General features: G+C 60.7%; 51 protein-coding genes and 5 pseudogenes. 29 read left to right on the top strand and 27 right to left on the bottom strand.

The window, feature by feature from the left end:
* Positions 1-752 precede the first annotated feature (752 nt).
* From AC0L23_RS32110 to AC0L23_RS32100, 3 genes are all read left to right on the top strand, one after another.
* Positions 753-989: a PilZ domain-containing protein gene (locus AC0L23_RS32110; RefSeq protein ID WP_473357900.1), complete on the top strand. Its 237-nt coding sequence runs from the start codon at positions 753-755 to the stop codon at positions 987-989.
* Between the two features lie 186 nt (positions 990-1,175).
* Complete coding sequence (locus AC0L23_RS32105) at positions 1,176-1,418, top strand: hypothetical protein (RefSeq protein WP_473357899.1); 243 nt, start codon at positions 1,176-1,178, stop codon at positions 1,416-1,418.
* 172 nt (positions 1,419-1,590) lie between these two features.
* Positions 1,591-1,947 (top strand): hypothetical protein, encoded by a 357-nt coding sequence (locus AC0L23_RS32100; protein ID WP_473357898.1) that lies wholly within the window; start codon positions 1,591-1,593, stop codon positions 1,945-1,947.
* Positions 1,948-2,789: 842 nt separating this feature from the next.
* On the opposite strand, the gene AC0L23_RS32095 is transcribed toward AC0L23_RS32100, so the two are convergent.
* Both AC0L23_RS32095 and AC0L23_RS32090 read right to left on the bottom strand, forming a co-directional pair.
* On the bottom strand, positions 2,790-3,011 hold the full coding sequence (locus AC0L23_RS32095; protein ID WP_473357897.1) for a hypothetical protein: 222 nt from the start codon (positions 3,009-3,011) through the stop codon (positions 2,790-2,792).
* Between the two features lie 2 nt (positions 3,012-3,013).
* A complete protein-coding gene (locus AC0L23_RS32090) occupies positions 3,014-3,235 on the bottom strand; it encodes a hypothetical protein (protein ID WP_473357896.1) in 222 nt (73 codons plus the stop codon).
* 2,231 nt (positions 3,236-5,466) lie between these two features.
* Between AC0L23_RS32090 and AC0L23_RS32085 the strand changes: the two genes are divergently transcribed.
* Both AC0L23_RS32085 and AC0L23_RS32080 read left to right on the top strand, forming a co-directional pair.
* Positions 5,467-5,859: a response regulator gene (locus AC0L23_RS32085; RefSeq protein WP_473357895.1), complete on the top strand. Its 393-nt coding sequence runs from the start codon at positions 5,467-5,469 to the stop codon at positions 5,857-5,859.
* 9 nt (positions 5,860-5,868) lie between these two features.
* Positions 5,869-6,216: a response regulator gene (locus AC0L23_RS32080; RefSeq protein ID WP_473357894.1), complete on the top strand. Its 348-nt coding sequence runs from the start codon at positions 5,869-5,871 to the stop codon at positions 6,214-6,216.
* Here the strand turns inward: AC0L23_RS32080 and AC0L23_RS32075 are convergent.
* From AC0L23_RS32075 to AC0L23_RS32055, 5 genes and pseudogenes are all read right to left on the bottom strand, one after another.
* A pseudogene (locus tag AC0L23_RS32075) lies at positions 6,216-6,437 on the bottom strand (LysR family transcriptional regulator); the annotation flags it as partial. The gene AC0L23_RS32080 and the pseudogene AC0L23_RS32075 overlap by 1 nt on opposite strands.
* A gap of 8 nt (positions 6,438-6,445) precedes the next feature.
* Positions 6,446-6,600, bottom strand: a pseudogene (locus AC0L23_RS32070) (hydroxyacid dehydrogenase); the annotation flags it as partial.
* Positions 6,601-6,673: 73 nt separating this feature from the next.
* Complete coding sequence (locus AC0L23_RS32065; RefSeq protein ID WP_473357893.1) at positions 6,674-7,372, bottom strand: glutathione binding-like protein; 699 nt, start codon at positions 7,370-7,372, stop codon at positions 6,674-6,676.
* 332 nt (positions 7,373-7,704) lie between these two features.
* Positions 7,705-8,115 (bottom strand): annotated as a pseudogene (locus AC0L23_RS32060) (hypothetical protein); the annotation flags it as partial.
* 64 nt (positions 8,116-8,179) lie between these two features.
* Positions 8,180-8,587, bottom strand: a pseudogene (locus AC0L23_RS32055) (nitrilase-related carbon-nitrogen hydrolase); the annotation flags it as partial.
* Positions 8,588-9,003: 416 nt separating this feature from the next.
* Between AC0L23_RS32055 and AC0L23_RS32050 the strand changes: the two are divergent.
* Both AC0L23_RS32050 and AC0L23_RS32045 read left to right on the top strand, forming a co-directional pair.
* Positions 9,004-10,407, top strand: a complete 1,404-nt coding sequence (locus tag AC0L23_RS32050) for an aldehyde dehydrogenase family protein (RefSeq protein WP_473357892.1) — start codon at positions 9,004-9,006, stop codon at positions 10,405-10,407.
* 209 nt (positions 10,408-10,616) lie between these two features.
* Positions 10,617-11,351 carry an NAD-dependent epimerase/dehydratase family protein gene (locus tag AC0L23_RS32045; RefSeq protein WP_473357891.1) on the top strand — a complete coding sequence of 245 codons (735 nt, stop codon included), beginning with the start codon at positions 10,617-10,619 and terminating at the stop codon, positions 11,349-11,351.
* Positions 11,352-11,827: 476 nt separating this feature from the next.
* Here the strand turns inward: AC0L23_RS32045 and AC0L23_RS32040 are convergent.
* The 9 genes and pseudogenes from AC0L23_RS32040 to AC0L23_RS32000 all read right to left on the bottom strand — a co-directional run bounded on the left by AC0L23_RS32040 (position 11,828) and on the right by AC0L23_RS32000 (position 21,306).
* Positions 11,828-13,227, bottom strand: a pseudogene (locus tag AC0L23_RS32040) (IS1182 family transposase).
* Between the two features lie 442 nt (positions 13,228-13,669).
* Entirely contained in the window at positions 13,670-13,852 is a 183-nt protein-coding gene (tnpB, locus tag AC0L23_RS32035; protein ID WP_473357890.1) for an IS66 family insertion sequence element accessory protein TnpB, read from the bottom strand.
* A 289-nt stretch (positions 13,853-14,141) separates the two neighbouring features.
* Positions 14,142-15,179 (bottom strand): tagatose 1,6-diphosphate aldolase, encoded by a 1,038-nt coding sequence (locus AC0L23_RS32030; protein ID WP_473357889.1) that lies wholly within the window; start codon positions 15,177-15,179, stop codon positions 14,142-14,144.
* The gene (locus AC0L23_RS32025; RefSeq protein WP_473357888.1) at positions 15,176-16,135 is read right to left on the bottom strand and encodes a sugar kinase; all 960 of its coding nucleotides are present in this window, start codon (positions 16,133-16,135) and stop codon (positions 15,176-15,178) included. Before AC0L23_RS32025 ends, AC0L23_RS32030 begins: the two co-directional genes overlap by 4 nt.
* Complete coding sequence (locus AC0L23_RS32020) at positions 16,132-17,205, bottom strand: ABC transporter ATP-binding protein (protein WP_473357887.1); 1,074 nt, start codon at positions 17,203-17,205, stop codon at positions 16,132-16,134. Before AC0L23_RS32020 ends, AC0L23_RS32025 begins: the two co-directional genes overlap by 4 nt.
* Positions 17,206-17,211: 6 nt before the next feature.
* Complete coding sequence (locus AC0L23_RS32015; protein ID WP_473357886.1) at positions 17,212-18,216, bottom strand: zinc-dependent alcohol dehydrogenase family protein; 1,005 nt, start codon at positions 18,214-18,216, stop codon at positions 17,212-17,214.
* A gap of 7 nt (positions 18,217-18,223) precedes the next feature.
* The gene (locus tag AC0L23_RS32010; protein WP_473357885.1) at positions 18,224-19,051 is read right to left on the bottom strand and encodes a carbohydrate ABC transporter permease; all 828 of its coding nucleotides are present in this window, start codon (positions 19,049-19,051) and stop codon (positions 18,224-18,226) included.
* A gap of 4 nt (positions 19,052-19,055) precedes the next feature.
* Positions 19,056-19,943 carry a carbohydrate ABC transporter permease gene (locus tag AC0L23_RS32005; protein ID WP_473357884.1) on the bottom strand — a complete coding sequence of 296 codons (888 nt, stop codon included), beginning with the start codon at positions 19,941-19,943 and terminating at the stop codon, positions 19,056-19,058.
* 61 nt (positions 19,944-20,004) lie between these two features.
* On the bottom strand, positions 20,005-21,306 hold the full coding sequence (locus AC0L23_RS32000; RefSeq protein WP_473357883.1) for an ABC transporter substrate-binding protein: 1,302 nt from the start codon (positions 21,304-21,306) through the stop codon (positions 20,005-20,007).
* A gap of 192 nt (positions 21,307-21,498) precedes the next feature.
* On the opposite strand from AC0L23_RS32000, the gene AC0L23_RS31995 reads away from it, so the two are divergent.
* The 10 genes from AC0L23_RS31995 to AC0L23_RS31950 all read left to right on the top strand — a co-directional run bounded on the left by AC0L23_RS31995 (position 21,499) and on the right by AC0L23_RS31950 (position 32,946).
* The gene (locus AC0L23_RS31995) at positions 21,499-22,539 is read left to right on the top strand and encodes a LacI family DNA-binding transcriptional regulator (RefSeq protein WP_473357882.1); all 1,041 of its coding nucleotides are present in this window, start codon (positions 21,499-21,501) and stop codon (positions 22,537-22,539) included.
* Positions 22,540-22,549: 10 nt separating this feature from the next.
* Complete coding sequence (locus AC0L23_RS31990; protein ID WP_027519174.1) at positions 22,550-23,284, top strand: SDR family NAD(P)-dependent oxidoreductase; 735 nt, start codon at positions 22,550-22,552, stop codon at positions 23,282-23,284.
* 220 nt (positions 23,285-23,504) lie between these two features.
* Positions 23,505-24,899 (top strand): ABC transporter substrate-binding protein, encoded by a 1,395-nt coding sequence (locus tag AC0L23_RS31985; protein WP_473357881.1) that lies wholly within the window; start codon positions 23,505-23,507, stop codon positions 24,897-24,899.
* Positions 24,900-24,902: 3 nt separating this feature from the next.
* The gene (locus AC0L23_RS31980) at positions 24,903-25,838 is read left to right on the top strand and encodes a carbohydrate ABC transporter permease (RefSeq protein WP_473357880.1); all 936 of its coding nucleotides are present in this window, start codon (positions 24,903-24,905) and stop codon (positions 25,836-25,838) included.
* Positions 25,835-26,674 (top strand): carbohydrate ABC transporter permease, encoded by an 840-nt coding sequence (locus tag AC0L23_RS31975; protein WP_473357879.1) that lies wholly within the window; start codon positions 25,835-25,837, stop codon positions 26,672-26,674. The genes AC0L23_RS31980 and AC0L23_RS31975 overlap by 4 nt, the downstream gene beginning before the upstream one ends.
* Positions 26,671-27,723, top strand: coding sequence for an ABC transporter ATP-binding protein (locus tag AC0L23_RS31970; protein WP_473357878.1), 1,053 nt, complete (start codon positions 26,671-26,673; stop codon positions 27,721-27,723). The genes AC0L23_RS31975 and AC0L23_RS31970 overlap by 4 nt, the downstream gene beginning before the upstream one ends.
* 4 nt (positions 27,724-27,727) lie before the next feature.
* Entirely contained in the window at positions 27,728-28,498 is a 771-nt protein-coding gene (locus AC0L23_RS31965) for a GntR family transcriptional regulator (protein ID WP_354208840.1), read from the top strand.
* Positions 28,499-28,531: 33 nt separating this feature from the next.
* Positions 28,532-30,175 carry an arylsulfatase gene (locus AC0L23_RS31960; protein WP_473357877.1) on the top strand — a complete coding sequence of 548 codons (1,644 nt, stop codon included), beginning with the start codon at positions 28,532-28,534 and terminating at the stop codon, positions 30,173-30,175.
* A 3-nt stretch (positions 30,176-30,178) separates the two neighbouring features.
* Entirely contained in the window at positions 30,179-31,153 is a 975-nt protein-coding gene (locus tag AC0L23_RS31955; protein WP_473357876.1) for a formylglycine-generating enzyme family protein, read from the top strand.
* Positions 31,154-31,155: 2 nt separating this feature from the next.
* Positions 31,156-32,946, top strand: a complete 1,791-nt coding sequence (locus tag AC0L23_RS31950; protein WP_473357875.1) for a chloride channel protein — start codon at positions 31,156-31,158, stop codon at positions 32,944-32,946.
* A 67-nt stretch (positions 32,947-33,013) separates the two neighbouring features.
* Here the strand turns inward: AC0L23_RS31950 and AC0L23_RS31945 are convergent, their stop codons facing one another.
* The 3 genes from AC0L23_RS31945 to AC0L23_RS31935 are packed head-to-tail and all read right to left on the bottom strand — an operon-like array spanning position 33,014 to position 36,487.
* Positions 33,014-33,736 (bottom strand): GntR family transcriptional regulator, encoded by a 723-nt coding sequence (locus AC0L23_RS31945; RefSeq protein WP_275168273.1) that lies wholly within the window; start codon positions 33,734-33,736, stop codon positions 33,014-33,016.
* Between the two features lie 28 nt (positions 33,737-33,764).
* Positions 33,765-35,360: a GMC family oxidoreductase gene (locus tag AC0L23_RS31940; protein ID WP_473357874.1), complete on the bottom strand. Its 1,596-nt coding sequence runs from the start codon at positions 35,358-35,360 to the stop codon at positions 33,765-33,767.
* A complete protein-coding gene (locus tag AC0L23_RS31935; RefSeq protein WP_473357873.1) occupies positions 35,360-36,487 on the bottom strand; it encodes a mandelate racemase/muconate lactonizing enzyme family protein in 1,128 nt (375 codons plus the stop codon). The genes AC0L23_RS31940 and AC0L23_RS31935 overlap by 1 nt, the downstream gene beginning before the upstream one ends.
* A 105-nt stretch (positions 36,488-36,592) precedes the next feature.
* Between AC0L23_RS31935 and AC0L23_RS31930 the strand changes: the two genes are divergently transcribed.
* The 4 genes from AC0L23_RS31930 (at position 36,593) to AC0L23_RS31915 (ending at position 39,790) form a co-directional block, all read left to right on the top strand.
* The gene (locus AC0L23_RS31930; RefSeq protein ID WP_473357872.1) at positions 36,593-37,363 is read left to right on the top strand and encodes an ABC transporter permease; all 771 of its coding nucleotides are present in this window, start codon (positions 36,593-36,595) and stop codon (positions 37,361-37,363) included.
* Positions 37,360-38,169: an ABC transporter ATP-binding protein gene (locus tag AC0L23_RS31925; protein WP_473357871.1), complete on the top strand. Its 810-nt coding sequence runs from the start codon at positions 37,360-37,362 to the stop codon at positions 38,167-38,169. Before AC0L23_RS31930 ends, AC0L23_RS31925 begins: the two co-directional genes overlap by 4 nt.
* A 20-nt stretch (positions 38,170-38,189) precedes the next feature.
* Positions 38,190-39,185 (top strand): ABC transporter substrate-binding protein, encoded by a 996-nt coding sequence (locus AC0L23_RS31920; protein WP_473357870.1) that lies wholly within the window; start codon positions 38,190-38,192, stop codon positions 39,183-39,185.
* Between the two features lie 272 nt (positions 39,186-39,457).
* Positions 39,458-39,790, top strand: a complete 333-nt coding sequence (locus AC0L23_RS31915; protein WP_007604755.1) for a hypothetical protein — start codon at positions 39,458-39,460, stop codon at positions 39,788-39,790.
* Here the strand turns inward: AC0L23_RS31915 and AC0L23_RS31910 are convergent, their stop codons facing one another.
* The 3 genes from AC0L23_RS31910 to AC0L23_RS31900 form a co-directional block, all read right to left on the bottom strand.
* Positions 39,791-40,015, bottom strand: a complete 225-nt coding sequence (locus tag AC0L23_RS31910; protein WP_473357869.1) for a hypothetical protein — start codon at positions 40,013-40,015, stop codon at positions 39,791-39,793.
* Positions 40,016-40,059: 44 nt separating this feature from the next.
* Positions 40,060-40,272 carry a hypothetical protein gene (locus tag AC0L23_RS31905; protein ID WP_129276097.1) on the bottom strand — a complete coding sequence of 71 codons (213 nt, stop codon included), beginning with the start codon at positions 40,270-40,272 and terminating at the stop codon, positions 40,060-40,062.
* Between the two features lie 387 nt (positions 40,273-40,659).
* A complete protein-coding gene (locus AC0L23_RS31900; protein WP_473357868.1) occupies positions 40,660-41,058 on the bottom strand; it encodes a hypothetical protein in 399 nt (132 codons plus the stop codon).
* A 398-nt stretch (positions 41,059-41,456) separates the two neighbouring features.
* On the opposite strand from AC0L23_RS31900, the gene AC0L23_RS31895 reads away from it, so the two are divergent.
* Positions 41,457-41,864, top strand: coding sequence for a hypothetical protein (locus tag AC0L23_RS31895; protein WP_473357867.1), 408 nt, complete (start codon positions 41,457-41,459; stop codon positions 41,862-41,864).
* Positions 41,848-42,126, top strand: a complete 279-nt coding sequence (locus AC0L23_RS31890; RefSeq protein WP_473357866.1) for a DUF7662 domain-containing protein — start codon at positions 41,848-41,850, stop codon at positions 42,124-42,126. The genes AC0L23_RS31895 and AC0L23_RS31890 overlap by 17 nt, the downstream gene beginning before the upstream one ends.
* Before the next feature lie 549 nt (positions 42,127-42,675).
* Here AC0L23_RS31890 and AC0L23_RS31885 read toward each other — a convergent pair.
* The 3 genes from AC0L23_RS31885 to AC0L23_RS31875 all read right to left on the bottom strand — a co-directional run bounded on the left by AC0L23_RS31885 (position 42,676) and on the right by AC0L23_RS31875 (position 44,282).
* Positions 42,676-43,179, bottom strand: coding sequence for a hypothetical protein (locus AC0L23_RS31885; RefSeq protein ID WP_473357865.1), 504 nt, complete (start codon positions 43,177-43,179; stop codon positions 42,676-42,678).
* A 108-nt stretch (positions 43,180-43,287) separates the two neighbouring features.
* The gene (locus tag AC0L23_RS31880) at positions 43,288-43,515 is read right to left on the bottom strand and encodes a hypothetical protein (protein WP_473357864.1); all 228 of its coding nucleotides are present in this window, start codon (positions 43,513-43,515) and stop codon (positions 43,288-43,290) included.
* Positions 43,516-43,769: 254 nt separating this feature from the next.
* Positions 43,770-44,282, bottom strand: a complete 513-nt coding sequence (locus tag AC0L23_RS31875) for a hypothetical protein (RefSeq protein WP_473357863.1) — start codon at positions 44,280-44,282, stop codon at positions 43,770-43,772.
* Between the two features lie 423 nt (positions 44,283-44,705).
* On the opposite strand from AC0L23_RS31875, the gene AC0L23_RS31870 reads away from it, so the two are divergent.
* The 6 genes from AC0L23_RS31870 to AC0L23_RS31845 all read left to right on the top strand — a co-directional run bounded on the left by AC0L23_RS31870 (position 44,706) and on the right by AC0L23_RS31845 (position 52,939).
* A complete protein-coding gene (locus AC0L23_RS31870; RefSeq protein WP_219685551.1) occupies positions 44,706-44,927 on the top strand; it encodes a hypothetical protein in 222 nt (73 codons plus the stop codon).
* Positions 44,928-44,980: 53 nt separating this feature from the next.
* Positions 44,981-45,361 carry a hypothetical protein gene (locus tag AC0L23_RS31865; protein WP_473357862.1) on the top strand — a complete coding sequence of 127 codons (381 nt, stop codon included), beginning with the start codon at positions 44,981-44,983 and terminating at the stop codon, positions 45,359-45,361.
* Between the two features lie 220 nt (positions 45,362-45,581).
* Positions 45,582-48,944: an ATP-binding protein gene (locus AC0L23_RS31860; protein ID WP_473357861.1), complete on the top strand. Its 3,363-nt coding sequence runs from the start codon at positions 45,582-45,584 to the stop codon at positions 48,942-48,944.
* Between the two features lie 389 nt (positions 48,945-49,333).
* Positions 49,334-50,701, top strand: coding sequence for a tetratricopeptide repeat protein (locus AC0L23_RS31855; protein ID WP_473357860.1), 1,368 nt, complete (start codon positions 49,334-49,336; stop codon positions 50,699-50,701).
* A gap of 318 nt (positions 50,702-51,019) precedes the next feature.
* Positions 51,020-51,535, top strand: a complete 516-nt coding sequence (locus AC0L23_RS31850) for a hypothetical protein (RefSeq protein WP_473357859.1) — start codon at positions 51,020-51,022, stop codon at positions 51,533-51,535.
* Positions 51,536-51,958: 423 nt separating this feature from the next.
* Complete coding sequence (locus AC0L23_RS31845; protein ID WP_473357858.1) at positions 51,959-52,939, top strand: ABC transporter substrate-binding protein; 981 nt, start codon at positions 51,959-51,961, stop codon at positions 52,937-52,939.
* A gap of 481 nt (positions 52,940-53,420) precedes the next feature.
* Here AC0L23_RS31845 and AC0L23_RS31840 read toward each other — a convergent pair whose 3' ends face one another.
* Together AC0L23_RS31840 and AC0L23_RS31835 are read right to left on the bottom strand one after the other, a co-directional pair.
* Entirely contained in the window at positions 53,421-53,552 is a 132-nt protein-coding gene (locus AC0L23_RS31840; protein WP_473357085.1) for a hypothetical protein, read from the bottom strand.
* Between the two features lie 342 nt (positions 53,553-53,894).
* On the bottom strand, positions 53,895-54,257 hold the full coding sequence (locus AC0L23_RS31835) for a PRC-barrel domain-containing protein (RefSeq protein WP_473357901.1): 363 nt from the start codon (positions 54,255-54,257) through the stop codon (positions 53,895-53,897).
* Positions 54,258-54,484 lie beyond the last annotated feature (227 nt).

Below are 54,484 nucleotides of genomic sequence, written 5' to 3'. Positions count from 1 at the left end.
TGTCGCGTTAGCGTACGGTGCTCATAGGCGCTGTGACCGCCCTCGTTCTTCACCATGTCTTCGCGGGCTATAGGTAGTTCCCCAGTGAGCGGACAACCTCAGACAGGCGGGCTCAAACGGACCAAGGCTGGAAGTGCAATGTGGTAAGCGGCACCGGGCCGCCTCTCGCGCGTTCACCTATCTGGGGACCGTTCACTGTGCATTCATGGTCTGCGAGATTTCATTGATCCAGATCAAGTATTACGAACGCGCCTGGCATCTACCGCCTAAAAGGGCAGGATGCGAGTTGACCTGGTCTGCGAGGCCATCGAGACGGCCAAGGAGAAGGCCAAGCAGTTGGTCAGCGGCCGGGATGTGGAGCTATGGGACGGGGACCGGAAGGTAGCAACTTTCGGTCCCGAAGCCTGAGCCCGGCGCTCAGCGGGCGCCTCAGGTGCCGCCTATCGCCGGAATGAATGCTCGATCTGCCCGAGCATAGCCAAGGCCGCGTCCGTATAGCGCCCGTAAGACAGCTGCTGGTCTGCGAGACTAGCCGCCGCCAGTACAAGAGCAGCTATGGTCACGCCCTTGATCATCGGAAGAACGGTAGCCTTGCCGAGTAAAAGAGTCGCTAAATGGTAGCGCAGGCTCAACTCACTTTGCCCGACCAGCCTAGGTAAACGATTTCTGTATTTGGAGCCCCCAAATAGTGCCGCGACTTTCCGCGACAGCTTTATCGATCTGTAAGAAAAGCTGGCTTAACACCCGTCCCCATGGAAAAGCGAACCGCTCGCCGTCGACGTGTATTCAAGTCTGCACTCATCGAGTTTCCCGGAGGCGCCTTCAGTTGCGTCGTCCGAAACTTCTCCGATCTGGGCGCCAATCTTGACGTGCCCAGCGCATCTGGCATTCCGCACGAGTTCACACTGGTCATTCCGAGCGCGCACTCCCAGCTTTCCTGTCGAGCGGTGTGGCGGTCGGAAGGACGCATCGGAGTTGCGTTTTGCTGATCATCGCCCTGGTGCTGGCACTTGGCCCGCGCGGGCTAGAAGGCACGCTCAGGGACGCCCGTGATCCCGGCTTCGCGGTGCCTAGAGATCGTCGTGCCGGCCGGAACCGCAGATGTCGCGGGCCGGTTGACTTATCGCAATCGCTAAATCAGGGTCCTGCTCGCCGGCACGGGGCGGGGCTAAGTAATGACCGACCAGAAGAACTACAATGAGCGCTATTTCCTGCGTTTGCTCCAACATGGCCCGTTTGAGCGGCGACCGCGTGGAGGCTGGCGCTTCGGCGTCAAGGTAATCAGCGACGGCGTCGTTGAGCGGCTCCTCGCCGGTGGCCACACCGAGATTGCCGGCTCGCAATTGAGGCTGAAGCCGCTGGCAAGCCTTAGCTCTAACCCGCCGAGCGGATCGAGCCGAGCGACCACCTCGCCGTGATACTGCTGGCGGACTACCTGACGCGCGAGCGTGACGCGGCCACGCACGAATCGACTGGGTGATCCGCATTCTTGATGACGACCACCGGAACTTTGGCGAGAATGGGAACACTATTGGGAGCCGCAAGGTTCTTCTTCCTCTTAGCGGCTAATGGAACGAGGAGCTTTCTTCCATGGCTACCCAGATCGTGGACCACACAGGCGACAGCAGACATTACTTTGAACAAACTGATCCGAAGGGCCTCGCCGAGGCTGAACATGCCAACAACTATTTCGAAGTCACCGGTTCTCACACCGGCAGGCGATATCGAGTTCAATATGGTACCCTGAGCAATGTTGTAGAGCTCGACGCATCCGGGCAGCCCGCGATCGGCTGGTGTTTCGTTCCTGATCGCGCTCTGGCGGCTGGGGATGTGATGCTCGCTCAGAAGATCGCGCTCGAAACCGACGAAGCCGCAGTGCTCGCGCTTGCCCACCGGTTTTCTCCGAGACTGCCATCTCCGCCCCGAGTAGTGCGGCGTGCTTACTAGGCCGACATGGGCGGGGCCGCCGACCGAGAGGACGGCGACCCCTCGCCGCGAAGGCGCCAATACGCGAAACGAGGACGAGTTCGCGACTGCATCCAGCATCTGCGCTGGGCCGGATCGGCGCAAGAACGTCCGTGCGTTAGTGTTACTTGAGCCGCGGCTTCGTGGATCGGCCTCGTGAGACGATTTCGTCAACAGTTCGCAGCATTCGAGCGAATTCAGACTGAAGATGTCGAGCGTGCGCCGCATCTTTTGGCTCTGAGAGAAAAGCAATCTTCACGAGGAAGCGGTTCAATCGCGATGTGACGAGAAGATTGTCAGAGTGTTGCGAGCGCAAGTTCGTGATCTGGCGTCGTGTCTCAACCAGATCGAACGGGTCACCGTCGGGCTTATTTACCAAATGAAGCTCGTAGCTTTGCGGCGGGGAAACAAGGCCGCCGCGCCGAATATCTTGGCGCGACGACCTCGCCATGGTGAACCCGGATGGGTGCAATGTCCGGTGCAGAGACGCTAACGCTCAGCAGCTCCGGTGCATCGAAACCGCGGGTTAAGCTTGATGTCGCTGCGAGGAGTTAAATCTGGAACAAGCGGCGGCAGCATGCGCGTCCAGTTCGGCGCCCTTGTCCGGAGACGTCACGGCGACGCGGTCAAGGTCCGGGCCTAGCGCTTTGGCGCGGGTTGCGTCGCGGGCGACGGACGCAATGGAACGTCCAGCCTTGGCGGCTGTGTGTGCCGTGAACCGCTCCGGCTTCAAGTTCTCAACTTTAGAACTTGATCCGCGCCGTGCGCCGCCGTGCTTTGTCTCGGGATGCACAGCTTCATAACTTTCCGCTTCGCCCGTTGCCCTACTGTTCAGGATTTCCTATGTCAAACGCGCCGAGAAGATATTCGTCACCAACTGACTGCTCATCCGCCGTTTTCGTGACCAAGGTAAACGCCGCGTCCGGATAACGTGCCCACACATCGAGGTCGTCAGACGTGACGGTGAGATATCCGAAAAAGCACTTATATCGACCCGGCGCCGTCACCCGTCCGATTTTGTCCCAGTTGATTTTGTTAACGCGCATCGCTAGGCCCACTCGTTCTCAGGCACCGAACCGGGCGGAGGTTTAAGTTCTCCGAGACCGGCTTCGATCACAGCCAGCTCGTCCTGGATTACCCTGACCGCGTTTTCGGGGTTGATGCCTGATGCAGCCTGCAATTCAGCCAGCACCTTGCGCCGATGCGCTAGCAACTCCGTCAGCGCGCGACGGTCCCGCACCTTGACGTAGCTAGCGACGATCAATTCCATAGCCTGTGACACGTTCGTCGTTTCCCACCGGTTTGCGCCTATCGGGGGCGGCTAAGTTCTGTCAGGCCGGCTTCGGTCAAACGATATTCGAGACCTTTGCAGGTTGAGCGTCGCTCCATCCATCCGTTTCGTAGAAGGGCGAGCTTTGTTCCGGGGTGATCGGTAAGCTTCGAAGACGACACCCAATCGCGGTCACGAAGAGCATCGAGCATTTGCCGGTGATGCTGATTGAAGAACGGCCTCCGCCTTTCGTGGTGACCGACGTCTTGACCTATCGTTTCATGCGGGCGTTTGGCTTCCATGGCCGTTTGTTGCCATTGCATCATTTACGATCAGTTACTGATCGGAACGACGGCAATCTTTTCTAAATGGTTCATGGATATTGTTCTGCGGCATGGATCACGAGGGCGCATCTGATTGGTTCGTTCCGGCTCTCAGGCGAAGCTACGCTCGTCTGGCAGCGTGGATGACGCGCGGTAATCGCGTGCCAGAGACCAGCCGCTTGCCGGCGCCGCCGCGCTCGGAGCAGCCAACTCGGTTTCCCGACCCACCGCGGCTCCCGGCGCCGCCGCGCACTTAGGCGTTGGGGGCGTCGCGCATGACGAACAATCGCGCATCGAGGCGACCATGGTTGCCCGACGAAGAGGCGGAATTGCTCTCGCACCTTGGCGCAGGTGCCACAGCTGAGGAGGTCGGCGGACGCCTAGGTCGCACCCGGCAAGCGGTTTACGCTCGCTTGCAGCGCTTTCAGAAGCAGCGGGGGCGAGCGAGTAGGAGAGTGGGAAATTCTTCGCTCAGTTACTAGACTGATCGCGCGGCGGCGATGGAGTTCGACCGCTCCATCCTTGGGCTTGCCGGTTCCACGTAGGGCCGCTCGTTGAGCAGTTTCGTTCGGCGTAGTGCGGCATTGCGCTTCGAGACCTGAAGAGCCATTGCCGCTCCCAAATGTGAACAATGGCCGGCGGGCATCACTGCCGCCGCCATCGCTCGCGCTACCGTGGCTGGGGGGCTAATCGGCAGCGCTGACTGCAAGGCTGCCGAACGAGGATTAAGAACCCGCTAACCAATTCAGGCAGGCTCTGGACCATTCAACGGCGAGAAATCGGCGAACTGCGCAGCTATCGCCCGCGCCGCCTCCGGCTAGGCCGCCAGACGCGTGGTGGAGGGCGGCCGAGAATACGAAGGGAAAAGGTCATCCTCGATCAAGACCGTGCCTTCACAAGTTAGACTTGAGCACTTCCAGTGCAGGCGGCTTCCGTGCGGTCCCGTGGACGAGATCATGGCGACCATTGCTTCGTCGCACTGGAGCTTCGCTTGCCGATGGGAGCCGGCGCGGCGCCGACGTGCGGCCGGATTTCGACCCGCCTACCGTCAACTATGGCGGTCTCAATCGGATGATGTTGGATGAGTTGGTTGGATGGGGTGGACACGTTTCTCGGACCTGCGCACGGTAGGCCTTGTCGAAATAGTCCAAGGCGAGGATATGCATGGCTCTCGCTTTTTTAAAGTCGGGTTCTGACAATGCCATCCGGGACGCAATTTCGGCTTGCTTCAAATAGTACTCAGAGCTCGCCACGATGATTCCCCCCAACAACGCCCCCTAACGTCCCAAATTGCAAGTTGTTCCCGCGATAAATTTCCGCGGTGCGGGCTTACCCATCCGCGAGCAGTGTTAGGGAGTCGTCGGCGCACAGTATGGAAGTAGGCCGAAAGCAATTAAGACTTCGCGGCGATGCTCCGCTTCGGGTGCGGTCTTTGCTGTTTTTTCCCAAACTCGGTTACGAGCCCTTAGTCGATTTCATATTAGGAACGACGAAACGATCTGAGTACCGGCAATGACAAAAGAAACGGAACAGGAGGGGCGACGCGTCACCTTCGAGCATGCGCTCCCCGCGCATATGATGGCGATCGACGGCACTGGCGACGCTCATGCACCATCAAGGATGTGTCAGAAACCAGCGCGAGACTTGCAGTTGAAACGTCAATCGAAGGGTTGACTCTGACAGAGTTCTTCTTGCTGCTTTCCTGCACGGGCCTTGCCTATCGTCGTTGTCAGCTCGACCGGGTCAACGGCGAGGAGATTTCGGTAAGCTTCCTGCGGCAGAGAGCAAAGGGGAATAAGATACGGGCGCGATCGACCGCAGCCACGTAAATTTTGGTTCCCGGCGGGAACTTTTTCCTTCTGTCTACTTTGTTACGTCCGGGCAGAGCGAGGATGGAAGGGGGAGTTCGTGGAATTACCGACTGTACTTGTCGTCGAGGACGATGAAGCAGTTCAAGGTGTGGTCTCGGACGTGTTGAACGAGGGCGGCTTCGAGCCGGCTACTGCGCGAACGGGTGAGGAAGCGGTTACTCTGCTGAAGGGGCGTCAGACCAACTACAGCGCGCTCGTCACAGACATCAATTTACTGGGTCGAGTTAGCGGCTGGGACGTCGCGCGTGCGGCTCGTCAAGTCGATCCGAACTTCCCTGTGGTCTACATGACCGGCGCCGCTGCTGACGAGTGGGCCATCCTGGGCGTGCCGAACAGCCTCCTTCTTCGGAAGCCCTTCGCGCCCGCGCAGATAGTGACAGCGGTCTCTCAGCTTCTGAATGTCGGCTCCCAATCGGCTTCCGGCAACTGAGAGCCCACCGTGGACCGCCCAGCATCGATACTCCTGGTCGAAGATGAAGCATTAATTCGGATGATGTTTGTCGAAATGATCGAGGAGCTTGGACACAGAGTTGTCGCCGAAGCCGGACATCTGGATCAGGCCCGGTCGCTCGCCGAAACTGAGCAATACGATCTTGCCATTCTCGACATCAATTTGCAGGGCTCAAATGTTAGGCCAGTAGCGGAGGCAATCACGGCCCGCGGACGACCGTTCTTTTTTCTGAGCGGCTATGGCTCCGGTGGGGTGCCGGAGCAATTCAAGGGCAGGCCCGTGTTGCATCGCCGTGCGGCAAGGCCTGCGCTCCCTGAGGTCCGAGTTGCCGGCTAACGGCGCACGAAATCGCCGAGCAACGGCACAATGCAAAGACGTCCGTGGGACACCGCAGCGCTGACCCGAACCCGGCCGCGCGGCGAACCTTGGTCGGAGATCGCCTGCTCGGCTTCGTCGAGATCGGCGAGAATGCGGCGGGCCGCGCTGAGATGGGCGCGGCCTTCCGCGGTCAGCGTCAGCGCCCGCGTCGTCCGCAACAACAAGCGCGCGCCGAGCCGCCCTGATGTCCAATGATCCTTCTGGCACCGATGAAGATACTTGCGCAGGTCGTAACCGGTGTTGTCCTTTCAACTTCGACAGACCATTCAGAATTCGGCTTCGGCCATCGGCGAGCACCACTTCAAGGCCCAGCGCCATCTCGCGCACGATGGCGTAAGCCAGCACGCCTGCAGCACAAACTCGGCTCCACGAGATGACCTGACGGGGCGCCGGCGGGCGCGTTTGCGCGCGACGCTCAGCCTTTCGCCGCCACCTGGCCGAACAGAACCTTCTTCGATTCCTCGTTGACCGTCGGCGCGTTTGTCGGATTTACCTGTCTGATGACCTCGTAAGCTCGCAACGTGGCGGGCCTCTCCTCTATCGAAGAGAACCAGCGTTTCAGATGTGGAAAGTCTTCGAGCTTCTGCCCTTGCCGCTCGTGAGGAACGATCCAGGGGTAGCAAGCGATATCGGCGATGGAATATTCGCCGGCGATGAATTCCCGATCTGACAACTGCTTGTTCAGGACACCGTAGAGACGATTCGTTTCATTGACATAGCGATCGATGGCGTACGGAATCCTTTCGGGAGCGTAGCCCGAGAAATGGTGGTTTTGGCCGGCCATCGGTCCAAGCCCGCCCATCTGCCACATCAACCACTGCAACACGGCATAGCGCTTCCGGGTTTCGAGGGGCAGCAGTTTTCCCGATTTTTCGGCCAGATAGTTCAAGATGGCCCCGGATTCAAAGATTGAGATGGGCTTTCCACCGCCCATCGGGTCGCGATCGACGATCGCTGGAATTCTGTTGTTTGGCGAAATGGCCACAAAGTCCGGCTTCAGCTGCTCGCCTTTGGAGATATTGATCGGACGTACGTCGTAAGGCAGTCCGGTCTCCTCCAAGCACATCGTAATCTTGTGCCCGTTGGGAGTCGTCCAATAGTAGAGATCGATCATAGGTTGCTATCTCCTTGTAGCTTGTAGCGATAACTCGCCATTTGCAGCCATGTGCTTCATGGCTCAACGCATCCTTATCGAAGAGCGCGGCCTACCTCGTCCGCCAACAGCGATAGCGTCAGCCCGTGATAATCGGAGCCGCCAACAGAACAAATCGCAGTCATAAGGGGCCAAGAGACCAGCCATGACTGAAACTAGTGGGCCAGAAACGTTCCACCAGAATCAGAACTGGCGACGGCGGCGGTTATTGCGGTCGTGGCGCCGGATTGAATAGCGGCATACACGAAATGGCCATATCGCTTTGGCAGCTTGGGCACCTCCGTTCCTTCGCCTCAGGCCGCAGCGACCTTTGCCTTGCGATTGGCCACCAATCGTCGATCGACCAGAGCTACGATGTCGTCAAGGGCTGGATGCGTCATTCCCTTCTGCCTGGCTGCAAGTTGGACGAGCTTGTCTGCACGCTCAATATTGATAGCGCCGTTGTTGAGCGCTCGGGCGGCCGACGCAGGCCGCGAGAGACTTGCAGCTGCCGCGGCGTATTTATTGAATGGTACTAACTGCTCGTGAGATGCGCCAAGCTCGATGCACACATCGACAACGAAATCGTAGATCGACCGCGATGCGGACAGGTCGCGATGCACGGCCTGCTGGGCGTTCTGCATTCCGTCTTCCGTGATGCAACGTTAGTTGCCGGCCATCAACATGGCCCACTTGGCCAGCGGGACGAAGATTGAATCGTGAAAGCTGCCCCACGCGCCCCACCGCGCTGTCGACGGCCCTGAGTCCCGAACCGTCGCCCTGGCCCCAGATCATACGTTCGTGATGGGTCGGCGATATCTTGCGACGACGCTGGATAAGGGTGCCATCCGCATCGAAGAGCAGCTGAGTGTTGTAGAGTGTTCCACCATCGCGTTCGTTGATGCCGATGGACACCACGATATTGGCTTGCCGGCAAGCCTCGCCGATCGCTGCCGTCGTCGGTGACGGCACCGTCACAGACTGCTCGAACAGCATGAGATTCTGACCGATCGCTTCAAATGGACGCTGTACGAACGAAAAATAGGGATAATAGGGCAGAATGGTTTCAGGAAAGGTCGCGAACTGCACGCCCTCTCGACCGAGCTCGACGATCTTCTGGACAATCTTCTCCGTCGTGCCTTCACGACTGTAGAGAACCGGGCTGATTTGCACGGTTGCTGCTTTGATGATGGTCATGGCTGTATCCTCTAAGTGACCGACGTTTATGTGTAGCTAGGAGGACCCGCCGCCTGGCTCAATTGCACCATGGTGTCGTCGGCCATTCTGCGCGGGCACCTCGCGCGTGAGCGCCGGCGCAACGAGGCGGCGGCGTGCGCCACTGAAGAGGGCCCAGTGAAACCAAGAAAGCGCCAACAGTCGCGATGACTCGATCCCAAGGTGTCGGCGACACCTTGGTCTGATTGAGGCGGAGCATGTGTGCGATCAATTGTGGGCTCATGAGTTGTGGCCGCTCGATAAGCACCTCGCGGGATCGGACCGACTAACGCGTCGTCCGCATGGTCGCGCGAAGGTGCGATGCGATGAAGCGCGCAATTCTCCACATACCGCGGTTCAGACCGCGGTCGATCTTGCGATTGGACCGGGAGAGAACGATGAATGAATTCAAACTGCTGATCGACGGCAAGTTAGTGGCTGGTGCAGCAACGCTCGACGTCATCAACCCAGCGAACGAGGAACTGCTTGCGGTTACTCCACGGGCTGATATCGCACAACTCGAAGAAGCGATGGCTGCTGCGAAAGCGGCGTTCCCCGCATGGTCAGCCAAGCCGGTTCGAGAGCGCGGCGCTCTTCTTGGGAGAGTGGCCGACGCGCTCGAAGCGCGAAAAGACGAGTTCGCACGATTGCTGACACTGGAGCAGGGCAAGCCACTGTCCGAAGCGGTATGGGAGATCACTTTCTCCACAGACATCATCCGTTATCACGCGGAGCTCGATCTGCCGTATGAAGTGTTGAAGGACAATGCGACACAGAAGATCGTGCGTCAGCGCATGCCGCTGGGCGTGGTCGCCGCGATTGTGCCATGGAACTTCCCGGTTGTTCTGCTGGTCCTCAAACTCGCGCCGGCGTTGCTCGCCGGCAACACGGTGGTCGCGAAGCCGGCTCCGACCACGCCTCTCACGACGCTTCTGTTCGGTGAAATCTGTGAGCAAGTTCTGCCGGCGGGTACCCTCAACATCATCGTGGATAACAATGATCTAGGTGGGACGTTATCAAGTCATCCTGATGTGGCGAAAGTTGCCTTCACTGGCTCGACCACGACCGGTAAGAAGGTGATGAGCGGCGCAACAAGCACTCTGAAGCGGTTGACCCTGGAGCTGGGTGGCAACGACGCCGCGATCGTGCTTGATGACGTCGACCCGGTCGAAGTAGCGCCCAAATTGTTTGTCGCGGCAATGATGAACGCCGGGCAGCTCTGCCTCGGAGCCAAGCGCATCTACGTCCATGATTCACAGTATGAGCGGATCTGCGAGGAACTCGGTTGCCTCGCACGCGAATTGGTGGTCGATGACGGATTGAAGCAGGGGACGCAGATGGGCCCGCTGCAGAACAGGGCGCAGTTTGAGAAAGTGAAGGGCTTCCTCGAAGACGCCAAACGGAACGGCAAGATCGTTGCGGGCGGCGAAGTACTCGGACGCAAGGGCTATTTCATTCAACCGACCATCGTCCGGGACATCGCCGACGATGCGCGACTGGTCACTGAAGAGCAGTTCGGCCCGGTCGTCCCGGTGCTGCGCTACTCTGAAGTTGATGACGCGATCGCTCGAGCCAACAACTCAGAGTATGGGCTCGCCGGAACGGTTTGGGGCAAGGATCTCGATCGGGCGTTCTACGTCGCAGCTAAAATCGAAACCGGGACTGTCTGGATCAACAAGTTTCTCGACGTGTCGCCCGATATTCCCTTTGGTGGCGCCAAGCAATCAGGCGTCGGCGAAGAATTGGGACGAGAAGGCCTCGAGGCGTACACTCAAGCCAAGATCATCAATATGGCGAAGTAGCGCTCGGGCATCCGCCTGACATGCGAAGAGTTGTGCGCGTCTCAAATGAGGAATGTCCGGCATCGCGGGAACGCCTGTTCTGACCGATGGCGGAAATTCACGCCGGATCATAGGAATGGAGCGATTGCGTTCTCATCGCCGGATGCATCGGAAAGAAAGCGCACAGCGGGGTAGTCGCTGTTAAGGCGCATTCTGGTTCAGGAGTAAGAATGATGGGTTATAGGATATTCCTCGCGGGTGCGTCAGGGGCCATCGGTAGGCGCCTGACGCCGCTCCTGCGCAGCGCGGGTCACTACGTTTGCGGTAGCACCAGGTCAGAAGCGAATGTCAACACACTGCGGTCGCTCGGGGCGGAACCGATCGTGGTCGACGTCTTCGACGCATCAGCTCTATCACGCGTCGTTGCATCGGCACGCCCGGATGTCGTGATCCATCAGCTCACCGACCTCCCGAAGGACCTCAATCCACGTGAGATGGGAGCAGCGATCGTTCGTACCGCCCGTATCCGTAGTGAAGGTACGCGCAATCTCGTCAGGGCGGCAATCGCGGTGGGCGCCCGCCGGATGGTGGCACAAAGCATCGCGTGGGCCTACGCGCCTGGGCTCCAGCCGCACGCGGAGACGGACGCGCTCGATGCTGGGGCCGAGGGAGAGAGCGGTATCAACCTGCAAGGGGTGATTGCCCTGGAGGATCTCATTTTGAAATCGCCGCCGCTCGAGGGCGTCGTCCTTCGCTATGGCCAGCTTTATGGTCCCGGAACCGCTTCGGACCGACCGTCGAATTCTGCGCCGGTTCATGTGGATGCGGCGGCCTATGCCGCCCTGCTCGCCATCGACCGCGGTGACTCCGGCATCTATAACATTGCGCAATCCAACAAATACGCGGCAACCGAAAAGGCACGCCTGCAGCTGGGTTGGACTCCTGATTTTCGTCTTCCGGCTTGACGATTTCGAGCGCGGTTCAGCTTACCAATCGGTGTTGTTTAAGTGCTCTGCCGCTTTCCAGCGTATCACTTAAGGCATTGGTCCCTAGCCGACCTCACCAGTTTGGTCACTACTGTTGCAAAAGTCGAAAGTTGCAGGGTTCAAGATTTTTCGCGAAAATACTGAGCAGCGAGCGATCGCTGATTCGTACGGCTTCAATCGCGTTACCGAAGTCGCCTACGAATTTTGCGCGAGGCCGCGAGGTCCCTCGCATCTTGTAGGCACGCCCACGGCCCGCAGAATTTTGGTCATCGGCGAAAATCGAGTTTTGCAACACAATCGACCCTTAACTGACTTCGGCCGAGTGCGGAGCGAGGTCTGCTTTCACAGAGATTGTGTTGCAAAACTCGTTTCTGACTTGGGGGCGAGCTTGGGCTTGGAGTTTCGGCGGTTTTTTTTGGTGCGGGTGTCGGCGGTTTCCGTTTTGCTGGTGGATTTCAGCACGCGACTGCCAGTTGTGGCGGGGGACGGCAGATTAGCTTGGCCAGCCGCCTCAGGTTCTGCGCGGTGGCTGTGAGCAGCACTTCGTCCCTGACGCCATTCAGGCCCCGCAGCCGAAGCCGGTCGAGCCTGAGAATGCGTTTCATATGAGCAAACCGCATCTCGACCTTTTTGCGCTCGCGGTGCGATTGCTCGAAGGCTTCCGTATTGACCAGCGCACGGACATGATCGCGCACATCTTCGTTGACGTCACGGGTAATTTTGCGCACGACCGCCGTCGTGCATTTGGGCTTCAAGGCGCAGCCAGAGCAATCGCTCTTGCTGGCCCCGTAGTAAACGATGTGACCTTGATCGATATTGCCGGTGCTGGTCAGTTCCGCGCCACCCGGGCAAACATAGACATTGCGCTTTTTGTCGAAGACGAAGTCCGCTCGGCTAAAGGTGCCATCGGGGCGTGCCGACTTGTCCCACACCGGAACGTGCGGCGTGATCTTGCGATCCACTAGCCATTTGAGCAATCTGACCGCGCCGTAAGCCGTGTCGCCTGCCAGTCTCTTGGGGCGCAGATCGAAGCGACGCTCAACACGGTCCACCATGATCTGGGTGACAGCAATCTCAACCGCACGGTTCGCGCGCGTGCCTACCGCATCGAGGATGATCCCGGCCTTGTTGTCGATCAGATAGTTCGCATCATAAGCAAAGAATGGATCCACGCCCAGCCTCGTAACCCATGTTGCTTGCGGATCGGTGAGCGAGACTTCCTTGGGAGGCTTGCGGCGACGGCTGCCTTCACTTGAACCACCGCCGTCTTCATCGCCGTCCTTATCGCTATTGGCGGCGTCAAGCGCTGCGATGTACTCGCGCACCGCATGGGATGCTTCCTCCGCCTTTGGCCAGGTAATAGGCTGGTCGCCGGGAAGTCGCCTAGTCTTGTTCACATCAGCCTTGATCAGGCTCGCATCGACTGAGAACGCTTCGCCTCCGACCAGCCCCGCCGAAATACACAGCGCCACTACACGTTCAAAAACCCGGCGTAAGGCATCGCTCTCACGGAAGCGTTCGCGCCGCGCCCGGCAAAACACCGAGTGATCAGGGATAGGATCCTCGATGCCGAGCTTGCAAACCATCTATAAGCCAGATTGACCTGGACCTCGGCGCAGAGCCGACGCTCGGAACGAAGTGCAAATACGTAGCCCAAGACCAGCATCCGGATCATGAGCACCGGATCAATCGAAGGCCGGCCAGTGTGGGAGTAGAATGGAGCGAGCTCGTTGTGCACCCAACTCAGGTCCAGAAAACCGTCGATTTGCCGTACCAGGTGATCAACCGGCACCACCTTGTCGAGATCAAAGGAGTAAAAGAACTGGCCCTGACCGCTCTCCTGCCGACCTAACATCCGCTGCTCCCGCAAATGCCGCCTCAAACCAACGGAATCACGGTTCGCGAGTCGTCTCAACCGGAGTTTTGCAACACAATCACAGAAGGACCGGACCAAGGCTGCCGGCTATCCTGACCCGTACCGGACCTGAGATAGTGATTTCCCTGCACTGCTACTCGCGATGCTTCGGCCACACTTTGCAGCGCCCGAACGCACTCCGGTGTGAGATCGCCGGCACTCTTCACGCCTAACAGATCGCCGGAAGCCGGAAGGATGGCTAAAAGCCGCGACATTTCCGATGTGGAAAACACGCGCCGAACCTGATAGTCGGGTTGGCGTAGCGCTCCTCAGGAGTGCCACACAAAATTATCCTCCGGACCGAAAAGTCCAAGAAAATCAACGCCCCATAGGATTGCCGACTCAGTTCAATCCTGTCTGGCAGCACCCCTAATTCGACAATTTAGCAGTTATTGTGCTTGGCGCTTAAAGGCTGCTGGAAGCACCGCGGAAGCACCAGCGTGTCCCCTTGAACTGACACCAGGCCCGTTCGATCCCAGACCAAGATCTTGATCCGCTCCGCTCGTTTCGATCGAAACACGAAGGCTGCGCCGCTGAACGGGTCGAAGCGAAGTATCCTCTGCACCTTCCCCGCAGTCCATCGTGACCACAGTTGAAATCGATCGGCCGCGCAGCGGTGTAAATCTTCAGATCAGCACGGGCGGTGATCATCGTCACGATCGCGGAGTCACCCCGGACAGGTGCTCGCAATCGTGATCCACCCTGTCCCAAGGCGTCCAATCGAGCACACGAAATCCTTGTCAGATGATAACTGATAAGGTTTGCGACCAAACCTTATCAGTCCGCATCCGACCGTCAGAGCATTTCTTATCCATCCTCTTTCAAGACCTCACATGCTTTCTCGATAGGCGTGCTCAGTAGGCGCGCGCGAAGTCACCCTCCTGCTTGATATCAGTGAACACAGGATAGCGCGGTTTCCAGGCCGTGCCCTTGGCCGTGGTCAGCTGGCTGAGCCGTTCGAGCACGTGGAGACCGTCCTTGCGCAGACTTGCAGACACCGCGGCGCGATCCGGAAAATTCTTTAGAACGGCGTCGAGCCAGATCGTGCGGCCCGCCAGGAAGCCGCTCGCCCCTGCAGCATAAGAGTAGTCGAGCACGCGTTCGAATTTCGCCGGCGCAGCGCCGCCCGACAGCAGCACCCAAGGAATGTTGCGCTCGCGGCAGATATCGCCGATTGCATCGAACTCCATCTGCGCGGCTCTGGCTGCCCCGCTGCCGTCACTGGCCGGCAGGCCGTTGGCCGCGACCGGGCTCTCCAGCTTGAGGAGATCGACGCCATATTCGGGCTTGGCAAACTCGCGCACGCTGTCGATGACCAGACCGGGAAGTTTGCCCGGCGATTCCACGTAATCAGCGGTGTGATCAACGCTGCCCAGGAACGGATAAACCAGCAGCTCGAGAACATAGGGAATGTCGTGGCGGGCGCAGTCCTCGCCGATCTCGCGCACGAACTTCTTCTGGTGTTCGTTCACCGCGGCATCGGCGTCTGGCCGGTACCAGGCCAGCACCTTGACCGCGTCACCGCCCATGGCGCGGATCTTCTCCACACTCCAGTTGGTGATGGCCCGCGACTTGCGACCGCCCGCGGTCTCCTCGACGCGGTGCTCTTCCAGCGTCATGATCAGGCCGCAGCGCGGCGGCAGCAGATCGATCGCGGCGGGCACGGCAAAGTTCGGGTCGAACAGCATCGAGCTGCAGTGCGGCGCGAGATTCTCGACCAGAAGACGCTTGGCCGCCGTGACGTCGGAATACTCGACCTGGTCCCGCGTGATGCCTTTTGCTTTCGCGATGGCATCGAACAAGGGCGGCCGCTGGTCCAGCGCGACCATTCGAAAATGGCCGTCCGCGTCAGCAAGCCGCGCCAGGCCGCGGTTCTTTCCAATCGTTCTCATGGCTTCGTCCTCATGAATGCAAGACACTCGTTGATGTCGGGGATTCCGTTGCGGCCGCCAGCGTGGCGGCATTTCATGGCGGCCGTCGCTGCCGAAAAAGCCACGGCGGCGCGCACGTCCAGGCCGGCGCCGATCGCCAACGCGTAGGCCCCGTGAAAAACATCGCCCGCGCCTGTGGTGTCGACGACCTCGACGGCGTAGGCGACCTGCCGCTGCAGCTGGCCGTTCTGGTACCAGCTCACGCCGCCCTCACCACGCGTGACGGCGATGACGCGGCAGCCGAAGCGAGCGAGGGCTGCGAGAGATTTATCATCGGCGGAGCCGGCAAAGGCGGTAAGCGCCGGCTCGGAGAAGATGGCGTGATCGGTTAAGGGCAGCAGCCGCTCGAACACTTCGGCATCGGCCATGTCGCCGTCGAGCACCGTCGGAACATCGCGCGAGCGCGCCTCGCGGAACAGCGTTGCGGCGCCCTCGACCCAGCGCGGGTCGGCCAGCACGGAGGATGCGCGGCCGACTGCTTCGAGCGGAAGCCAATCCGCGGATTCAGGAAAAAGGCCGCGGAAGTTCACGATCTGCCGCTCGCCGCTGCTGTCGACGATAATTCCGGAGACAGAGGAGCGGCCATCGGGAAACAGCCGGAAATTCTCGACGTCGACGCCTTCGGCGGCGAAGGCGGACTTCATCTCGTGGCCGGCGGCATCATTCCCTGCCCGCCCCCAGAACGCGACGGACGCGCCGAGCTTCGCCACCGCCACGCTCGCATTGGCGGCCATGCCGCCGCCCAGCGTGCCGTACGCGGCAGCTTTGATCTTCTCGCTTCCACCCGCGAACGGCCGATCGACGCGCCAAACCTGGTCAAGCGCAGAGAGCCCAAGGCAGATCACGTGCACGGGCCTGGCCTTGGACCCGACGTCCGCTAGCGCCAAGAGATCGCCGATGTTGGCTGACGTACTCACCGGAGGACCTGTCCGTTGGTGGCATCGAACAGATGCGTCTTGCCAGGCTGCGGGCGCAGCGCGAGGCGATCGCCGACTTTCGGTCGCAGCGACGGGTCGATCCGCGCGATCGCGGAGATACCGGCGAGATCAAAATGGATTAGCGTATCGGAGCCGAGCGGCTCGACCAGCTTGACCTCGATGGCAATGCCATCGGCAGCATTGGTGGCGACAGTGAAATGTTCGGGACGAATGCCGAGTAAGGCATTGCCGGCCCGTCGCAGACTACTCGCGGTCTCGCCGACCACCGGCACCGCCGTACCACCTTGCGAGAGGATTGCGCAGTCGTCGTGCCACTCGACCGCGAAGAAATTCATGGCGGGCGAGCCGATGAAGCCGGCGACGAACTGGTTGGCGGGTCGCTCGTAGACCGTCTCCGGCGTGTCGTATTGCTGGATCGTGCCGCTCTGGAGCACCACGATGCGGTCGGCCATGGTCATGGCCTCGATCTGGTCATGGGTGACAAAGACCATGGTGGTCTTCAACTGCTGCGAGAGTGCCTTGATCTCGGCCCGCACCTGCCCGCGCAGCTTGGCGTCGAGGTTGGACAGCGGCTCGTCGAACAGGAACGCCTTGGGATTGCGCACGATGGCGCGGCCCATGGCGACGCGCTGGCGCTGGCCACCGGACAGCTCCTTCGGCTTGCGGTCGAGATAAGGCTCGATGTGCAAAAGCGCGGCGGCGCGCTTCACCCGCGCGTCGATTTCCGCTTTCGGCGTTCCCCGCAGCTCCAGCGCAAACGACATGTTGTCGTAGACTCGCATGTGTGGATAGAGCGCGTAATCCTGGAACACCATCGCGATATCGCGCTGGGCCGCCTGCACGCCATTCACGCGCTTGTCGCCAATGTAAAGGTCTCCACCCGAAATAGGCTCGAGGCCCGCGATGATGCGCAGCAAGGTCGACTTGCCGCAGCCGGATGGGCCGACGAACACCACGAATTCATGGTCCGCAATCTCCAGATTGAGATCGGGGATCACGGTGAAATTACCGTAGCGCTTGGTGAGATTGCGGATCGAGATCGAGGCCATGATCGCTTAGTCCAGCGCCAGCACAGGCTTGATCAGCTCGCCGTTGGCGAACCGCGCGAAGTTTTCAGGGAGATCCGAAAGACCGAACTCGCCGTCAACGAGGACGCGGTATTCGTCCTTGTACTTGCGCAGCAGCTCGACATTCTGCTCGAAATCCGAGACCGGGAAGTAGAAGGTCCGGATCATGTAAAAATCCTTGCGGCGGAATACCTTGCCCTCCTCGATGGTCCATGGCGCGGCGTTCTCGCCGACCAGCACCAGCGCGCCGCGCGGCAAGACGAGCTCGATGCCGAGATTGCGCGCCGCATGGGCGCCCGAGCATTCCATGATGAGCGCGAAGCGCTTCGAGGTGTCGCCGACCGGGTGCGCCTTCGCGCAGAAGGACTGTGCGATCTTCAGCCGCGCCGCATTGGGATCGGCGACATGAATGTCGTTGTAGCCAAGCGCGCGAAGCGCCAGCACGACGCCGAGACCGACAGGCCCCGCCCCCATCACGAGGGCCGGACCGGCCTCGTTCGCCGGCACCACGCGGCTGACGAACCGTACGGCGTGACCGGATGTGCCGATGGTGTCGAGCAACAGCGGCGCGAGGCTGTCCTCGATATCATTGGGTACCGGCAGCAAGCAATTTTCCGGCACGGGCACGTATTCGGCATAGCCGCCCGGCCTGTTCCAGCCGATCAGGCTGGAGACCTCGAGGCACATCTGGGTATCGCCGCGCTTGCAGGCGGCACAGTGATCGCAGTGCAAGGGAATGTAGACGGCGCAGCGGCGGCCATGCAGACCGTGGCCTGGCTGCTCGACGACGCCAAAGATCTCGTGGCCGGCGGTGAACTCGGCGCCCTTGTGCCAGAGCTTGAAGTCTGAGCCGCACAGCGCCGTTCGCGAGACACGGACCAGCACCTCGCCGGCGCCGATCTCGGGCATCGCCACACGCTCGATGGTGATTCGGTCGCCGCCGTGGAAGACCGCGGCCTGCATGATCGAGTTCGAGCGGGGAAACATATTCATCAAATACCTAGCCTTTAACCGCGCCGAGCGTCAGTCCGGACACCAGCCAGCGCTGAACCAGGGCCGCCAGCACCAGCGGCGGCAATGCGATCAGCGTCGCCGCGGCCATGAGGGCGCCCCATTGCGTCGAGCCTTCGCCGATGAAGTTGAAGGCCGCCGCGATCAGCGTCTTGGTGTCGCCGTTGGAGAGCACCAGCGCAAACAGGAAGTAGTTCCACGAGAAGACGAAGGCGAGGATCGCGGAGACCGCGACGCCCGACGCCACCAGCGGCATCGCGATGCGCCAGAGAATGCGCGTGACGCTGCATCCATCGACTTGCGCAGCCTCGAAGACGCTGCGCGGGATGGCATCGAACGACGGCAGCAAGACCCAGATCACGATCGGCAGCGTGATGACGGCGTGGCTGAGGACTAACGCGGTGTAGGAGCCGATCATGCCGATTTGCCGGAACATGACGTACCACGGCAGCAGGAACAGCGTGCCGGGCGCCATGCGCGCCGCCAGCGTCAGGATTGCCGGCCACGTAATCCGGGTCCAGGAGACGGCGAAGGCGGCCGGAATGCCGAACAGCAACCCGAGCGAGGTCGAGCCGACGGTAACGATGAGGCTGTTGAGTGCATAACTCAGGAACGGAGTGGTCCTGGTCAGCTCGGCGTAATTCTCCAGCGTCGGTGTGAAGACCAGCGTCGGTGGATAGGCGGTGACCTCGAAGGACGGCTTGAACGAGGACAGCACCATCCAGACCGTCGGCGCCATGATGATGATGCCGGCGAGCACGAGCTGCACCGTGTTGAGCCAGCGGATCCAGCGGTCGGTGTTGGCGGCGTCGTTCATGACATCACCACGCCACTGCGCCGCGCAGGCGGTTGAAGGCGAGCACGGCGCCGAACACGATCGTCGTCAGTGTCAGCATCAGGGCGCTGGCATAGCCGATGTTGAAGAACTCGAAACCGACCCGGAACCCATAAATGTTGAGCGTGTTCGAGGCGTTGCCCGGGCCGCCTTGGGTCGTGATGTAGATGATGTCAAAGAAGCGCAGGAGATCGACGCTGCGCAGGATCGCGGCAGTGACAATGGTCGGCAGCAGCAGCGGCAGTGTGATGCGCTGAAACGTCTTGAATGGGGATGCGCCATCGATCTGGGCAGCCTCGTAGACACTCGGCGGCAGGGATTGCAGCCCACCCAGCACGATCAGAGCGACATAAGGCGTCCACTGCCAGCTGTCGATCAGCGCCACCGTCGGAATGACCAGGGACGGCGAGGCCAGCCAGTCCGACGGGGGCAGGCCGAACGACTGCAGGATATAGTTGGCGGCACCCAGCGAGGGATCGAGGATTACCAGCCACATCATGCCGGCGACCACCGGCGGCATCATGAACGGCGAAATGAACAACGAGCGCACGATGCCCGGTAGCCGCTTGGCGTGGAACAGCACCAACGCCAGCCAGACGCCGAAGACGAGTTGCAGCACTAGCGACAGCACGAAGAGGGCTATGGTGATCCACAGCCCGTGCCAGAATTCGTAATCGGAGATCAGCTTGGAATAATTGGCAAGCCCTGCAAAGGACTGCTTGCCGGTCGAGGAAAACGTCTGGAAGCCTAGCCAGATCGTATAGACGACCGGAAACGCGATCATCGCAACCGTGAAGATCACGGCCGGCGCCGAAAGCGCCGCCATTTCCAGCTTCTGCCGGTCCTGCGTGAGTGTCGCAGCCGAGTCAGACATCCGTTCGCGTCCTCAGGTGGGGGAAATGCCGGCATGCAGCGAGCCTGCCGGCATGAAGCCGTTACTTCTGGGCGATCAGCGCATCGAGCGCCTTGTCGGCATCCGCGCAGGCCTGGTCGATCGGCTTTTGCTTAAGGATCAGGTCCTGCACCGCCTGGCCGATGAACTCGCGCGATTCCGGATTGGCGACGATGGGATAGCCGACCTCGGAGGAACCCTTGGTGGCGAGCACGTCGAGAGCGGCCTGCCATTCCTTGCGCACCGGCTCCTCATCGATCCATTTGCGATACTCCGGATCCTTGGCGACCGATGGACGCGGCGGGGCAATGCCCTGGAGCGCCATCTTCTTCTGCACCTCGGGGCTGGTCGCCCACTGCACGAAATACCAGGCCGCATCCGGCTGCTTGCTGTGCGAGGATACCGCCATGCCCCAGCCGATCGTGGTCGGCACCTGGCCGGCCTCCCCCGCCGGGAACGGCAGAAGACCGGTGTCCTTCAACCGCGCGCCACCGTCCATGACGGTGCGAAGCTCGTTGGACGATTCGAACGCCATTGCGGCGCGGCCGCTGCGATAGAGTGCCGAAATCTGCTGGAAGCTGTAATTGACGACGCCAGGCGGACCGAAGTCGCGCAGCAGCCGGCTATAGGCTTCAAGCGCTTCCTTGCCCTTGGCGGAGCACAGGTTCGACTTTCCGTCGGCGATATAGGTGCCGCCGACATTGTGCAGCATGTTGCTGAAGGTGTAGGCGACCGCGGGCTTGAGGCCGCGCGAGACGAACGGCGTCACCGCGCTGTCGCAGGTCTTGATCTTTTCGGCGGCGGCTTCGACGTCCTTGATGGTCTTCGGCGCCTCGAGACCGCACTTCTTGAAAATGTCGGTGCGGTAATAGAAGATCGGCCCTTCGAGATTCATCGGCATGCTGGTGAGCTTGCCGTTGAAGGTCGCGGCCTTCAGCAGGGCCTGGCTGAGCCCGGCCGGATCGTAGTCCTTGGCCACCTCGTTCTTGGCCATCGTGGTGAGGTCGGCATACCAGCCGGCGGCGGCGAACTGCTCGCCCTCGCGCGAGGGCAGCGTCATGAACACGTCAACCTCATCGCTGTTCGCATTCATGACGGTCACCAGACGCTGGCGCATCTGCTGTTCCTGATAACCGTCGACCTTGAGGGTCATGCCGGTCAGCTTCTCGAAATCGACCTTGTAGGTCAGGAGCGCCTGCGCGACCGGATTGTTGTTGGCGAGAAAGGTGACGGTCTTGCCCTTGAACTTCATCCAGTCGAAATCGGCGGCGTGCGAGGGCGCGCCAACAGCGGCGATCGCGAGAACGGGCAACGCGAGATGCGTCGCGAGCATCCTGGCCTTCATTGGACTCTCCTCCCGGCTGGCCGCCTTAAGCTGGCGGACCATTTTGAACACGTTCGTGCACATCTGAAAACGGTTACAAAATAGACCTCACGCTCGCCGTGTCAAGCGATGGACAAACTGCGTGATCTGCGGCAAATACATGCGATTACCACCACCGCCTGGGTTTGCGGCGCAACATGTACCGTTACATTCATGGGCCTGACCGACGCCAAGTCTGTGAAACAAGGCATCCGCGCCGTAGCCGCCCGCGCCGGCGTCTCAACCGCATCGGTCTCTCGTGCCCTCAACAATCCGGATGCGGTGAGCCCATCTCTGCGCGTGCGCATCGAACAGGCGATTGACGCGCTCGGCTACATCCCGCATGCGCCCGCGCGCATCCTGTCCTCACGTCGCTCGCGCACTCTTGGCGCGATCGTGCCGACCATCGACAACACGATGTTCGCGCGCGGCATCGCTTCGCTGCAGCACTATCTGTCGTCGGTCGGATACATGCTGTTCCTCACGACGAGCGGCTACGATCTTGACGTCGAATTGCAGCAGGCGCGCAATCTGATCAGCCGCGGCGTCGACGGCCTGGTGCTGCGCGGCGACTGCCATCACGACGGCTTGCGCAAGCTGCTCGCGGACAACGCGGTGCCGTTCATCAATGTGGGCATATACCAGCCCGACCGGCCCTACCCTTGCGTCGGCACCGACAACGAAGCGGCCGCCCATCGCGCCGCCGCCCATGTCATCGAACTCGGCCATCGCCGCATCGGGATCGTCTCGGCTCTCCAGCGCAACAACGACCGTGCCAGCGCTCGCGTTGCCGGCTTTCGCCGCGCGCTGACCGAGAGCGGCCTCGAACTGCCGTCGCAATGGCATGTCGAGGTGCCCTATACGCTGGACGACGCCCGCGAAGCGGCGCGCTATCTCCTGGGGCTCAAGGATCGTCCCACAGCCGTAGTGTGCGGCAACGACGTCATCGCCTACGGCGTGCTGCTCGAGGCGGAACGCAGCGGCTTTTCGGTACCACGCGATCTGTCGGTCGTTGGGTTCGACGATCTCGACTGGAGCCGCCATCTGCGACCGAGCCTGACCACGATTCACGTTCCGACCGGAGAAACCTGGCAACGCGCTGGCGAATATCTGGTGCGCAGCCTCGCCGGCGAGCAGACCATCATGCACCGCGAGATCGACTTTTCACTGGTGGTCCGCGAGTCGACGGCGCCGCCTCCAAAATCCCTGAAGTGAGACAGTCCCGATGAGTTTGAATTTCTCTCTAGCCTCCGGCTTTCATGCCATCGTGATCGGGGGCGCCGGCGACATTGGCGCAGCAATCAGCAACCAGTTTTGCGATCTCGGCGCGACGGTGACCGCAACCGGCGCCAACGATGCCGATCTCGCCCGCACACTCCTCAAGCCGCGCGCGGGCCTCACGCTCGGGACGCTCGACGTCACCGATGATGCGGCCGTCAAATTCTTCGCCAACAAGTACAAGCGGGTCGACGCGCTCGTCAATTGCGCCGGGATTCTCGCCCGCGACAAAGAATTCGAGATCGAGACTTTCGTGAAGGTTCTCGATGTCAATCTCACCGGCACCTTCCGGACCTGCATGGCTTTTCGCGCGCTGCTTGCGGAGGCAAAGGGATCGATCGTCAACATCGCCTCGATGAACGCGGTTTTGGCGCTACCGCGTATCCCCGCCTATTGCGCCAGTAAGGGTGGCGTCGTGATGTTGACCAAGGCACTCGCCTTGAAGTGGGCCGAAGAGGGCATTCGCGTCAACGCAGTTGCGCCGGGCTATATCGAGACCGCGATCAACGCCGCCGGCCGGACTGATCTCGCGCATTACCAGCGCATCGCCGACCGCACCGCGTTCAAGCGGTGGGGACAGCCGGAAGATATTGCCGGCGCCGTCGCGTTCCTCTGCATGCCGGCGTCGCAATATGCGACCGGTACCGTCGTTGCTGTGGATGGCGGGTTTCTCGCAGGTTGACGTCGCGCGAGCACCGGCGGCTGGACATCAACGGATACGTCAAGCGGCGCATCGTCGGCTTCAAACCATCTCTGGAAGCGAGCGCCGGAGTTCCGAGGCGCGCAAGATGACGTCCTATGGCAACGACCAGCGGCAACCTTGCCGCGGTTGACTTGTTATAACATTTAGGAAAATGTCCTTACTAACCGGAAGTAAAAATCCGGATTTTCGGGAGGACCGCATGCCGTCATTCAAGCCGACGCGACGAACGCTACTCAAGACCGGAACCGCAGCCGCCGCCGTTGCGACGCTTGGTCCAGCCTTTCTCCGGCAAGCCGCAGCGCAGGACACCGACCTCGCGCCCTACAAATCCGCTCAGATCGACTGGCAGCAGGTATCCGGCGAGACCATCACGGTCGCCGTGATCCCGGCGAGCTACTTCGAAAACCTCATCACGCTTACGCCGCAGTTCAAGGCGCTGACCGGCATTGATGTCCGTTTCGAAAAGATTCCGCCGGCGCAGATCCGTCAGAAGAGCGTCATCGACCTGACCTCGAAGACCGGCACCTACGCGACCCATGCCGCGGACCCCATGTATTACTCGCTCTACGCCGCGAACAAATGGGTGGAGCCGCTTGACACCTATCTGAACGACAAGTCGCTGACCGACCAGGCATGGTTCAAGCTCGACGACATCATTCCGGCCTGGCGCAGCGCCAATGGCATCGACGGCAAGCTCTATGGCATGCCCTATGACGGCGAAGTCACCATTCAGGTTTATCGCAAGGATCTCTACGACGCGAAGGGTCTAAAGCCGGCCGACACGTTAGAGGCCTACATGTCCAACGCCGCGGCGCTGAACACGCCGAACGACCGCATCTGGGGCGCAGCGCTGCGCGGCGTCGCCGGTGCCGGCCAGAACATGTACATCTATCCGTCGATTTTTCGAGAGTTCGGCGGCGACTGGATGAAGGGCGGCAAGCTCACCGTCAATGGCCCCGAGGCCGAGGCGGCGCTCGCCTGGTACGTCGATATCATGAAGAAGTACGCGCCGACGGCGGCTGCGAATTGGAACTGGCCCGATATTGCCGACGCCTTCTCGCAAGGCACCGTCGCCAGCTACATCGACGCGCATTCCTCGGCCTCGGTCATCAACAATCCCGAGAAGTCCAAGGTCATCGGCAAGGTCGCCTTTGCGCGCTGGCCCAAGGGCCCATCGGGCACGCGCACCACCTCGATCTGGAACTGGGGTTTTCCAATCAGTTCCGCGCTGCCCGAGAAGAAGCGCAAGGCGACGTGGCTTTTCATTCAATGGGCCGCGAGCGCCGAGACCCAGGCGCGCACCGCGCATCGTTTTGCAGGCCCGACCAAGCGCTCCGGCGTCAACCGCACCTCGGTTTGGAAGGATCCGGAATACATCAAGCTCATGAAGGGCTTTGGCGAGAATTTCGTCGAAGCCACGATGGGCGCTCTGCAGGATGATACCGACGTCGACTGGCGCCCGCGCGTGCCACAATGGCCGGCGATCGGCGACACCATGGCAACCGCGATCCAGTCGGCCCTCTCCGGCCAAGCCACGATCAAGGCCGCATTGGACGATGCGCAGCGCCGCATCGAACCCATGATGCGCGGCTGAGCCATGGCGACGACAGCGGCGACATCGGCCGGGATCGCGAGTGAGGCGCCTCACAGCTATTTCGGGCGCGTCCTGGCGCAGCGCGAGCGCCGGTTTGCGGCAACCTTGCTTGCACCGGCGTTTCTGGCGCTGCTTGCCACGACAACGTTTCCGCTGCTCTTTCTGGTCTATACCAGCGCGTTCCGGATGGATCTGGCGATGCCGTTCACCAACGGCTTCGTCGGATTCGAGAACTACCAGGTGCTGCTCTCCGACGAGCGCTTCTGGACCTCGCTGCTGGTGAGCCTCGTCTATACCGGCTCCACGGTCGCGCTGCAGGTCATCATCGGCCTGGCGCTCGCGTTGCTCGTCATGGACATGAAGCGGGGCCAGGGCTGGTTCAGGGTCATCGCGATCTTGCCCGTCGTGCTGTCGCCTGCCGTCGTCGGCATGATCTGGCGCACCTTCATGCTGGCACCGGAATTCGGCATTATCGATTACCTCGCGATCAACGCCGGCCTCGGTAGCAAGAACTGGCTCGGCGATCCCACGCTTGCGATGGTCTCGGTGATCGCAATCCATACCTGGCAATGGACGCCGTTCGCGTTCATGGTGCTGCTGGCCTCGCTGGCCTCACTGCCCGAGGACATCTATGAGGCCGCGCGGCTCGATCGGGCCTCGGCCTGGCAGCGCTTCCGCCGCCTTACCCTGCCCTTGCTGCGGCCCGCGATCGTGATGGTCGTCATCATGCGGACGATGGTGGCGCTGACGGCGTTCGCGGCGATCTTCACCGTCACGGCCGGCGGGCCCGGGACCGCGACCGAGATCCTCAACCTCTACGCCTACAGGAAATCCTTCACTGAGTTATCAATCGGGTACGGTGCGGCGCTGGCGGTGGCGCTGCTGATCGTGACCATCATCATCTCCGGCATCCTGTTTGCTCTGCGGAGGGCAAAGTGACGGCAAAGCGCCTCCGCGCCATCGCCCTGCTCGCGATTTCCATGGTCTTCCTGCTGGCCTGGGCGTTCCCGATCATCTGGAGCGTGCTGAACTCGCTCAAGACCGATTCCGACGTACTCGCCTATCCGCCCAAGCTCGTTTTCTCGCCGACGCTGAAGGCCTATCGCGACGTGCTGTTCGGCTCCGGATCGATCCTCCCGAACCTCCTTTCGAGTGCCATCATCTCGGTCGGCACTACTATCGTGACCATGTTGATGGCGGTGCCTGCGGCCTATGCGCTGGCGCGGCTGCGCTTTCGCGGCAAGAAGTTCGCGGGCTTCTATGTCCTGGCGACACAGATGCTGCCGCCAGTCGGCATCATCATCCCCTATTTCTTGGTGCTGCGGAACATCGGCTGGATCGATACCTATCAGGGCATCATCCTGATCTACCTGTCGTTCTCCCTGCCTTTCGCGATCTGGCTGCTGGTATCCTATTTCGAGGACATTCCCTTCGAGATGGAGGAAGCCGCCTATCTCGACGGCGCCAGCAGGCTCAAGACGCTGTGGCGCATCATCATCCCGCAGGTCCGCGGCGGCATCGCCGTCACCGTCGTGTTCGTATTCCTCAATGCCTGGAACGAATTTCTGTTCGCGGTCGTGCTCAGCGGTAACACGGTGCGTCCGGTCACGGTCGCCATGTTCAACTTCGTCTCCGTCGAGCAGACGCTGTGGGCCAAGCTCGCAGCTGTCTCGGTCCTGGCCATGCTTCCTGTAGTCGTGCTCGGAGTAGTCGCGCAGAAGCACATCGTGAAGGGTCTGACGGTCGGTGCAGTCAAAGGCGGAGGGCGCCGATGAGCGGCCAGGGTCAGGTCAGTTTTCGCAACATCGTCAAGATGCACGGCGAGTTCGCCGCGCTCAAGGGCGTCAATTTCGAAATCAAGCCGGGCGAGTTTTTTGCCCTGCTCGGCCCGTCCGGCTCCGGCAAGAGCACGACGCTGCGCATCCTTGCCGGTCTCGATGCGCCGACCGCCGGCCGAGTGCTGATCGACGACAAGGACGTCACCTCGACTGACGCGCGCGATCGTGACATCGCCATGGTGTTTCAAAGCTACGCGCTCTATCCGCACATGACCGTCGCCGAGAACATCGCCTTCCCACTCGAGATGGCCAGGCTTCCGAAGGCCGAGATTGCTTCCGCCGTGCACGAAGCAGCAAGAAAAGTGAAGATCGACCACCTTCTGGACCGGAAGCCGGGCCAGCTCTCGGGCGGTCAGCAGCAGCGCTGCGCACTCGCCCGCGCGATCGTGCGCAAGGCGCGCTTGTTCCTGCTCGACGAACCCCTCTCCAACCTTGACGCCAAGCTTCGGCTGGAGACCCGGGCCGAATTAAAGAAGTTGCAGCGCTCCCTGGGCGTCACCGCGGTCTACGTCACCCATGACCAGGAAGAGGCCATGACGCTGGCCGACCGCATGGCGGTGTTCATGTCAGGCGAGATCCAGCAGATCGGCACGCCCGCAGAAGTGTTCGCGCGCCCGAACTCGATTGATATCGCCGGCTTCATCGGCAATCCCCCGATGAACCTCGTCCCCGCCCGCTATGTCGACGGCGACGTGATCATTGCCGGGCATCGTCTCAAGACGACCACCACAACCGCGGGCGAGCGTGATGTGGTGGTCGGGTTTCGTCCCGGCGCCCTGCGCATGACGGAGGGCGGACTCGGCGCGCGCGTCGACCTGATCGAGGACCTCGGAGATACCGCCGTGCTCGACCTCGACTGCGCCGGCATCATGATCCGCATGCGCGTCAGCAACGGCAACATCCCCGGCGAAGGCGAGACCATCTCGATCACCACCCGTCCCCAGGACATTCACTTGTTCGATCCCACGACCCGCATGCGGCTCTGACACCATGGCTGTTCAAACCCACAAGAAGAAGTCCGCTCCGCTCGGCAGCGATGTCGCGGAAGGCTCGACGCCCCTGCACGTCCAGATTCGCGAGTCCATTCGCAGTCAGGTTCGGGACGGCAAGCTGATCGACGCCACCGGCCGCCTGATGACCGAGGCCGAGCTCGGCCGTCATTTCAGCGTCAGCCGCATCACCATCCGCAATGCCATCGCGCCGCTGGTGAACGAAGGCATGTTCGACCGCTCACGCGGCCGCGGCACTTTTCTGCGCTCGAACCAGCCCGAAAACTGGGTCGGCCACCTCATGGGTTTTTCGGAAACCATCCGCGACGCTGGCTATCAGGCCGGTGCAAAGATCCTGCAGCAGGGTATGACCAACCGCCATGATCCCGCCGTTCGCGAGCAGCTGCGTGAGCGCGCCGTCTGGCAACTTAGGCGTCTGCGGTTCGCGGATGACACACCGATCGCGATCGAGCACGCCTTCTATCCGCCGGACATCGGTCTCGAGCTCGAGAAACGGGATCTGATATCGATCATTATGTATCGCGTTTTCGAGGACGAACTCGGCTTCGCCATCAAGGACGCGCAGCAGACCATCAGCGCCGATCTCGCTGATGCCAGCAGCGCAAAACTGCTCGGCGTGAAGGTCGGATCGCCCCTGCTCGCGATCGAGCGCGTCACCTTCAGCAAGGACGGACGGGCGCTGGAGCTTCTCCGCGCCGTTTATCTGCCGAAATATTTCCGCCTGAGCATCAGCCTGACGCGCCGCCACTAAGATCGCCACACGCCAAAAAACGAGGACACAAACATGCCGAATGGCGCAAAAACTTCCGAGAGCCCCAACATCCTGCTCATCCTCAACGACGACATGGGCTTTTCGGACATTGGCTGTTACGGCGGCGAGATCCAGACGCCGAACCTCGATCGTCTTGCGGCGAACGGGCTGCGTTACTCTCAGTTCTACAACACCGCGCGCTGCAGCCCGTCTCGCGCCTCGCTGCTGACCGGCCTGCATCCGCACCAGACCGGCATCGGCATCCTCACCTACAGCAACGGTCCGGAAGGCTATGCCGGCAATCTGAACAAGAGTTGCGTGACGATCGCCGAAGCGCTCAAGAGCAGGAATTATACGAGCTATCTCAGCGGCAAGTGGCATATCGCCAGCAGCCTCACCGAGCCGACCGACGCCTGGCCGATGCAGCGCGGCTTCGACCATTTCTATGGCACCATCATCGGTGCCGGCAGCTTCTATCACCCGAATACGCTAACCCGCGGCAACGACAATATCGAACACGAGCCGGTTAAGGACCCGTCGTTCTTCTATACGGATGCGATCAGCGACCAGGCGGCCACCTTCATCCGTCAGCACAGGGCGGAAAAGCCCGGCGCGCCGTTCTTCCAGTACGTCGCCTATACCGCCCCGCACTGGCCGCTCCACGCCCATGACGAGGACATAGCAAAATACAAGGGCCGCTTCGACGCCGGCTGGGACAAGCTGCGCGAGGAGCGCCTCAAGCGCCTCGTGGAGGACGGCATCATCCATCCGAACTGGCGCCTCACCGATCGTGATCCGACCCAGCCAGCGTGGACCGACGCCGAGCAGCGCGAATGGACGCTGCGCTGCATGGAGGTGTACGCGGCCCAGATCGACCGGATGGACCAGGGCATCGGGCGTATCCTGAAGGCGCTGGAAGAAACCGGCCAGATGGACAACACCCTGATCATCTTCCTCTCGGACAACGGCGCCTGCGCCGAGGACATTCCGGAAGGCGTCACTGCGAAGGAGCTGGTCGACCAGCTCATGATCGCGCAGGCAAAGACCCGCGACGGCAGGCCGGTGCGCTTCGGCAACGATCCAAGCCTTATGCCCGGCGGCGAGGACACTTACCAGAGCTACGGCACCGCCTGGGCCAATCTCTCCAACACCCCATTCCGGCTCTACAAGCACTGGGTTCACGAGGGCGGTATCGCCACGCCGTTCATTGTGCACTGGCCGCGCGGCATCTCCGAAAAGGGCGGCCTGCGGCACAATCCAAGCCAGCTCACCGACGTGATGGCGACCATTCTTGACGTCACCGGTGCCACCTACCCCAGTGAATACAACGGCAACACTATTTTGCCCTGCGAGGGCGAGAGCCTGGTGCCATCATTCGGGGCAGCTTATGGCAATCGGGGCCCGCTGTTCTGGGAGCACGAAGGCAATGCAGCTGTGCGCACCGGCAAGTGGAAGCTGGTGCGGAAATATCCTGGCCCTTGGGAACTCTACGACATGGAAACCGACCGCACCGAGATGAACGATCTGGCCGCGCAACATCCGGATCGCGTCCGCGAGATGACGGCGCAGTATCAGCAATGGGCCAATCGTTGCGGCGTGATCCCGCGCGAGAAGATTCTCGAATTGATGAAGGCGGAAGGCGGCACGGCCTTCTGGGAAGAAGAGAAGCAGGAATAGCACGTGACCGGGGATCGTTCACATTGCTGCACTCGAGGCGACGCCGGCAAGGAGTCGGCGCCGTCCAGCGAGGCGCAAGGAGCTATCCCCCCTAGTCTGACGATGATCCAGCGCCGCTGGAGCTCATTGCTCGGTGGCACCTTCCACATGGGTTCGGCCGACAAAAGGTTTGTCGAAGATGGCGAGGGCCCGGTGCGGCCGGTCACCTTGTCGCCGTTCGCCATCGCCTGTCATGCCGTGAGCAATCTGCAGTTCGGCGACTTCGTCCGCGCTACGGGCTATACGACCGAGGCCGAACGCTACGGCTGGAGTTTTGTCTTTGAAGGCTTGTTGCCGGAAGAGACGCGCACCGTCCAATTGACACGCGTTCAGGAGACACCATGGTGGCTTGCGGTGCTGCGCGCATATTGGGCACAGCCAGAGGGACCGGCGAGCAGCATCCTCGACCGGCTCGACCACCCCGTCGTCCACGTCTCCTGGAACGACGCACAGGCTTACTGCGCATGGTCAGGGACGCGGCTGCCGACCGAAGCGGAATGGGAGATGGCCGCGCGCGGCGGGTTAGACCAGGCCACCTATCCCTGGGGCAACCAGCTGCAGCCCGACGGCGAGCATCGCTGCAACATCTGGCAGGGCAACTTTCCCGACCGCAATACCATGGATGATAGCTATTTTGGTACAGCGCCCGTTCATGCATTCGCCCCAAACGGATACGGTCTGCACAATGTGGCCGGAAACGTCTGGGAATGGTGCGAGGACTATTTTTCGCCGAGCTATCACCGCCTCACTACATCTAACGATCCCTTGAACCGCGAACCGGCTCCGAACCGTTCGATGCGCGGCGGATCCTTCCTCTGCCACGAATCCTACTGCAACCGCTACCGCGTCGCGGCGCGAAGCTCCAATACCCCCAACTCCTCGTCGAGCAATATCGGCTTCCGAGTCGTGCGTACCGAGCCGTTGCGGGATCCGGCGTAGTTATGGGGTCGGCACCCCATCCTGCGAAGCCGGCCGGTACTCCCGGCGTCCGCCTGCTGCCGTTGTTCCTGCGCAATTTCGTGCGCAATCGCGAGACCGGCCTCGTGCTGGTCGCCATCGTCGTCGGACTGCTCGGCGGCGTGCTCGTGGCCGCGATCTCGAGCCTCAGCCAGGTCTCTCACGCACTGCTGTTCGACATTCCTGTCGACGCACATCTCAGCGCCACCGGCGTGATTTCGTGGCAGCGAACACTGCTGATCCCGATGCTCGGCGGCCTGGTGCTCGCGCTGATCGGGCTCTACTTCGCCCGACGCGTAAAGGGCCAGCAGCTCGCCGACGCGATCGAGGCGAATGCCCTCTATGGCGGCCGGCTGTCGTTTCGCGGCAGCCTCCTGATTTCGATGCAGACCCTGCTCTCCAACGGCTTCGGCGGGTCGGTCGGACTGGAAGCCGGCTACACGCAGATCTGCGCGATGTTCGGTTCTCATGTCGGCCAGCGCCTCGCCGCACGACGTAACGACATGCGGCTCCTGGTCGCCTGCGGCGCCGCGGGTGCGATCAGCGCTGCGTTTTCTGCACCTCTGGCCGGCGCCTTCTACGCCTTCGAGGTCGTGCTGGGCGCGTACACTTCCGCCGCACTTGTTCCGGTCACCGCCAGCGCCGTTACTGCGTGGCTGGTCGCGCGGCAATTGACGCACCAGTCGTTCCTGATGGTGCCCGGCTTCCCCTCACCGGTGTCCGTCGAGATGATCGGGCAAACCGTGCTGATCGGCGTCATCTGCGCCTTCGTCAGCATTATCGTCATGCTCGCAGTCGCGTTCTCGGAACGGTGCTTTCAGCGCATCACGGTATTCAAGGGATTCGTACGGCCGATCCTCGGAGGCCTGCTGCTCGGCGGCCTCGCCCTGCTGACGCCGACCGTGCTCGGCGCCGGCCACGGCGCGATGCAGATTCTGCTGGTCAGCAATCCGACCTGGCTCCTGCTCACGACCACCATCGTGTTCAAGATCCTGGCCTCCGCCATCTCGCTCGGCTCGGGCTTTCGCGGCGGCCTGTTCTTCGCCTCGCTCCTGCTCGGCGCGCTGATCGGGCAGCTCTACAGCGTCGTGCTGACCGGGCCTCTTCCCACGATCGCGCTTCAGCCCGGCACCGCCGCGATTGCAGCGCTCGCCGCGCTCGGAACCGGCGTGCTCGGAGCACCCTTCAGCATGGTCTGTCTCGCGCTCGAGATCACCGGCGATTTCTCCGTCACCGTTGGCGCCGTGGTCGCCTCGTCGGTCTGCGCGCTGATCGTCCGCGAGCTGTTCGGATACAGCTTCGCGACATGGCGCTTCCATCTGCGCGGCGAGGCGATCCGCGGCCCGCAGGACATTGGCTGGGTCCGGCAGATGAGCGCGGCATCCCTGATGCGCGCCGACTTCGAGAATGCGCTGACGACGATGCCGATCGGCGAGGCGCAAAGGCAGTTCTCGCCGGCGCTGGTCCGCCAAATCGTATTGCGCGATCCCAACGGCATCTATGCGGGCATCGTGCCCGCCGCCACGCTGCATTCCGTGGCCAGTCAGGACGAGGAACTGCTCGGGTCGCTGGCGCAGCAACAGGGTGAATACCTGCTCCCGACCACCCCGGTCCGCGAGATCCTGAAAGCTTTCGAGCGCAGCGAGGCCGACGTCCTTGCAGTCGTCGACGGCGCCGACAGTCGCACAGCGATCGGCACGCTGAGCGAATCCCACGTGCTGCGGACCTATGGCGAAGAACTTGAGCGTCGGAACCAGGAATTATTTTCCCGTTAGACGGCCAAAGTCCGGGTTTGAGCGTGACCTTGCCCGAAAGCCGCTCTGCGCTCTTGCGGATTAGGCTCTATGGCCGCAGGTCCATGTCGATACGCACGAAATCTCCTCGATAGGTGACTTCGCCGAGATAGATCACGGTGCGGTCGCTGGTTGTGAAGACGCGACGGACTTCGGCCACGGGAGAGTTCAGGGGCACGCGCAGCAGCCGCGCCGCCTCGAGATCCGCGGTGCCAATCGTGAGCGTCTGACGGGCGCTGGCGATCGCGGGATCCTTGAGATCGTTGAGGATCGGAATCACGGTCTCATTGCGGAAACGCTTTGGCGACCTGCGAAAGATCTTCTCGTCGAGATAGATGGAAATGACGCAGTAAGGCTGCTTCCCGCGTGAGTGCAGACGGCGCATGAAGACGTATTTCTCGGCCGGCTTGCCGTCCTCGGCAAGCAGCGGCGCGTTGCTGCGGCTCTCCGAGATGTTGATGATCTCCGGAGAGGTGTCGCGGTACATGTCGGCGAGATCGGACAGCGTAGTCTCGACCTTAAGCCAGCGATCCTGCCGCACGGTGCCCGTGACAAACGTGCCTCGTCCCTGCTGGGCCTCGATCACGCCGTCGCGGGCAAGCAGCTCGACCGCCTGACGGATGGTGACGCGCGACACGCCGAACTCGGCCGCAAGGTCCTCGTTGGCTGGCAGGCGAAAGCCACGGGTCCAGGTGCCGCGCGCAATCCGCTGGCGGAAGATGTCGGCAATCTGCGCGTACTTGGGGACGTGACTGTCGGAACTCAATTCCATCTCGCCCTCCGGAATTCAGGCCGCGCGATCAAGCCATGACCAGCGCGGCACCGCGTTCGCCGATCATCAGGCTGGTCGCATTCGTGTTGGCCGACGTGATCTGCGGCATCACCGAGGCATCGATCACCCGCAACCGCTCGACGCCGCGCACGCGCAGCTGCGGATCGAGCACGGCCTGCGCATCCCTGCCCATGCGACAGGTGCCGACACAGTGAAACACCGTGCCCCCGGTATTACGCGCAAAGTCCCACAGCCCGGCATCATCCCTTGCCGCCTCGCCCGGCACCATCTCGACGTCCCAGAGCGTGCGAAACGCCCTCTGCTGATAAATCTCGCGCAGAATCTTCAGGCCCGCAACAATGGTCTTGCGGTCGATTTCCTCGGCAAAATAATTCGGCTCAATGCGCGGCTGCTCGAACGGATCGGTCGAGCTGATCACAAGCCGTCCACGCGACTTTCCATGGCATTGCCAAACCGAGGCGGTGAAGCCGGAATAGCTGTGCAGCGGCTCACCGGGCTTGTCGACTGAGAGCGGCATCACGTTGAACTGCACGTCCGGCCGGCCTCCGACCGCGTATTCCGTGCAGGCTGCGCCGCCGACCTGCCCCGCGCCAACCGTCAACGGACCGCTGCCAGCGAGCATCCACTGCAAGCCCATCTTCGCAAGCTCGACCGGATTTCGGACCTGATCGTTGAGCGAGATCCGCTCCTTCAGGCGGACGATCAGCCGAGCTTGATAGTGGTCCTGAAGATTGGCGCCCACTTCCGGAGCATCGGAAACGACGGGGATGCCGAGCTTGCGCAGTACATCAGCCGGACCGACGCCGGAGAGCTGGAGGATCTGCGGCGACTGCAGGGCCCCACCCGACAGGATGACCTCGCGATCGGCTGTAGCGCTGTGCACCTGTCCATTGCTAATCCATTCGACGCCGGTCGCGACGTGACCGTTGAAAACGACCTTGCTGACATGCGCATGGGTAACGATGGAGAGGTTTCGACGGCCGGCAATCGGTTGCAGAAACGCAGAGGCGGAGCTGGTCCGCCAGTGACGCCCGATGCCGAGCTGGTAGGTGCCGACGCCGAGCGTGGTTGCGCCGTTGAAGTCCGGATTGCGTGGCAGGCCAAACTGCGCGCCTGCCTCGACCCACGCCCTGGATGCCGGATTGTCATTGCGGAGATCGGAGACCTCGAACTCGCCGAGGCCGCCGTGAAACTGGCTCTCGCCGCCGCGGTAGCGTTCGTAGCGCCGGAAATACGGCAGGACGTCACGATAGCTCCAGCCATCGGCGCCAAGGCGTTCCCAGTCGTCGAAATCCTCGTGCTGGCCGCGGATGAAGATCAGCCCGTTAATCGACGAGGATCCGCCGAGCACACGGCCGCGCGGCCAGACGATGGAACGGCCGCCGCTGCCTTCCGACGGTTCGGTCCTGAACAGGCGCGAGAAACGTTCGTTGTAGATGGTCCGATAGTACCCGACCGGAAGCCTGAGCCAAAAATTCCGGTCCGATCCACCGGCTTCCAGCAGCAGCACGCGGCAGGCGGGATCGGCTGACAACCGGTTTGCGACCACGCAGCCGGCGGAGCCCGCGCCGACGATAATGTAATCGTAGCCCTGGGGTGACATCACGCGGTCCGGTACTGTTCGATCGACGCAAGATCAGGCGTGAGCCCAAGACCTGGCGCGTCGCTGAGTTCGATCGCACCCTCCCGGACATCAAGCACGGGGCCACAGAAGCGATCGCGCAGCGGGTTCTCATTGCAATCGACTTCCAGCAGCCCGTCGCCGCCGATGCCGGCCAGAAGATGGGCCGATGCGAGAAGTCCGATGCCGGCACCAAGATAATGCGGACAAAACATCTTGCCTGACTGCAGGATATCGCGGGCGATGCCCGCGCACGCCGAGAGTCCACCCCATTTCGCGATGTCCGGCTGGATCACGCCGAGAACCGGCTCATCCAGCACCTCGGCAAATCCGGCGTGGCTGGCGATGTTCTCGCCCGCCGCGAGCGGAAAGCTGATTAACTGGCGGAGCTGCTTCCACTCCTGCCACGGGCGGTCGGCGCGGATCGGCTCCTCGAGCCAGCCAAGGTCGAACGCCTCCAGCTGCGGAGCAAGCTCAAGCGCCTGAGCGATGGTCCAGGCCTGGTTGACGTCGGCGGCAAGCACGCCCTCGCCAACAAGCCGCCGCAGTGCTGCAAGATTGGCGCGGTCGACAGCTGGATCAAAACCTATCTTCAGTTTCAGGGCGCGGTAACCGCGTGCAAGCGCTGCCTCCGCCGTTTTCTCCGATCCGATCGGATTGATGCCGCTGGCGTAGACCTTGATCCTGTTCCGAGATCCGCCGAGCAACTTCCACAGCGCAACGTTCTGGCGGCGCGCGTGGAGATCCCAGACAGCAAGATCGATGCCGGCGATCGACTGCGCGAACGGACCCGCTTCGCCAGATTGCAGCGCGAGCACCGAGGTTCCCTGCGTCAGGCGCTCGAAAGCGGCTGATGGGTCTTGCGCACTAAATCCGATAAGGGCTGGCGCGAGAACCTCGTTGACCAGCCGAACACGGTGCTCGGCGCCCGGCGCCGGAAAATTGCACCACACCTCGCCCCAACCCACGTAACCGTCCGTATCATCGACGCAAACGAAAACGGCAGGCCGATCCGCCATCCGCCCAAACGAGGTGATGACGTGTGTCGTCAACGGATAGCGATAGCCGAAAGCCTGGACGCTGCGAATGGTGAAAGGCGACGATGTCATGCTCAGAAGGCCTGCGACGCCTATGACCAAAGGCGCTCTTGTATGGTCATCCTATTTATAATATGACCATGGAAACATCAACCGCAATCTGGGTGGACGCGTCGAATGAACGGAGCTGGCGTGAGACGCTTTGGTCTCGGATTGATACCGTGGATCGGTGCAATCCTGCTCTGGTACACGGTGCGCTGGAGCGGCTTCGTCAATGTCTCGCTGATCCCCGCCCCGCACCAGGTCGCCGCCAAGTTCTTCGAGCTTCTCACGAAGGAAGGCCTCCTCGTCGACATCTTCGCCTCGACCAGACGCGTCTTCTTCGGCGTCGCGCTCGGGATTCTTGCAGCGGTGCCCGTTGGCTTCCTGCTCGGCTGGTATCGCCCGGCCCGCACCTTCGCCGACCCGATGATCAACTTTTTCCGCGCGCTGCCACCAATCGCGCTGATCCCGCTGGTGATTGTCTATTTCGGCGTGGACGAGGTCGCAAAACTGGTCATCCTGTTCTACGCCTCATTCTTCTCCGGCGTGATCGTGATGTATGAAGGCGTCTCGCAGATCACGCCCCTCTACATCCGCGTAGCGCAGACGCTCGGCGCCACTCAGGCGGAAATCTTCCGCAAGGTCATCATTCCCCTCACCGTCCCGCATATTCTCACCGCACTGCGGGTCGCATTGGGCGTGGCCTGGGCAACTCTCGTCGCGTCCGAGCTGATCGCGGCCCAGCGCGGACTTGGTGCGATGATCCAGAATGCCTCCACCTATTTCCTGCTCGATGTCATTTATGTCGGCATCATCTGTATCGGCCTGATCGCTCTGCTCATGGACATGATCCTGCGCAAGATCACGGCGCGGTTGCTGGTGTGGCAGGATCGGGTCATCGCATGAAGAAGCGTGCGCAGTTCGAAAATGTTTCGTTGTCATTCGAAACTCCGAGGGGCCGCCTCAACGTCGTCGAGGACGTAAGCTACGACATCAACGATGGGGATTTCATCGCGGTGATCGGCCCCTCCGGCTGTGGCAAGACCACGATGATGAGCATGCTCGCGGGTTTCCAGAGGCCGACGACCGGCAATGTGCTGTTCGACGGACGTCCCGTCGCGGGCCCCGGGCCCGAGCGCGGCGTCATCTTTCAGGAATATGGCGTCTTCCCGTGGCTGACCGTGAAGCAGAACATAGCTTTCGGCCTGAAGCTCAGCGCCAACCGCGTCCCGGCCGGTGAGCGCGATGCCATCTGCGATCACTATCTCGGCCTGATGGGATTGTCCGACTTCGCCAGCTCCTATCCGAAGCATTTATCCGGCGGCATGCGTCAGCGGCTCGCGATCGCGCGTGCCTATGCCGTCAAGCCGCAGTTCCTGCTGATGGATGAGCCGTTCGGCGCGCTCGATGCCCAGACCCGATCCAACATGCAGAACCTACTTCTGAAAGTGCTCGAGACCGAAGGCAAGACTGTCATGCTAATCACCCACTCCGTGGAAGAGGCTATCTACCTCGCCTCCCGCATCGTGGTGGTGACCGCACGGCCGGCACGGATCAGGCAGATCATCGACGTGCCGTTCGCCTATCCGCGCGACGAATCAATCCAGGAGCGAGCCGAATTCGGGGAGCTGCGAAGCTACATCAGGCGACTGGTGAGGGATGAGTATCGCGCCCAGCAGGCGCAAATGCGTCCGGCATCGTTCGCGGAATAACAAACAAAACGGAGGATACCATGGACCGCAGACAATTTCTGACCACGACGGCGGGCCTTGCGCTCGGCACCTTCACGGCCTCAGCACCGGCGATCGCGCAAGCGAAAACGAAAGTCCGCGTCGGCTATCTGCACACCGTCGCGGTCGACGGCCAGATCTGGACCGGCATGGATCGCGGTTCCTTTGAAAGGCAGGGCCTCGATCTCGAGCTGCGACAGTTCAACACCGGCCTCGAGATCTTCCAGGCGCTGATCGGCGGCAGCCTCGACGTACTGGCCACCGGCGCCGTGCTCTCGAACTTCCCTGCCCGGGGGCAGGGCAAGGTGTTCCTGATCAACGACATTGAGGTCGCGACCGCACAGCTCTGGGTTCGCGGCGACCAAGGCATCAAGTCGTTTGGGGACCTGAAGGGCAAGCGGATCGCGACCGCGACCGGTACCACCGCGCATGTGTTCCTGGATACCGCGCTTCGCGCCAATAAGGTCGATCCGAAGGAGGTCGAACTCGTCAACCAGACCATGCCAGCGGCCGTGACCGCCTTTATCTCCGGCGCGGTACCGGCCGTCGCTCTTTGGGTACCCTTCAACGTCACGGTTCGGGACAAGGTGCCAGGGGCGGTCAAGCTCGCCGATGCGTCAGCCTACTATCCAAAGGCCGCTATCATCGGCGGCTGGGCGGCGGCCAACGATTATTACGAGCCAAACAAGGAAACGCTGGCGAAGCTGATCCGTGGCTGGGCGGATGCGAATGACTACATTGTCGCGAACAGCACCGAAGCGATGGAGAAGCTGCAGAAGGGTCACTATAGCCAAACCCCGCTGGCCGACATCAACGAATCGTTCAAGGCCCAGAAGATGTTCACGTCCAGGGAGTGGAAGCGAATGTACTCAGACGGGACGGTCACCAACTGGCTGCAGCAGTCGACAGATTTCTTCATGGCCAACGCAGGCATCAAGGACTCCACGCCGGCAACCAAATATTTCGATCCCAGTCTGTATCTAAAAACAATCGTGTGATCTGATCGCGGAAGCTGGCGGCTCCCTTGCAAGGAGCCTTAGCACCCGCGCTCTCTTCATGTTGAAGAGGCTTTCGTTTCGAAAGCTGATCAGTCGATGATATGGGTCCCGTTTAGTTCAGCCGCAGCTTTCCCGTCTGCTCCGCTGATTGAGCTTCGCAGGAGCGGCTCGCCCTGGGCATTAGCCATTGGGACAGTGGCCCCGAATCGATGCCGATTGCACGAAAGGGGCGGAATCCGCATTATGGTTTTGCTGGGCGAAGCGGATCTACCGTGGCTCTGAAGAACCCCGACGCTATTGCGGCAGTCGTGACTGCGCTGCGGCTTACTTACGGCGACGAAACGGCACGAGCCATGCTGGTCGGCGGCATGAGCCTGGCCGCGCTGATAGAGGCGATGTTCTCCGCCTCGGTTGAGCGACGCGATGCCGTTCGATACGTTGCGTCTGCCTTGGACGACTTCGCCATCTCGCCGGAACCCGGCCCCGTCTGGCACCTTCGCTACGTTTACGAAAGTCATGGCTCGTTTCGCGTCGTCGACATGGAGATTGCGACGCCAACAGGCACGCTGTCCAGCAAAGACGTCTGGCTTCGTCTGCCCGTCTAGCTACCTTGCCACTTCTGCAATGTGACCAGTGCTGTCGACGATTAGCGAGCGCGCGGTACCTTCTCTGACGGCCTTGTAAGTCTTGATCTTTCCGGCCGGCACCTCCTGGATCTGCGAGTAGCCTGCGGCGCGAAGCTTGGCGATGATCTCCTCCGACGTCAGGCTGAGCGCGGACGAGGATCCCCAGACCAGTACGAGGGCAGCCATGACGAACGATCGCAGCACTTGCCCTCCTTGCGCGCACGCCGTCATCGGGTTGACTCCTTATCCTAGCCGCCGACCGGCCCCGACAACGTCTCCAGTCCCGCCTCTATTGCCGCGATGTCCTGCTCGATTTGCGCAATCGACAACCTGCAGTCAAAGCCCACCCAGGCCTTCAGGTCTCCGGCAAGTCGCCGGCGATGGATCCTCAGCTCTTCAAGCGACTGGCGGTCTTTCACTCTTGCGTAGCCATCCACAATCAACTCAATCGCACTCGACATGACGCTACTCCACAAAAACATTCTGATTTAATCGAATAAAGCTTAGTGCAAGCCGCCCGTTCGGCGCAACTTGTGCGCTGGCTTTGTACAAAATGGCCCCTCCGCCGGCTTACGCTTCAGCCAATGGGGCGGCTGGGGAACAACAAGAGCCAGAGAGCCCCTCGAATGTCCAACCAGGCCGTCATCAAAATCGGTCAAGATCATTGACGGGTTGGCATTGCACTCAGCGTCCAACGGCAAATTCTTCGAAAACGGTTGAGCACAGGGTTTTAGTTTCTTCTAGCTTTTCCCGAACGGGGGCGTCAAACTTGCGTCCATTGAGAACGTAATTTTTTCAGGGACATTGCGATGGGAAAACCTGCCGTTTCCCGTGATGCCTTCCGGGGACTATTCGCTTTCTATGCGGCGAAGGCTCATCACGACCACAAGCCCGAGGCCGAACATTCCCTTTTGCGGATGTTCGGATCTGCGGACGATATACCCGATGCTTTGCTGCAGCAGTGGTCGGACAGAGCTGAGCTGCTCGGCTCCGAAACCGTTGGCCGCGTAATGGATCCACACGTCCGTCAAATCACGAACGGCAATGCACAATACGACCATGCCAGCGACTTTCTCCACACGCTGCTGAGAGACCTCGGGCGGAAAATGCAGTGATCGAACCGCCACGCCATTGGCGCTTATCAGATGCATAGACTTCGCAGCTTGTTTCCGGCGTTTTCGAACGACTTGGACTTCATAAAAGACCTTCTGGCCTTCAGCCAAGCCCGATGAACCGGCGCGCTGCACTGCACTAGGCTCTACCGCCGTCATCGGGTTGGATGAAGCCGACCCACGCCCATTAAACCACTGCAGTGTGTCCGCTGCCAGCTAGGTGTGATCGCAAAGGCCGTGTGAAATAGTTCACAGATTGGGAAAGAAAAGCTCGCTACCATGGAGAGAGCGGCGGAGATGCTCCGGCCTGCTGTTGCCCGGTCGTCTGCCCATCCGACTTGATGATGAATTGTTTGTTGTCTCGGTAGCGGAAAAGGCGGCGACGATGATTGACGACGATTTGGTCCGGGCACATCGCAACAATATTCAACGCTATCACCTCTTATTGCATACCACTCTGACGGACTTCGAACGGCAGTATGTCGAAAGACGTCTGAGCGAGGAGCAATCGAAGCTGGATAGGCTAAAGACTCGTGCTCAAGCAAAGCGAGACGGCCAAGCGGCTACAGATCACGCAGGGTAGGACACCCGATGGAGCACACGGCTTGCTGTTAAGGGCTGCGGCAGAAAGGCTTGTGCGAGCAGCTGCGCAGCTTCAGCATTCCGAGCGGAGACAACTAGCCGAAGCACGGCAGCACCACCTGCACTCGCCCTTCGGTTGCGGTTGGATCGTCTTTTTAGGATTTGATCCATTGGCAATTCAATTGCTTGTGGCGAAGGTTCTCAGGGACGAGCTATCTTTAAGGGGCATGCAATCATTAAGCGTTGAAGATTCCGAGGCGATTGCTGCTCGCATCTTCGAGCGGATCACTGAGCTCGAGCTGGAACTTGCCGCCCGGGGGTTCAACATCCCCGCGAGCGGCGATGATAGACCAACGTGACGAGCCGAGCGTCATCTCCGTTTACGATCCGCTATTGAGGGAGCTGGTGCGCACAAGGGCGCAAACTATTCGGCTCACGTTCTCGGAAATCGAGGGAATTCTTGGGAGGCCGTTACCGCCGTCAGCTTACAAGTTCAGTGCCTGGTGGGGAAATGAGAGTTCGCGCAAAGCTGGGCACACGCAGGCGATGGCGTGGCTGCAGGCAGGCTTCACGGCCAGAGTTTCACTGAAACAGCGGGCAGTGGAATTCCATCGAGCCTAAAGGCTTGTACGTCGCGCCACCTTAGTGTTGCGAGCTTTCCCGCGCGTCCCGGCAGCGTCAGTCCACGGAGAATCAATCCGAACGCGGCGGCCTGTTCTACCCTCTCCTCGCGGTCCTCGGCTCTTCGGCCCTTCTCCTCCAAGGCTGCGTCGATGAAAAGGAGGTCCAGAATTGTATTCTTTGAGACAAAATAGCTACCATTCGAACGCCCCAGTGCTTGGGTTATCGCTCAAACCGAATAGCGGCCTACTGGGCAGACGACGAAGAGGTTCACCGTACTGCCGATTTCAAGTGCCAAATCGATCAGGGCAGCACTCCGAAATCAATAAGCCAATACACCTAGGTGGCACCGGACAGATCACGCAACACTCTTCAACACCAAGGTTGTGGTTGCAATGGACGAGACCGCTGTGGCGTCGCCGCATGAGCGTGGCTCGAATTTTAGCCCGGGGAGAGGCGTACGTCCGAGCTCCTCGCCTCTGCGGGGCGACGCCTGGGGCGCGTCCGCGGTGAATGGCGCTCGCCGAGGTCCTATAGTCGGCACCGTCATCAGTTCAGCTTGAAAAACGTCTGCCCTAGCCGCTCCTTGAGCGTTTCCAGTAACGACAGTCTTGTATCAGGCGCCGCAGCTTGCGCTCCCGTTGCGGGTGCGGGAATAATATTCAACGGTTTCGCTGTTCGGCGGTTAGAGGCTTTTTTCCCAGATACGCCTTTTGCCGCATGCTTCGGCTTCAAGACCTCGCCGCCTGATTTCGGAGTGACCGGCTTCCCGGCGACGTCAAGTTCGGAGAATGCACTCTGCAGAGGCCGAGCAGATTGCACCAACGTCGTCGATGTAGAAGGACTGATGTTCGACGGAGCCACAAGCGTCGGCAAACTGGTATCGATTATTACCCGTTCAGGTGCCCGCTCAATTGAGCTGATCCTTATGGACGGTCGCTCTACGTCACTGTTCCCTGGGCCCAGCGCCTGCTGCGGCAGGCACCAGCCGATTCCGATCATCAACAGGACGAGAGCGCTGCCGACGAATCCGAAGTATTTCATCAAAGGCACAGGCCGCCTCCGTTTGGGGACGACCTTGCGGCCTCGTTTGTTAGCAAAAAGCTAAAGGTAGATTAAAACGGAAGACATAGTTACTACGCACGTTGCGATGCAAAGTGGCTATTTCGCGGGCGTCCGTGACTTCGATGCTGCGTCGTAGATCTCGATCTTCAGCATCGGATACTTGGCCAACAATTCAAGGGCCGCTTTAGTCGCGGCGTCCTGATCAAGAAATTCAGTCTTGAAGCGACCATCGACGAGCATCGCAAAGCCGGTGGCCGGCGCGAGGTCAGCACGCCGAACTTGGTTTGGTTGCGGACGTTCCAGGTGAAGGGTTGTTTTGTTCATTCCTTACTTATCCGGCTGGAGAACGCCCTTGCTGCTGAGGCTCTCGCAAATCGCCGAATTGAATGCTTGGGGTTTCCCAACCGGCGTAAGCACAGAACAAGAGAATAGAGATTCGAAATGCAATCGACATGCCGCCCGCCTTTTCTTGTTGGTGAGGACGGTACAAGCAACGTCTTACGGCCAGCTTAGGAGAAAGGGTTTGCGCAAGGTATACGCCTGATCAAAAGTGCGAGGCTGGTTTGCCGAAGCCCCCGTCACATTTCTGTCGGTGACCGCACCGATTCAGCATTCATGAACGAATTCGCTATCGTGACCAGGTGTACTGCGGCGGTGCCCAGCTGCTCCATTTCCTTGTCAGCAGTGTAGGCTGAAGCCGCTCGTCGATAGGCGATTGCAACGGTTGCGTATGCATCCATGATCAGTACAGCTGAATGGTCGTGCGCATCCTTGGCTTTCCGATCACGTGCTTGGACGACTTTTGTTGCCGCCTGAGCGGTTAATTCAGCAAGCTTCTCGTTACTTAAGCTCGGATCATCAATACCAGGCTGACATGCAGAAGCCGCGCCGGCGATGGCCTGATAGTATTGGCGCTTTTGCCACTCATTGGCCGTCAGGTAACTCTGCAGCAGGCGGCGAGCCCTCACTTCAAGCTGCTTTCGATCGCTTCGGATCTTTTGATGATCTGAGCTAAGCCAGCGGAGCATCGTCTGCCTATTCACTTCGGCGCCTAACGCAAAGATCAAGGGGCTATAGAGTTCCATCAGCACACTTGAGCTCGTTCGCCCAGCGCCCTCGGGAAATGTTGAAGTCGATTACAGCCTGCAGGTCTAGCGAATGAGAACGAATTCTACGATGAATCAAGTGAGGGGAAAGAGGGAGTTGAGCGCAGGTCGAAAGTAATTTGCCTCCATGTTGCTTTGTCCGCCCTGCGAAGGATGCGTGCCGTCAGGGTATAAAGCTTGGTTTGCGGATGCAGACCGATTTTCGACCAATGGCCATATCCGGTGACGCTGTGGCGGGCTGATGCTGTTCGCCGAAGTCCACAAAATCTGCGCCCTGGCTTGCGGGCCATCTACGTACCACCATACCGAAGCCTTGGTTGCGAGACGCGAAAGGCAGTAGCTTTGGTGCGATCGAGGAACTTCGGAGCTTCAACAATATTCTGTCATGATCAACAAGGAGGGATCCGCATGCCGATGCAGACCGTGATGGACAGTACCGGCGACAGCCGTCACTTCTTCGATGCGGACGATGCAGGGGAAGTAGCCAAGGCGGAGCAGCGATTCCGCGAGCTGACGAACGTCGGCTTCACCGCCGCGGTCCGGACCGGTTCAGGTCAGGTGTCGCGGATCCGATCGTTCGACCCCACTGCGGAAGAAACTCTCTTCTTCCCCCGGCTGGTCGGCGGCTGAATCGCTGAGCCGTGTGGCTATTCAGGCGGTCGCGGCCGGGTGAACGCTCACGGATGAGGGCTGCAAAGGCGCTGTTCATTAGGCACGGCGCCGAGAGGACTCCGGAAGGACGCGCGCTGCTACTGCTGCGGCATTACCTCTCGCCGGTCCAACGGCGGCAATTCGCGCACACGGGCTATTTCGATGTGGTCGGCGGCGACACGGGCAACCGCTACAGAATCTATGCGGGAGCGGCTGCGAATGTCTGCGAGATCGGCGAAAACGGTCGCCCAAAGATCGGCTTGTGTTTCCTGCCCGTAGGCGATCTTCCGATTGGAGACGTCATGCTGGCCCAGAAGATCGCGCTTGAAACGTGCGAGAGCAGCGCGCTCGCAGTAGCCCGAAAGTTCACTCCCAGCGGTTTCTTGTTCAGCCGGTCCCGCCCGCTTCGCTAGCCGCGGCGTTGTGTCAGTCAAGTTTGGGCCTGACGTCGCCTATGGGGCCTTCGCTTCCGTGACGGGCTGCCGCTACATGTCCGTTCACCGGGCTAGACCGGAAGTCGCTAAGTGTCGGCCAAAACCGACGCGAATGACCCAAACCGGTCATTAGTGGTGCCCTAGACACGTTGTCTCGGCTGGGGGATCATTGCGCAGTAGGCGAACCAGAGGCGCCGCTATGGATGATCTTGGAAGCTGGCTGCGGGAACTTGGCCTCGAACAATATGAGGCGGCTTTCCGCGAGAACGAGATCGACGACGTTGCGCTTCCGAACTTGACGGCGGACGATCTGAAGGATCTTGGTGTCCGAATTGTTGGACATCGCCGAAGGCTCCTCGACGCCATTGCCGCTTTGCGAGCTTCGAATCCTCTAGCGCCTCTCGCCGCAGTTCCTCTGGAGGATGATCATATTGGAAAGAACGTTGCGGAGCGCCGCCAGGTCACCGTGTTGTTCTCGGACCTTGTCGGATCGACGGCGCTCTCGGCCCGTCTGGACCCGGAAGACCTGCGCGAGATACTTTCGACCTATCAGAGGTGCGTCGCTGATACCGTGCGCCGCTTCGGCGGCTTCGTCGCGAAATACATGGGCGATGGTGTGCTGATTTATTTCGGTTACCCCGCAGCACACGAGGACGACGCCGAGCGTGCCGTTCGGGCGAGCCTCGCTCTGATCGATGCCGTAGCGTTACTCACAGCGCCTCAGCCCCTACAGGTACGGGTCGGGGCTGCCACCGGGACCGTGATCGTCGGAGATCTTGTCGGGTCCGGAGAAGCCCAGGAGCGCGGCATCGTCGGCGAGACGCCGAACCTCGCTGCGCGCCTTCAAGGCATTGCCGAGCCGAACACCGTCGTCATTGCTGAGGCCACACGCAGGTTGCTGGGCAACCTTTTCGAACTGCGGGACCTTGGGCCAAGAGAACTGAAGGGGATCGCTGGGGAGGTGAAAGCCTTCGCGGTAGTGCGAACGAGTTTTGTCGAGAGCCGCTTCGAAGCGATGCATGCGGGCGGACTCACTGCGCTCGTTGGACGAGAAGAAGAACTTGAGCTGCTGTTGCGCCGCTGGGCGAAAGCCAAGGCCGGCGAAGGCCGGGTGGTCTTGCTGTCCGGTGAGGCCGGGATCGGAAAATCTAGGCTCTCCGCCGCGCTCATGGAGGAAATCGCGGCCGAACCACACACGCGACTGCGTTATTTCTGCTCGCCGCAGCACACCGACAGCGCTCTTTACCCAATCATTGGGCAATTCGAACGGGCAGCCGTGCTTGTGCATAGCGACACTCCGCAAGCCAAGCTGGACAAGCTCGATGCGCTGCTGGCGCAGACTTCGACGTCCCGGCATGACGCGGCGCTCCTGGCCGAGATGTTGTCGCTTCCTAATGATGGGCGCTACCCCGCTCTGGAGCCTATTCCCGAGCAGCGCCGGCAGAAAATGCTGGCAGCACTCGGCCTCCAATTGGAAGCCCTAACGCGCTCCAGTCCCGTGCTCATGATCGTCGAGGATGCGCACTGGGGCGATCCGACGAGCCTGGAAGTTTTCGGTCGTGCCATGGACCGAATCGCGAGTCTTCGCGTGCTCTTGATCGTGACGTTTCGACCTGAGTTCGACGCGCCGTGGGTCGGACAATCGAACGTTACGATGCTAACGATCAACCGCCTGGCTGAGCGCGACATCAGCACCATGATCGACCGTGTGGTCGGCAACAGGCTACTCCCGGCCAGTATCAGAAGGGAGATTGTCGAGCGCACCGACGGCGTTCCCCTGTTCGCGGAGGAAATGACGAAGGCGGTGCTGGAGGCTGGAAGCGAGACTGAAGCAATGCAGGCTGCGGCTGCGATTCCCTCGCCGGCGCTGGCTGTGCCCGCGAGCTTGCACGCTTCTCTGATGGCGCGGCTCGACCGGCTTGGCCCGGCTAAGGAGCTGGCTCAGATCGGGGCGGCGATAGGCCGTGAGTTCTCGCAGGTGCTGTTAGCCGCCGTACTGCGGAAGTCAGAGCCGGAACTGACCTCGGCGCTCGCACGCCTGATGCAAGCCGGGTTGCTGTTCCGAAATGGCATTTCGCCGCACGCGACCTATTTGTTCAAGCACGCTCTCGTTCAGGACACCGCCTACGGCACGTTGCTGCGCGATAGGCGGCACGCGCTGCACGCGCGCATTGCCCGGGCGCTCGAGGAGACGTTCCCGAACGTCGCGGCAATTCAACCGGAGGTGCTCGCGCACCACTTCACGGAAGCTGAGCTTGCGGAAAAGGCCGTTCCTTACTGGCTGGCAGCCGGCCAGCGCGCGGCTGAGCGTTCGGCGCACGCCGAGTCCGTTGCCCATCTCTACAAGGGACTGGCCCTCGTAAAGCGGGTCGCCGATCCGGTGGAGCGTGCCCGCTGCGAACTCGCACTGCAGCTTATCCTCGCACCGGTGCTGTTCGCCACCAAGAGCTATTCGGCGCCGGAGGTGGAGCAAGCCTACCTGCGCGCACGCGACCTGTGTCAGCAAGCCGGCGATGGAGCGCAGCTCTTTGCCGTGAACTGGGGGCTATGGCTTATTTATCAGCAGCGCTGCGAGTTCACGAGGGCTCGGGGCCTATTAGACGGGTTGTTCGCGGTCGCTCGACAAAGTGCCGATCGGGCCCTTCTCCTGCAGGCGCATCATGCTGCATGGACTACACTCGTCCATCTCCCGGAACTGACCGCGTGCCGGACGCACCTCGAAGCCGGATTGGCGCTGTATCGGCCGGACGCGCACCGCGCCCATATGTTCCTGTATGGCGGCCACGACGCAGCCGTTTGCAATCGATACACCTCGGCGGCCACCTTGTGGCCGCTTGGCTTTCCCGAGCAGGCGCGCGCCACGGCGCACGAGGCGGTGAGCATGGCTCGGGGGCTGTCGCATCCCTTCAGCCTTGTTCTTGCCCTGGTGTGGGCGGCAATGACCAACCAGCATCTGGGGGAAGTTGAGCCTGCTCAGGAGCAAGCGGAGGCCGCAGTCGCGGTGTGCGCCGAGCATGGCATTGCGCCGCACCTGGCGGCGGCCGGGAGTATCTTGCGGGGCTGGGCAGTCGCGGCACGCGGACACACTAGGGAAGGGATCGCGGAGATTTACCGCGGTCTCGCTGCCATCGAGCCGACGGGCGTACGAATTCGTCGGCCCTATCATCTTGCACTGCTGGCTGAAGCTTCGGCGTGGGCGGGAGAAATCGGGCACGGATTGACCGCGCTGGTCGAGGCTGCGCGCATTGTCGAGGAAACTGGCGAGCGGCGGTGGGAGGCGGAAATCTACCGGTTAACTGGGGAGTTGACTCTTGCCGGGCCGGGCGGCGACAGGACCGAAGCAGAAGTATGGTTTCGGCGGGCGCTCGACGTGGCTGGTTGCCAGAATGCTAAGTGCCTGGAGCTGCGCGCCGTCATCAGCTTGGCACAGCTCTGGCGCGACAGCGGCAAGTACAAAGAAGCCCGAGAGCTTCTCACTCCAGTCTTCGTCTGGTTCACCGAGGGGTTCGATACGTTGGATTTGAAGAAGGCGAAAGCCCTGCTCGAGGAGCTGGCGGCATGATCGCCCCCATCGGCTCTGGCCCATCAGCGAAGTGGCGAACCGTCTTAGAGGTTCCCTTCGTGGGGGGAAGCGGACTGGTTTTGCTCAGGCCGAGTTCTTCGCACTTTGATCCGAAGCGGACGTCCATTCAACATCACTGCATCAACTTGTAAGGGCCGTGAACCTAGTCAGCAACCTTGACCAACGCAAAACCACAAAACTCTGCTAGGTTCGAGCATGCGGGCGTTTGGCCCGTACGGGAGGCAATGGTGACGGACTCTGAAGTCTCCAGCGACCGACCGAATAAACCAGCATCCGATAGTGACCCACTGAACAAAACGCCATCTGACGACGAGCCTCCGGACCAACCGGCATCGACTCGCAAGTTTAAGGGTCGCTTCCGGAGGCGAATGCAAATGATCGGCGGGGCGCTCGCTTCGATTGCGGCTTTCGGTGCGATCGCGGGTGGCCTCGTCGGCTATTGGACTGTGTGGAAGACGCTCCGCACCGACGTGTTTCCGGACAAGCAACAGACGCAGAGGGAGGCTACTGCCCGGCCCGACATTGCTCCCCGCTTGTCACTTGTCATTCTGCCGTTCGCAAACGTCAGCAATGATCTGGAGCAGGACTATTTCGCCGATGGCATCACGAGTGACCTGACGACCGACCTCGCGCAAATGCCCGGCGCCTTCGTTATCGGACGCGGAACGGCGTTTACATACAAGAACAAGCAGATCGACTTCAGGACGCTCGGCAAGGACCTTGGTATCCGCTGGGCGGTCCAGGGCGCGGTGCGGCGCAACGGAGATCAGGTTCGGGTCAACGTATCACTTACGGATATCGCGAGCGGTCGGGACGTCTGGTCCGATCGTTTCGACGGCGACCGTACGAACCTCGCCGCCTTGCAGGACCAGATCACAGCGCGGCTCGCTCGCTCGCTTAACATTGAACTGATCCAAGCCGAAAGCCGTCGCAGCCAAGTGGACCGATCGAGGAATCCAGACGCTACGGACTTCACGATGCGCGGCTGGGCAAAGCTCTATGCGCCGCAGTCGAAGATCCAAAATGGTCAGGCAATGGACCTATTTGATAGTGCGCTGCGGCTCGATCCGGACAACGTTGAGGCCATGATTGGTAAAGCGCGGTGTCTAACGGCTGGTGTGAACAACCGATGGTCTGCGTCGGTTGTTGAAGACAAAAGGCAAGCGATCGACCTTATCGACAGAGTTCTGTCCAAAAGCCCGGCAAGCGCGAGTGCTCATACGACCAAGGGAGACATTCTTCTATTTGGACACCCTGAGGAAGCATCGGCTGAATACGATGCTGCGCTCGAAATTGATCCAAATTATCCAACTGCCTACGGTAGTAAAGCAATCGCACTTATCGTCTCCGGGCGGGCGCGCGAAGCCTTCTCCCCGGCCCAGTTGGCTCTCCGTCTCAGTCCCAGAGATCCTTTTGCTTTCCAATGGCGCTTCCGGCTCTGCCATGCACACTTGCACCTGCGTCAATATGGAGAAGCCATCGAGGAATGCGGGCGCTCGGTCAATCTGAACAACTCGCACTTGTACGCCTATGTAGATCTGATTTCGGCTTATGGAGCCACGGGGCAATTGGAACAGGCACAGCGGAGCTTGGCTGAATTGAACAAGCTGCGACCAGACTTCACGATCCATTGGTACCGTGATCTCGTTTACTCAATGTCAAGCAACCCGCAGTTTCGTCGAGAGATCGACGACATTCTCGATGGGCTGAGGAAGGGAGGGGTCCGGGAGCAATAAGATGCAAGGCTATTCGCTTGCTGACGTCGGCCTCTTACATCTCGAATGTCACTGATTGGCCCTAAGCCGAAGAGCGCCTCAACAACCGCGATGTCCGCTGTCGCTGGTAAACCGGTCGCGTAGCTGAAGTTGCCTCGAAGGCAGCTTCTCGCCCGAACAGTCAAGTGGATCAGCTCTACTGACGCACCCTCGCTTGCTGAGCTCCGCCTGCGACACCGTGTTATTCTTTGCAGATCTCTAACTCTTGCTGGAGTGTTCCTCAGGGCGTAGCCTGCTCCCTCGCATTAGTTCTCTGCACCATCACAAAGGGAGGGAACGATGGCTTTTAATCGTGTACTCATCGCATTGCTTTCGGTCGTTGCCATTCTGACCAGTTTTAGGGCCGTTGCACAGGGCGTGCCGCCGGAAGGCTCGGTCTCGGTCATATTCACCGCCACGCCTATTCCAGCGCCCAAGCCAATGTCGATCGGCAGCGGCAGAGAGTTTGTTTTTGTGAACCAAGCCATGGCAGCCTCGAACGAGGCTGGAAACCCTGTACTCAACAACATGGGTGGACGCTGTCAGTTGAGCCGCCTTACGGATTCGTCCGCAAAGACCGCGGAGATTCACGGGTTCTGTACTTACATCGACAAGGACGGCGATCAAGTGTTCGAACAGTGTGACTGGATGCCGGGATCTCCCAACAATTGCAATATCACTGGTGGAACGGGGAAATTTGAAGGTCTCCAGGCTGCGCTCGTCGTCACCATCGACCCGCTCAAGAGTAACTTCGATGGCATCAGCCAGGTCATTGGTCACAAGAAGGGAACGTACAAGTTCACCAAGACGAACTGAGCCAACCAACTGCCAACAGCTACGTACTTGAAACGATGCCAGTGATATCGCCCGGCACTGGCGCAGTGACGTGATCGTCGGCGGCTGAGACAATGCTGATGAGGCGACGAGTTTTCGTTGCGGCCAAGGCAAGTGCCGCCGTTGCATGGCGTCGGTAGGATGGCCACAACAGCGGCAAACTTGGCGAATTGGGTATCTAGTGCCCGGCTTCATATTTGGCCCCGACCTCAAGCTGCTTGAGGTATTCAAACAAGAGTTGAACACACTCGCGATGTGAGCCGAACAGCGTCGTGACAGATGCCGACGCCAGCCCAAAGCCGACGTGAGGATGTTTGTGGTCGAGGTCAGAAAGTGACCCGCACCGATTGTTGAGACGTGGTATCATGTGTTTGGTCGTTGTCTTCAGCTTCTGCGAGGATCGCAATGAAGCGACGAGAGTTCATTGCGGGAACTGCGGCGCTGCTCATTTCGCCATGTTCTTCGCAGGGGCAGGGTAAGCGTCGTCGGCTCGGCTTTCTCGCCATAGGCGATGGAAGCGGCAAGGCCCTCAATCAAGCCGAGGTTGCGTTCATTGATGCGCTGCGAAGCCTAGGTTGGACACAGGGAAAAAACCTCACTATAGAGTATCGGTTTTCTCAACCCGCAGATCGACTGACAGACTCCGTCGCCGAGCTGATGGCCCTCGGCCCCGACATCCTGATCGCTCCAGGACCGCAAGCAGCCATAGCGCTCAAATCCGCGACCAGCACGATTCCCATCGTATTCGTGGGTGTCGCTGATCCCGTGCACCTCGGCCTCATACAAAGCCTGTCGCGACCAGGTGGCAACATGACAGGCGTGACGACCAACGTCCCCGACGACTTCTTCGCAAAACGTCTAGAAATTCTTCGAGAACTTGTTCCCGGCGCATCTAAAATCGCAGTTTTGATCAATCCAGACAATCCACTGCAAAGGCTGTACTTCGCGGAAGAGATCCCCCGCATAGCCCGGCACCTCGGCGTGGCTCTGCCTCTCGTTCCGGCGACCAAGCCAGAAGAACTCGACATTGCCTTTGCCTCGGCCGCCGCCCAACACGCCGATGCGATCATTGATTTCGGCGATGCGCTCACCTATGCCCAGGCGCAGCGGATTATCGCGCTGGCGGCTAAGTATCACCTGCCAGCAAACTACTTGTTCCGGCATTATGCCGATGGGGGATTATCGGTATACGGGGCCGATACCGCCGATCTATTCCGTCATGCGGGCGACTACGTCGACAAAATCCTCAGGGGTGCCAAACCTGTGGACCTCCCGGTACAAAGGCCAACGAAGTTCGTCCTCATAATCAACGTAAAGACAGCCAAAGCGCTGGGTCTCACCGTGCCGACCTCGTTGCTGATACGAGCCGACGAATTGATCGAATAAGGCTCGGCTGCGCTGCATGGGCCCATACCCGAAAGTCGCTTGGAGCATGTCATGTCGGCTGGCAGAGGCAAACCGGACACCGATCTAGCTTGCAGCCTACCGCCGCTTTTGTGAAGGGTTTCGGATGCCGGCCCCATGACGGTGTTGCCGCGCACACGGGGGCCGGCGTCCGAAAGCCTCCAAAGGAGGAAACCGCGCTGGGGGGACGTAGGACGATGCCGCGTGATCGAGCTAGTCGCGTCAAACAACCTTCAGACGATCAGGACGATCGCCTATGGGGATTTAATGTTTGGCGGCACCTATACTTTCAATGGCTTGGCTATAGCAAAAATACCACACCACACAATCTAAACGTGAGCTCCTCGATATTTGAAGGCCATAAGGCAAACTGATCTCTGGCGGCTGGAAAGCCCCCGGAGCTATCAGAGCCGAAACTGTTTCGAGCTGCTCGTCAAGAGCATCACCGCATTTGTAAGTCTGCTTACGTCGAGATGCCTCGACGGGGTCCAACTAGCGCGACGTTGAACACAATCGCGATCGAGGATTCGAGTTGGCTCTTGTGCAATGGTTGGTGCTCCGCCACGAACTTCCAGATCAGCACGTCCTCGATCATCGGATCGTCGCCAGCTACGCACCAATTGCCCCGCTCGTCACGATGAGCTGTCGCCTATTGCTTTGCCGTGTCGCCAGCCGCGGCGTTCTACCGCGCGAGCGGTTTAGTCCTGTGACCCGAAGCGGTCCTTGGACGGAGCATGCGCTGATCTCTATGGAGAGCGCACCTACGATCATAAAATCCACTCTCTAAGAGAGAGCCGTCGAAAAGGCGTCCTCGATCAAGCTGCAGATCCGAGCTTCATCCTCCACGACCAGAACACGAATGGCATTACTCGCCTCGGCGACCGATGCGGTCGTCTCGCGTGACGGTAAGTGCGTCGGCCCGCGAATGTCGTGCGCCTCAGCCCACCGGCACACCGTAGTAAGCATTCACGGAGCGCGTGGTCGCGGGGTCACTCCAATTCCAGCTGCTCTCGTCGGCGTATTTCGGGGCGCCGCGGAGCTGGTCCTGGGTGATGCCGGTGACGTAGCCGCCGAGGTTGGTGTCGTATTTCAGCGCCTGCCATGGCAACGGATAGTGATCGTCGCCAATGCCGAGCAGACCCCCGAAGCTGAGCACCGCGTACGACACCTTGCCGCTGACCTTGTCGATCATGACGCGCTCGATGTAGCCCACCTTTTTCCCGTCGGCCCCGTACACGTTCGTGCCCTCGACCTTGTCGCTTCCGATCAAGCTGAACGTCTCGCGATCCTCCATAGCCATGTTAACCTCCTGGATGTTGTCTTCCGGAGTCAACCCGAGGACGATGGCTCCGTTCCTGGCTGAAGCCCTGGTAACGTTGTTCTCGGCATCATCAGCGATGGAGCGCCGCGGACGACGCGACCCGCGGTCCCCGTAGGGCGGCAGTAGGTTGTCGTCCGTTAAGAAGGCGAATTGAGCGGGGCTGGACCGGCCAGCACGCGGCATAGTCGGACCAGGAACAGGCACAA

Source organism: Bradyrhizobium sp. MI1.4, assembly GCF_055811315.1.
The sequence above is the reverse complement of the archived record's forward strand: the minus strand, read 5'-3'. Positions and strand labels throughout refer to the sequence as shown.

Coding starts and splice junctions, on each gene's coding strand:
- AC0L23_RS32110 (WP_473357900.1), top strand. CDS start 753: ATGGAAAAGCGAACCGCTCGCCGTCGACGTGTATTCAAGTCTGCACTC.
- AC0L23_RS32105 (WP_473357899.1), top strand. CDS start 1,176: ATGACCGACCAGAAGAACTACAATGAGCGCTATTTCCTGCGTTTGCTC.
- AC0L23_RS32100 (WP_473357898.1), top strand. CDS start 1,591: ATGGCTACCCAGATCGTGGACCACACAGGCGACAGCAGACATTACTTT.
- AC0L23_RS32095 (WP_473357897.1), bottom strand. CDS start 3,011: ATGCGCGTTAACAAAATCAACTGGGACAAAATCGGACGGGTGACGGCG.
- AC0L23_RS32090 (WP_473357896.1), bottom strand. CDS start 3,235: ATGGAATTGATCGTCGCTAGCTACGTCAAGGTGCGGGACCGTCGCGCG.
- AC0L23_RS32065 (WP_473357893.1), bottom strand. CDS start 7,372: ATGATCGATCTCTACTATTGGACGACTCCCAACGGGCACAAGATTACG.
- AC0L23_RS32050 (WP_473357892.1), top strand. CDS start 9,004: ATGAATGAATTCAAACTGCTGATCGACGGCAAGTTAGTGGCTGGTGCA.
- AC0L23_RS32045 (WP_473357891.1), top strand. CDS start 10,617: ATGATGGGTTATAGGATATTCCTCGCGGGTGCGTCAGGGGCCATCGGT.
- AC0L23_RS32030 (WP_473357889.1), bottom strand. CDS start 15,179: ATGAGAACGATTGGAAAGAACCGCGGCCTGGCGCGGCTTGCTGACGCG.
- AC0L23_RS32020 (WP_473357887.1), bottom strand. CDS start 17,205: ATGGCCTCGATCTCGATCCGCAATCTCACCAAGCGCTACGGTAATTTC.
- AC0L23_RS32015 (WP_473357886.1), bottom strand. CDS start 18,216: ATGAATATGTTTCCCCGCTCGAACTCGATCATGCAGGCCGCGGTCTTC.
- AC0L23_RS32010 (WP_473357885.1), bottom strand. CDS start 19,051: ATGAACGACGCCGCCAACACCGACCGCTGGATCCGCTGGCTCAACACG.
- AC0L23_RS32005 (WP_473357884.1), bottom strand. CDS start 19,943: ATGTCTGACTCGGCTGCGACACTCACGCAGGACCGGCAGAAGCTGGAA.
- AC0L23_RS32000 (WP_473357883.1), bottom strand. CDS start 21,306: ATGAAGGCCAGGATGCTCGCGACGCATCTCGCGTTGCCCGTTCTCGCG.
- AC0L23_RS31995 (WP_473357882.1), top strand. CDS start 21,499: ATGGGCCTGACCGACGCCAAGTCTGTGAAACAAGGCATCCGCGCCGTA.
- AC0L23_RS31990 (WP_027519174.1), top strand. CDS start 22,550: ATGAGTTTGAATTTCTCTCTAGCCTCCGGCTTTCATGCCATCGTGATC.
- AC0L23_RS31985 (WP_473357881.1), top strand. CDS start 23,505: ATGCCGTCATTCAAGCCGACGCGACGAACGCTACTCAAGACCGGAACC.
- AC0L23_RS31980 (WP_473357880.1), top strand. CDS start 24,903: ATGGCGACGACAGCGGCGACATCGGCCGGGATCGCGAGTGAGGCGCCT.
- AC0L23_RS31970 (WP_473357878.1), top strand. CDS start 26,671: ATGAGCGGCCAGGGTCAGGTCAGTTTTCGCAACATCGTCAAGATGCAC.
- AC0L23_RS31965 (WP_354208840.1), top strand. CDS start 27,728: ATGGCTGTTCAAACCCACAAGAAGAAGTCCGCTCCGCTCGGCAGCGAT.
- AC0L23_RS31960 (WP_473357877.1), top strand. CDS start 28,532: ATGCCGAATGGCGCAAAAACTTCCGAGAGCCCCAACATCCTGCTCATC.
- AC0L23_RS31950 (WP_473357875.1), top strand. CDS start 31,156: ATGGGGTCGGCACCCCATCCTGCGAAGCCGGCCGGTACTCCCGGCGTC.
- AC0L23_RS31945 (WP_275168273.1), bottom strand. CDS start 33,736: ATGGAATTGAGTTCCGACAGTCACGTCCCCAAGTACGCGCAGATTGCC.
- AC0L23_RS31940 (WP_473357874.1), bottom strand. CDS start 35,360: ATGTCACCCCAGGGCTACGATTACATTATCGTCGGCGCGGGCTCCGCC.
- AC0L23_RS31935 (WP_473357873.1), bottom strand. CDS start 36,487: ATGACATCGTCGCCTTTCACCATTCGCAGCGTCCAGGCTTTCGGCTAT.
- AC0L23_RS31930 (WP_473357872.1), top strand. CDS start 36,593: ATGAACGGAGCTGGCGTGAGACGCTTTGGTCTCGGATTGATACCGTGG.
- AC0L23_RS31925 (WP_473357871.1), top strand. CDS start 37,360: ATGAAGAAGCGTGCGCAGTTCGAAAATGTTTCGTTGTCATTCGAAACT.
- AC0L23_RS31920 (WP_473357870.1), top strand. CDS start 38,190: ATGGACCGCAGACAATTTCTGACCACGACGGCGGGCCTTGCGCTCGGC.
- AC0L23_RS31905 (WP_129276097.1), bottom strand. CDS start 40,272: ATGTCGAGTGCGATTGAGTTGATTGTGGATGGCTACGCAAGAGTGAAA.
- AC0L23_RS31890 (WP_473357866.1), top strand. CDS start 41,848: ATGATAGACCAACGTGACGAGCCGAGCGTCATCTCCGTTTACGATCCG.
- AC0L23_RS31880 (WP_473357864.1), bottom strand. CDS start 43,515: ATGAACAAAACAACCCTTCACCTGGAACGTCCGCAACCAAACCAAGTT.
- AC0L23_RS31870 (WP_219685551.1), top strand. CDS start 44,706: ATGCCGATGCAGACCGTGATGGACAGTACCGGCGACAGCCGTCACTTC.
- AC0L23_RS31865 (WP_473357862.1), top strand. CDS start 44,981: ATGAGGGCTGCAAAGGCGCTGTTCATTAGGCACGGCGCCGAGAGGACT.
- AC0L23_RS31860 (WP_473357861.1), top strand. CDS start 45,582: ATGGATGATCTTGGAAGCTGGCTGCGGGAACTTGGCCTCGAACAATAT.
- AC0L23_RS31855 (WP_473357860.1), top strand. CDS start 49,334: ATGCAAATGATCGGCGGGGCGCTCGCTTCGATTGCGGCTTTCGGTGCG.
- AC0L23_RS31850 (WP_473357859.1), top strand. CDS start 51,020: ATGGCTTTTAATCGTGTACTCATCGCATTGCTTTCGGTCGTTGCCATT.
- AC0L23_RS31845 (WP_473357858.1), top strand. CDS start 51,959: ATGAAGCGACGAGAGTTCATTGCGGGAACTGCGGCGCTGCTCATTTCG.
- AC0L23_RS31840 (WP_473357085.1), bottom strand. CDS start 53,552: ATGATCGAGGACGTGCTGATCTGGAAGTTCGTGGCGGAGCACCAACCA.
- AC0L23_RS31835 (WP_473357901.1), bottom strand. CDS start 54,257: ATGGCTATGGAGGATCGCGAGACGTTCAGCTTGATCGGAAGCGACAAG.